This is a genomic window from Roseomonas acroporae (assembly GCF_023223525.1).
In the GTDB taxonomy this organism is placed as follows: Bacteria; Pseudomonadota; Alphaproteobacteria; order Acetobacterales; family Acetobacteraceae; genus Roseomonas_E; species Roseomonas_E acroporae.
The window spans coordinates 1-54923 of sequence record NZ_JALPRX010000046.1 but is presented as its reverse complement, the minus strand read 5'-3'; the positions used below and the strand labels follow the sequence as shown (position 1 = coordinate 54923).

54 protein-coding genes (1 of these 54 running past the window's edge) are annotated in these 54923 nt (G+C 72.5%); 20 read left to right on the top strand and 34 right to left on the bottom strand.

The genetic code is table 11. The features are described from left to right. The 19 genes from M0638_RS11405 to M0638_RS11315 all read right to left on the bottom strand — a co-directional run. A protein-coding gene (locus M0638_RS11405) for a NifX-associated nitrogen fixation protein (protein ID WP_248667112.1) crosses the window boundary here: on the bottom strand, nucleotides 1–65 show its beginning. Its footprint begins 412 nt before the window's first position; the window shows 65 of its 477 coding nt (coding positions 1–65); it begins with the start codon at nucleotides 63–65; its stop codon lies beyond the left edge, outside the window. Nucleotides 66–68: 3 nt separating this feature from the next. After that, on the bottom strand, nucleotides 69–548 hold the full coding sequence (gene nifX, locus M0638_RS11400) for a nitrogen fixation protein NifX (protein WP_248667111.1): 480 nt from the start codon (nucleotides 546–548) through the stop codon (nucleotides 69–71). Then, nucleotides 520–1908: a nitrogenase iron-molybdenum cofactor biosynthesis protein NifN gene (nifN, locus tag M0638_RS11395; protein WP_248667110.1), complete on the bottom strand. Its 1389-nt coding sequence runs from the start codon at nucleotides 1906–1908 to the stop codon at nucleotides 520–522. Before nifN ends, nifX begins: the two co-directional genes overlap by 29 nt. Nucleotides 1909–1921: 13 nt before the next feature. Continuing rightward, the gene (nifE, locus tag M0638_RS11390) at nucleotides 1922–3373 is read right to left on the bottom strand and encodes a nitrogenase iron-molybdenum cofactor biosynthesis protein NifE (RefSeq protein WP_248667109.1); all 1452 of its coding nucleotides are present in this window, start codon (nucleotides 3371–3373) and stop codon (nucleotides 1922–1924) included. Between the two features lie 73 nt (nucleotides 3374–3446). Continuing rightward, nucleotides 3447–4988, bottom strand: coding sequence for a nitrogenase molybdenum-iron protein subunit beta (gene nifK, locus M0638_RS11385; RefSeq protein ID WP_248667108.1), 1542 nt, complete (start codon nucleotides 4986–4988; stop codon nucleotides 3447–3449). A gap of 19 nt (nucleotides 4989–5007) precedes the next feature. Then, nucleotides 5008–6510: a nitrogenase molybdenum-iron protein alpha chain gene (gene nifD, locus M0638_RS11380; protein WP_248667107.1), complete on the bottom strand. Its 1503-nt coding sequence runs from the start codon at nucleotides 6508–6510 to the stop codon at nucleotides 5008–5010. A gap of 64 nt (nucleotides 6511–6574) precedes the next feature. Further along, nucleotides 6575–7474: a nitrogenase iron protein gene (nifH, locus tag M0638_RS11375; protein WP_248667106.1), complete on the bottom strand. Its 900-nt coding sequence runs from the start codon at nucleotides 7472–7474 to the stop codon at nucleotides 6575–6577. A gap of 259 nt (nucleotides 7475–7733) precedes the next feature. Then, entirely contained in the window at nucleotides 7734–8564 is an 831-nt protein-coding gene (locus tag M0638_RS11370) for an SIR2 family NAD-dependent protein deacylase (protein WP_248667105.1), read from the bottom strand. A gap of 3 nt (nucleotides 8565–8567) precedes the next feature. Then, nucleotides 8568–8771, bottom strand: coding sequence for a putative nitrogen fixation protein NifT (gene nifT / locus M0638_RS11365; protein WP_408903399.1), 204 nt, complete (start codon nucleotides 8769–8771; stop codon nucleotides 8568–8570). A 5-nt stretch (nucleotides 8772–8776) separates the two neighbouring features. Further along, nucleotides 8777–9064 carry a nitrogen fixation protein NifZ gene (locus M0638_RS11360; RefSeq protein WP_248667103.1) on the bottom strand — a complete coding sequence of 96 codons (288 nt, stop codon included), beginning with the start codon at nucleotides 9062–9064 and terminating at the stop codon, nucleotides 8777–8779. A 2-nt stretch (nucleotides 9065–9066) separates the two neighbouring features. Further along, nucleotides 9067–9831, bottom strand: a complete 765-nt coding sequence (locus M0638_RS11355; protein WP_282571959.1) for a 4Fe4S-binding leucine-rich repeat protein — start codon at nucleotides 9829–9831, stop codon at nucleotides 9067–9069. Between the two features lie 8 nt (nucleotides 9832–9839). After that, nucleotides 9840–10034: a 4Fe-4S dicluster domain-containing protein gene (locus M0638_RS11350; RefSeq protein ID WP_248667101.1), complete on the bottom strand. Its 195-nt coding sequence runs from the start codon at nucleotides 10032–10034 to the stop codon at nucleotides 9840–9842. Between the two features lie 33 nt (nucleotides 10035–10067). After that, entirely contained in the window at nucleotides 10068–11543 is a 1476-nt protein-coding gene (gene nifB, locus M0638_RS11345) for a nitrogenase cofactor biosynthesis protein NifB (RefSeq protein WP_248667100.1), read from the bottom strand. Between the two features lie 137 nt (nucleotides 11544–11680). Then, nucleotides 11681–13375 (bottom strand): nif-specific transcriptional activator NifA, encoded by a 1695-nt coding sequence (nifA, locus tag M0638_RS11340; RefSeq protein WP_248667099.1) that lies wholly within the window; start codon nucleotides 13373–13375, stop codon nucleotides 11681–11683. A gap of 197 nt (nucleotides 13376–13572) precedes the next feature. Further along, nucleotides 13573–14763, bottom strand: coding sequence for a homocitrate synthase (gene nifV / locus M0638_RS11335; RefSeq protein WP_248667098.1), 1191 nt, complete (start codon nucleotides 14761–14763; stop codon nucleotides 13573–13575). A 210-nt stretch (nucleotides 14764–14973) separates the two neighbouring features. Next, nucleotides 14974–15366: an ArsC/Spx/MgsR family protein gene (locus M0638_RS11330; protein WP_248667097.1), complete on the bottom strand. Its 393-nt coding sequence runs from the start codon at nucleotides 15364–15366 to the stop codon at nucleotides 14974–14976. Between the two features lie 51 nt (nucleotides 15367–15417). Continuing rightward, nucleotides 15418–15963 (bottom strand): DUF2478 domain-containing protein, encoded by a 546-nt coding sequence (locus tag M0638_RS11325; RefSeq protein WP_248667096.1) that lies wholly within the window; start codon nucleotides 15961–15963, stop codon nucleotides 15418–15420. Between the two features lie 263 nt (nucleotides 15964–16226). After that, nucleotides 16227–17207, bottom strand: a complete 981-nt coding sequence (locus tag M0638_RS11320; protein WP_248667095.1) for a tripartite tricarboxylate transporter substrate binding protein — start codon at nucleotides 17205–17207, stop codon at nucleotides 16227–16229. 140 nt (nucleotides 17208–17347) lie between these two features. Further along, complete coding sequence (locus M0638_RS11315) at nucleotides 17348–18043, bottom strand: extensin-like domain-containing protein (protein WP_248667094.1); 696 nt, start codon at nucleotides 18041–18043, stop codon at nucleotides 17348–17350. Nucleotides 18044–18373: 330 nt separating this feature from the next. Between M0638_RS11315 and M0638_RS11310 the strand changes: the two genes are divergently transcribed. Next, entirely contained in the window at nucleotides 18374–19435 is a 1062-nt protein-coding gene (locus M0638_RS11310) for an alcohol dehydrogenase (protein WP_248667093.1), read from the top strand. Between the two features lie 287 nt (nucleotides 19436–19722). Continuing rightward, on the top strand, nucleotides 19723–20424 hold the full coding sequence (locus tag M0638_RS11305; protein ID WP_248667092.1) for an SDR family NAD(P)-dependent oxidoreductase: 702 nt from the start codon (nucleotides 19723–19725) through the stop codon (nucleotides 20422–20424). A 26-nt stretch (nucleotides 20425–20450) separates the two neighbouring features. Here the strand turns inward: M0638_RS11305 and M0638_RS11300 are convergent, their stop codons facing one another. Further along, nucleotides 20451–21542 carry a Bug family tripartite tricarboxylate transporter substrate binding protein gene (locus tag M0638_RS11300; protein ID WP_248667091.1) on the bottom strand — a complete coding sequence of 364 codons (1092 nt, stop codon included), beginning with the start codon at nucleotides 21540–21542 and terminating at the stop codon, nucleotides 20451–20453. A 188-nt stretch (nucleotides 21543–21730) separates the two neighbouring features. Between M0638_RS11300 and M0638_RS11295 the strand changes: the two genes are divergently transcribed. Next, nucleotides 21731–23839, top strand: coding sequence for a DEAD/DEAH box helicase (locus M0638_RS11295; RefSeq protein WP_248667090.1), 2109 nt, complete (start codon nucleotides 21731–21733; stop codon nucleotides 23837–23839). A 259-nt stretch (nucleotides 23840–24098) separates the two neighbouring features. Here the strand turns inward: M0638_RS11295 and M0638_RS11290 are convergent, their stop codons facing one another. Together M0638_RS11290 and M0638_RS11285 are read right to left on the bottom strand one after the other, a co-directional pair. After that, nucleotides 24099–24902: a phytanoyl-CoA dioxygenase family protein gene (locus tag M0638_RS11290; RefSeq protein WP_248667089.1), complete on the bottom strand. Its 804-nt coding sequence runs from the start codon at nucleotides 24900–24902 to the stop codon at nucleotides 24099–24101. A gap of 37 nt (nucleotides 24903–24939) precedes the next feature. Next, nucleotides 24940–25614, bottom strand: a complete 675-nt coding sequence (locus tag M0638_RS11285; RefSeq protein ID WP_248667088.1) for a GntR family transcriptional regulator — start codon at nucleotides 25612–25614, stop codon at nucleotides 24940–24942. Between the two features lie 273 nt (nucleotides 25615–25887). Between M0638_RS11285 and M0638_RS11280 the strand changes: the two genes are divergently transcribed. From M0638_RS11280 to M0638_RS11245, 8 genes are all read left to right on the top strand, one after another. Further along, nucleotides 25888–27036, top strand: a complete 1149-nt coding sequence (locus M0638_RS11280; protein ID WP_248667087.1) for a zinc-binding dehydrogenase — start codon at nucleotides 25888–25890, stop codon at nucleotides 27034–27036. Nucleotides 27037–27185: 149 nt separating this feature from the next. Then, complete coding sequence (locus tag M0638_RS11275; RefSeq protein WP_248667086.1) at nucleotides 27186–28199, top strand: TRAP transporter substrate-binding protein; 1014 nt, start codon at nucleotides 27186–27188, stop codon at nucleotides 28197–28199. After that, nucleotides 28196–28774, top strand: coding sequence for a TRAP transporter small permease (locus M0638_RS11270; protein ID WP_248667085.1), 579 nt, complete (start codon nucleotides 28196–28198; stop codon nucleotides 28772–28774). The genes M0638_RS11275 and M0638_RS11270 overlap by 4 nt, the downstream gene beginning before the upstream one ends. After that, the gene (locus tag M0638_RS11265) at nucleotides 28771–30033 is read left to right on the top strand and encodes a TRAP transporter large permease (protein ID WP_248667084.1); all 1263 of its coding nucleotides are present in this window, start codon (nucleotides 28771–28773) and stop codon (nucleotides 30031–30033) included. Before M0638_RS11270 ends, M0638_RS11265 begins: the two co-directional genes overlap by 4 nt. A 17-nt stretch (nucleotides 30034–30050) precedes the next feature. Next, nucleotides 30051–31409: an NAD(P)H-dependent oxidoreductase gene (locus M0638_RS11260; protein ID WP_248667083.1), complete on the top strand. Its 1359-nt coding sequence runs from the start codon at nucleotides 30051–30053 to the stop codon at nucleotides 31407–31409. A gap of 99 nt (nucleotides 31410–31508) precedes the next feature. Next, the gene (locus tag M0638_RS11255; protein ID WP_248667082.1) at nucleotides 31509–32741 is read left to right on the top strand and encodes an ABC transporter substrate-binding protein; all 1233 of its coding nucleotides are present in this window, start codon (nucleotides 31509–31511) and stop codon (nucleotides 32739–32741) included. A 410-nt stretch (nucleotides 32742–33151) separates the two neighbouring features. Further along, nucleotides 33152–33919, top strand: a complete 768-nt coding sequence (locus tag M0638_RS11250; RefSeq protein WP_248667081.1) for an SDR family NAD(P)-dependent oxidoreductase — start codon at nucleotides 33152–33154, stop codon at nucleotides 33917–33919. Between the two features lie 84 nt (nucleotides 33920–34003). Further along, on the top strand, nucleotides 34004–34471 hold the full coding sequence (locus M0638_RS11245) for a hypothetical protein (RefSeq protein WP_248667080.1): 468 nt from the start codon (nucleotides 34004–34006) through the stop codon (nucleotides 34469–34471). A 116-nt stretch (nucleotides 34472–34587) separates the two neighbouring features. Here M0638_RS11245 and M0638_RS11240 read toward each other — a convergent pair whose 3' ends face one another. The 6 genes from M0638_RS11240 to M0638_RS11215 all read right to left on the bottom strand — a co-directional run bounded on the left by M0638_RS11240 (nucleotide 34588) and on the right by M0638_RS11215 (nucleotide 41401). Continuing rightward, on the bottom strand, nucleotides 34588–35688 hold the full coding sequence (locus M0638_RS11240) for an ABC transporter ATP-binding protein (protein WP_248667079.1): 1101 nt from the start codon (nucleotides 35686–35688) through the stop codon (nucleotides 34588–34590). Nucleotides 35689–35693: 5 nt separating this feature from the next. Continuing rightward, nucleotides 35694–36584: a carbohydrate ABC transporter permease gene (locus tag M0638_RS11235; protein ID WP_248667078.1), complete on the bottom strand. Its 891-nt coding sequence runs from the start codon at nucleotides 36582–36584 to the stop codon at nucleotides 35694–35696. A gap of 73 nt (nucleotides 36585–36657) precedes the next feature. Then, a complete protein-coding gene (locus M0638_RS11230; RefSeq protein ID WP_248667077.1) occupies nucleotides 36658–37641 on the bottom strand; it encodes a carbohydrate ABC transporter permease in 984 nt (327 codons plus the stop codon). 92 nt (nucleotides 37642–37733) lie between these two features. After that, entirely contained in the window at nucleotides 37734–39083 is a 1350-nt protein-coding gene (locus M0638_RS11225) for an ABC transporter substrate-binding protein (protein WP_248667076.1), read from the bottom strand. Nucleotides 39084–39313: 230 nt separating this feature from the next. Continuing rightward, complete coding sequence (locus M0638_RS11220) at nucleotides 39314–40192, bottom strand: TIGR01459 family HAD-type hydrolase (protein ID WP_248667075.1); 879 nt, start codon at nucleotides 40190–40192, stop codon at nucleotides 39314–39316. Beyond that, nucleotides 40193–41401, bottom strand: coding sequence for a quinone-dependent dihydroorotate dehydrogenase (locus M0638_RS11215; RefSeq protein WP_248667074.1), 1209 nt, complete (start codon nucleotides 41399–41401; stop codon nucleotides 40193–40195). Between the two features lie 342 nt (nucleotides 41402–41743). Between M0638_RS11215 and M0638_RS11210 the strand changes: the two genes are divergently transcribed. Then, on the top strand, nucleotides 41744–42592 hold the full coding sequence (locus tag M0638_RS11210) for a DMT family transporter (RefSeq protein WP_248667073.1): 849 nt from the start codon (nucleotides 41744–41746) through the stop codon (nucleotides 42590–42592). Between the two features lie 231 nt (nucleotides 42593–42823). Continuing rightward, the gene (locus M0638_RS11205; RefSeq protein ID WP_248667072.1) at nucleotides 42824–43804 is read left to right on the top strand and encodes a phosphoribosylaminoimidazolesuccinocarboxamide synthase; all 981 of its coding nucleotides are present in this window, start codon (nucleotides 42824–42826) and stop codon (nucleotides 43802–43804) included. 165 nt (nucleotides 43805–43969) lie between these two features. Here the strand turns inward: M0638_RS11205 and M0638_RS11200 are convergent, their stop codons facing one another. Next, nucleotides 43970–45553 carry an alpha-amylase family glycosyl hydrolase gene (locus M0638_RS11200; protein ID WP_248667071.1) on the bottom strand — a complete coding sequence of 528 codons (1584 nt, stop codon included), beginning with the start codon at nucleotides 45551–45553 and terminating at the stop codon, nucleotides 43970–43972. Nucleotides 45554–45652: 99 nt separating this feature from the next. Between M0638_RS11200 and M0638_RS11195 the strand changes: the two genes are divergently transcribed. Next, entirely contained in the window at nucleotides 45653–47311 is a 1659-nt protein-coding gene (locus M0638_RS11195) for an alpha-amylase family protein (protein ID WP_248667070.1), read from the top strand. A 119-nt stretch (nucleotides 47312–47430) separates the two neighbouring features. Here the strand turns inward: M0638_RS11195 and M0638_RS11190 are convergent, their stop codons facing one another. After that, on the bottom strand, nucleotides 47431–48375 hold the full coding sequence (locus M0638_RS11190; protein WP_248667145.1) for a glycosyltransferase family 9 protein: 945 nt from the start codon (nucleotides 48373–48375) through the stop codon (nucleotides 47431–47433). Nucleotides 48376–48389: 14 nt separating this feature from the next. Further along, complete coding sequence (locus M0638_RS11185) at nucleotides 48390–49748, bottom strand: glycosyltransferase family 4 protein (protein WP_282571958.1); 1359 nt, start codon at nucleotides 49746–49748, stop codon at nucleotides 48390–48392. A gap of 80 nt (nucleotides 49749–49828) precedes the next feature. Between M0638_RS11185 and M0638_RS11180 the strand changes: the two genes are divergently transcribed. From M0638_RS11180 to M0638_RS28810, 6 genes are read left to right on the top strand one after another with little or no spacing between them, the layout of a single operon-like run. After that, entirely contained in the window at nucleotides 49829–50107 is a 279-nt protein-coding gene (locus M0638_RS11180) for a hypothetical protein (protein ID WP_248667069.1), read from the top strand. A gap of 25 nt (nucleotides 50108–50132) precedes the next feature. Next, nucleotides 50133–50270, top strand: coding sequence for a hypothetical protein (locus tag M0638_RS11175; protein WP_248667068.1), 138 nt, complete (start codon nucleotides 50133–50135; stop codon nucleotides 50268–50270). Further along, entirely contained in the window at nucleotides 50270–50473 is a 204-nt protein-coding gene (locus M0638_RS11170) for a hypothetical protein (RefSeq protein ID WP_248667067.1), read from the top strand. The genes M0638_RS11175 and M0638_RS11170 overlap by 1 nt, the downstream gene beginning before the upstream one ends. Then, the gene (locus tag M0638_RS11165) at nucleotides 50470–51069 is read left to right on the top strand and encodes a hypothetical protein (protein WP_248667066.1); all 600 of its coding nucleotides are present in this window, start codon (nucleotides 50470–50472) and stop codon (nucleotides 51067–51069) included. Before M0638_RS11170 ends, M0638_RS11165 begins: the two co-directional genes overlap by 4 nt. Further along, a complete protein-coding gene (locus M0638_RS11160; protein WP_248667065.1) occupies nucleotides 51066–51305 on the top strand; it encodes a hypothetical protein in 240 nt (79 codons plus the stop codon). Before M0638_RS11165 ends, M0638_RS11160 begins: the two co-directional genes overlap by 4 nt. Before the next feature lie 19 nt (nucleotides 51306–51324). Next, nucleotides 51325–51459 carry a hypothetical protein gene (locus tag M0638_RS28810; protein WP_282571957.1) on the top strand — a complete coding sequence of 45 codons (135 nt, stop codon included), beginning with the start codon at nucleotides 51325–51327 and terminating at the stop codon, nucleotides 51457–51459. Between the two features lie 231 nt (nucleotides 51460–51690). Here the strand turns inward: M0638_RS28810 and M0638_RS11155 are convergent, their stop codons facing one another. The 3 genes from M0638_RS11155 to M0638_RS11145 form a co-directional block, all read right to left on the bottom strand. Continuing rightward, nucleotides 51691–52122: an OsmC family protein gene (locus M0638_RS11155; RefSeq protein WP_248667064.1), complete on the bottom strand. Its 432-nt coding sequence runs from the start codon at nucleotides 52120–52122 to the stop codon at nucleotides 51691–51693. 135 nt (nucleotides 52123–52257) lie between these two features. Then, entirely contained in the window at nucleotides 52258–53535 is a 1278-nt protein-coding gene (locus M0638_RS11150; RefSeq protein ID WP_248667063.1) for an amidase, read from the bottom strand. A 330-nt stretch (nucleotides 53536–53865) separates the two neighbouring features. Beyond that, a complete protein-coding gene (locus M0638_RS11145) occupies nucleotides 53866–54780 on the bottom strand; it encodes a DMT family transporter (RefSeq protein WP_248667062.1) in 915 nt (304 codons plus the stop codon). Nucleotides 54781–54923: the final 143 nt, after the last annotated feature.

Sequence of the window (54923 nt, the reverse complement as noted above, 5' to 3'; positions counted from 1 at the left end):
TGCAGGAAGGGTGTCCGCAGCGGGTCGGCGGCCGGTGTCGGGGCCAGGGTCTCGGCGTCGCTCATCGGTCAGTCCTCGTCGTCCAGATGGTCCATGCTGCGTGGCTGCCCCAGCGCCATCGCCTTGCGCAGCCAGGGCGGAGGGTTGCCGGTCATCATCGCCTGGACCTTGCGGATGATGTCCTCGATCGGCTCCGGCGCGGGCAGCTTCACGGGATGGATGCGGGCGCCGACCACCTTGGCCGCGGCCGGGCCGCCGATCGCCAGCACGAAAAGCAGCGTGCAGCAGGCGATCGACGCCACCTTCGGGCCGATCCTGTCGTCACCGTCGGTCCTGTGGCTGCCGGACTCGTCGCTGGTGTCGTCGAAGCTGACGGCCCGCACGAAACGGCTGGTTCCCGGCGTCACCTCGTAGATGGCGAAGCGCCGGGCGGAGCCGAAATGGGCGTTCAGGGATTTCATGTCCTGCGTCGCGATGGCGACGCGCAGGACCGGGCCGGCGTCTTCGGCCGCCCCCTTCTCAACCAGCTGCAACTGGCGCACATGCATGGGATGCCTCCTTCTCTCCGGGCAGCACGTCCGCGAAATCCCCAGGGCCGTGCGCGTGCAGCCCGGCCTGGGCGATGTTGGCGACCTCGAAGATCAGGTCCCGCGTGCCGCGATAGCCGGCCGTGCAGCGATGCGTGGAGCCGATGCGGTCGAAGATCGGGAAGCCGACGCGCAGATGCGGCAGGTGGAGCCGCTCGGCTGCCTGCCGGCCATGGCTGTTGGTGACGAGCAGTTCGGCGCCGGCCGCCGCCGCCGCGTCCTCCAGGTCCTGCAGGTCGCCGATCACCACGCGCTGCGTGGGGATGCGCTCGAGGAGGGCGGAATTGCCGGTGGAGGCCACGGCCGCCACCACCTCGGCACCCATGACATGGAAGAAGGCGGCGAGGCCGTACAGCAGGTCCGGATCGCTGCCGATCGCCACGCGGCGACCGCCAAAGAAGAAGTGGCCATCCAGCATCGCGTCCTCGAGCTGGCTGCGTTGCCGCCGCAGGCGCGCCGGCGCGGTACGACCCGAGAGCTCCATCAGCAGCGAGACGAGGCGATCGCCCGCCTCCAGTCCCAGCAGGGTCGGGAACAGCGTCACCGGCACGCCGGTGCGCTCGCGCAGGCGCCCGGCCGGATGGCGCATGTGCTCGCCGATGGCGATGGTGTGCAGCGCCTGGCCCATCCTGGCCACCTGCTCGGGCCGCGCCCCACCCCAGGTGGTCGGCTGATACTGCGAAGGCACCGTGCCGTCGAGCGAGCCGGAGATGTCGGGAAGGACCATCGGCGAAAGCCCGAAGGCCTCGACGATGGCGACGATCTCCTCGATGTCGGCCGTCGTCTGGTGCACGCCGGGCAGGATGTTGACCTGGCGCGAGAGCGGCCCGATGGCTCCGCCCGGCTCGACCAGTGCATCGATGATCGCCGCGACCGCCCTGGACCAGCCATCCTCCAGCGCGCCGGCATAGTCGGGCGTCGAGGCGTAGACGATGCTGGTCCCGCGCAGCGATGCGTTCTTCCGAAGGATCGTCCCCAGTTCGCCCACGTAGTCCTCGCCGCGGGTCTCGACCAGCGCGGTGGAGGCGATGCCGATGAAGCGCGGCTTCATGCGCTTGTGCAGGTTGAGGATCGCCTCCTCAAGATTGCCGGCGCCACCGAGGATGGTCGCGACCTCGTCCATCGCCGTGGTCTGGAGGGGAATCGCCTCCTTGAAGTGACGCACCGCGAGGGTGAGCGCGAAGGAGGTGCAGCCCTGGCTGCCGTGGAGCAGCGGCACCGATCCTTCCATGCCGAGATAGGCCAGGGCAGCGCCGAGCGGCGCCGAGCTCTTCAGCGGGTTGGTGGCGCAGGCCTTGCGGCCATGGACGATCTCGGCCATCGCGCGTTCCCCTTCAGGCCCTTGCCGCCGCGGCGGCGACGGGCGCCGCGAGCGAGCTGCCGCCGGCGGCGGACGCGGGCACGTCCCACGGTGCGGGGCGCCGTACCTCCCGCCAGACCGGGTTGTCGAGCGCGCGCGCCAGCTCGGCCACCAGGTTCACCATGCCATCGTAGCCGGCATAGGCGACGTGCCGCTCCTGGTTGATGTCGAGCCAGGGCGTCTTCGCCTTCAGGGCGGTGAACTGCGTGCGGCCGCCTGAGAGCATGATGTCGGCCTCGCCGTTCCGCAGCTTGGCGTACATCTCCCGCGGCGGGATGCTGTCCACCATGTGCGCGTCCGTCTTCATGATCTCCTTGATCCGCTCCTTGTCCTCCCTGGTGGACTTGCGCGTGGAGGTGGAGACGATCTCCATGCCGATCTCCATCAGCGCGGAGACGATCGACCAGGATTTCACGCCGCCGGTGTAGAGCAGCACCCGCTTTCCCTCGAGCGATCTGCGGTACGGCGCGATCCGCGCCCAGGCGCGCGCCTCCTCGGCGCCGATCAGCGCCTCGGTCCGGTCGATCAGTTCGGCCGGGGCGCCACGCCGGACCAGAAGCGCCGCGGTGGTTCGCAGCGCCGTGGACGTGTCCTCGATGCCGTAGAAGGAGCCCTCGAAGTAGGGGATGCCGTAGCGTTCCTCCATCTTGCGGGCGATGTTGATGAGGGCCGTCGAGCAGACCATCATGTTTACTCGCGCCCGGTGCGCCGAGGCCACCTCACGATAGCGGGCATCGCCGGTGACGCAGGCGTGGAGGCGGATGCCGAGCCGCTCGAACAGCGGCCTGACCTGCCACAGCTCGCCGGAGAGATTGTACTCGCCCAGGATGTTGATGTCGGTCGGCGTCGTGAACTCCGGCTCCATCGTGCCGATCACGTGGTCGAGCAGCGCCTCGCCGGCCAGCTTGTTGCCGAGGTTCTTGGAGCCGACGAAGCCCGGGGCGTTCACCGGGATGCAGGGCACGCCGAGCTTCTCGCTGGCATGGCGGCACACCGCCTCGATGTCGTCGCCGATCAGCGCCGGGACGCAGGTGGCGTAGACGAAGACGGCAGGCGGGTCGTGCCGCGCCACCGCCTCGCGGATCGCCCTGTACAGGCGCTTCTCGCCCGAGCCCATGATGATGTCCATCTCGGCAAGATCGGTCGTGAAGCCGGTGCGGTAGACCATCGGGCCGCTGCTGGCGGCATGCCGGTTGTCCCAGCCATTGCCTTCGCAGGCCAGCGGGCCGTGCACGAGGTGGACCACGTCGGTGATCGGCTGCAGCGCGATCTTGGCGCCGTCGAAGGCGCAGCCGCCGGCCGCGGCGCCGGGGGTGAGGGGCTTGGAGCAGCCCTTCTTGCGCTCCTTCTCGCCCTTGGCCGCGTTCTTATCGCAGCCGGGCTCATTGAAGACGTCGGCGATCTTGGCCTGCAGGCTCCGGCTCATCGGCGGCTCCGTCTCGACGTGAAGGGGCGGGAGAAGGGGCCCGGGCGGCGGTTCCCGCCCAGGCCGGCGGGGGTCAGCGGGTGAGGTCGTAGGAGTAGTCGGTGACCCCGGGCTCGATCGTCTCGTCGTCGAGCCGGTCGAACACCTTGTCGAGCAGCGTCACCAGCACGCGCAGCGCGCCCTGGTAGCCCCAGACCGGGAAGCGGTGGTGGTGGTGCCGGTCGAAGATCGGGAACATCAGGCGCACCAGCGGGGTGCCGGTATCGCGCTCCAGGTACTTGCCGTAGGAGTTGCCGATCAGCAGGTCGGCCTTCTCCGTGGCGAGGAGGGAGCGCATGTGCCACAGATCCTTGCCCGGCCATGCCCGGCAGCCGGCGCCGTAGGGCGAGGAGGCGAAGAGGGCGTTCATCTGCTCCTCCCACGCCTTGTTGCCGTTGGTCGCCAAGCAGTGCTTCGGCTCGCCGCCCGTCTCCAGGATGAAGCGCGCCATGCCGTACACGAAGTCCGGGTCACCGTAGACCGCGTAGGTCTTGCCGTGGAGCCAGGACTGGCTGTCGGCCATGGCGTCGAGAAGCCGGCCGCGCTCCATGCGAAGCGCCTCGGGGATCGGCTTACCGGTGACCTCGGACACCTTCATCAGGAACTCGTCGGTGCCGGCCACGCCCATCGGATAGTGGAAGGCGGCGGTCTCCTGCCCGAAGCCCGCCGCGTACTCCAGGGACTTCTGCGAGCAGTACTCCTGCATGGAAAGCGTCGCCCTGGCGTCGAGCGCCGCCTTCACCGATTCCAGCGTGGTGCCGCCGTCGTACATGCGGTACTCGCCGTCCGACGGGGTATCGAACTGGTCGGCTACGTCGGAGAGGATGGTGTACTCCACCCCCATCACGTCGAGCATCCGCTTCAGCTCGCGGTTGTTGCCCACCGCGAAGCCGTCGAAGCCCGGGATGATGTTGACGGCGGTCGAGCCGGCGAGGCGCTCCCTGCCCTTCCAGAAGTGCTCGAGGATGCCCTTGAGCATGTTGTCGTAGCCGGTGGTGTGGCTGCCGACGAAGGCCGGGGTGTGGGCGAAGGGGACGTCGAAGTCGCCGGGCACCGAGTTTTTCTGCTTGGCCGTGGCGATGAAGGCCTGCAGGTCGTCGCCGATCACCTCCGCCATGCAGGTGGTGGAGACGGCGATCATCTTCGGGTTGTACAGCTTGTAGGTGTTGGCGAGGCCGTCCACCATGTTGTTCAGCCCGCCGAACACCGCCGCGTCCTCGGTCATCGAGGAGGAGACGGCCGAGGCCGGCTCCTTGAAGTGGCGCGACAGGTGGCTGCGGTAGTAGGCGACGCAGCCTTGGCTGCCGTGCACGAAGCTCATCGTGCGCTCGAAGCCGGCGGCGACGAACACGGCGCCGAGCGGCTGGCAGGCCTTGGCCGGGTTCACCGAGAGGGATTCGCGGGCGAAGTTCTTCTCCCGGTACTCCCAGCTCTTGGTCCAGTCGGCGACCTTCCGGACCTCCTCGCGCGGCGGCATGTTCTCGAATTCCGCCTTCTTCCGCGCGAGCATCTCCCGATACTCGGGCTCGCGGAAGAGCGGGGCATGGTCGAGTACCTTGTCTGCACTCTGCGGCATCGTCGTGATCCCTCTGCCTTCAGGCCGCGGCCTCGGTCTGCCATGGCGCCTTGAACAGGCCCCAGACCGGGTTGTTGATGGCCAGATCCATGTCGCGCGCGAAGATCGCGAAGCCGTCGTAGCCGTGATACGGACCCGAGTAGTCCCAGGAGTGCATCTGGCGGAACGGGATGCCCATCTTCTGCACCGGGTACTTCTCCTTGATGCCGGAGCCGACCAGGTCGGGGCGGATGCCCTCGATGAAGCGCTCCAGCTCGTAGCCGGTCACGTCGTCGTAGATCAGCGTGCCGTCCTTCACGTAGTGCCCGGTGCGCTGGTAGTCGTCGTTGTGGCCGAACTCGTAGCCGGTGCCGACGATCCGCATGCCGAGATCCTCGTAGGCATTGACGACGTGCCGGGGGCGGAGGCCGCCGACGTAGAGCATCACCGTCTTGCCCTCGAGCCGTGGCCGGTACTTCGCCACCACCGCATCGACCAGCGGCTGGTACTTGGCGATGACCTTCTCGGCATTCTCCTGGATGGTCTCGTCGAAGTGCCTGGCGATCTTGCGCAGCGAGGCGGCGATCTGGCTGGGCCCGAAGAAGTTGTACTCGGTCCAGGCGATCCCGTACTTCTCCTCCATGTGCCGGCAGATGTAGTTCATCGACCGGTAGCAGTGGATGAGGTTCAGGCGCGCCTTCGGGGCGCGCTCGATCTCGGCCAGCGTCGCGTCGCCCGACCAGTTGCCGACCACGCGCAGGCCCATCTCCTCGAGCAGGATGCGCGAGGCCCAGGCGTCGCCGCCGATGTTGTAGTCCCCGATCACGTTGACGTCGTAGGGACCGGTCTCGTGCTCGACCTCCTTCTTGTCGAACACCCAGTCGCGGATCGCGTCGTTGGCGATGTGGTGGCCGAGGGACTGCGAGACGCCGCGGAAGCCCTCGCAGCGGACAGGCACGATGGTCTTGCCCGTCTCCTTGTTCTTCTTCTTCGACACCGCCTCGATGTCGTCGCCGATCAAGCCGATCGGGCACTCCGACTGGATCGAGATTCCCTTCGCCAGCGGGAACAGGTCGTTGATCTCGTCGATGATCTTCTCGAGCTTCTTGTCGCCGCCGAAGACGATGTCCCGCTCCTGGAAGTCGGAGGTGAACTGCATCGTCACGAAGGTGTCCACGCCGGTGTCGCCGATGTAGTAGTTGCGGCGCTGGGACCAGGAGTACTGGCCGCAGCCGACCGGCCCGTGGCTGATGTGGACCATGTCCTTCACCGGCCCCCAGACCACGCCCTTGCTGCCTGCGTAGGCGCAGCCGCGGATGGTCATCACGCCCGGGATGGACTTGATGTTCGACTTGACGCCGCACTCGGTCAGGCCACCCTCGTGGCCCTCCTCCTCGGCGGCTCCGGCCGGCGCATCGACCGCGGTGGCGACGCCGAGGTGCTTCTGGCGACGCTTCTTCGTCTTGTCCGGGTACGCCTCAAGCACTTCGGCGATGAGGCGGTGGTGGAACTCGCTGTCGTTCGAATAGTCGTCGAGGCTCATGGCCTGTCTCCCCATCGTCGGAGTGGAGGCGGCCGGCCGCACGGTGCGCGGCCGGCCAGTCCGGTCAGTGCGCGGCGGCGGCGGACCTGACCGCCTCCTTGGCCTGCAGCTCCGCCAGGGCCTGCTCGTCCGACTTCATGATGCCGAAGTCGAGCAGCATCTCCTCCAGCTCCTCCATCGTGATCGGCGTCGGGATGGTGCCCTGGCCGCTGTTCGCATGGACCTTCTGCGCAAGCTGGCGGTACTCCTGGGCCTGCTGGCTGGTCGGCGCGTACTGGATCACCGTCTGCTTGCGCAGCTCGGCATGCTGCACGATGTTGTCGCGCGGCACGAAGTGGACCAGCTTGCTGTTCAGGCGCTTGGCGAGCGCCTCGGCGAGGTCCAGCTCGCGGTCGGTCTGGCGCTCGTTGCAGATCAGGCCACCGAGGCGCACGCCGCCGGAATGGGCGTACTTCAGGATGCCCTTGGCGATGTTGTTGGCGGCGTAGAGCGCCATCATCTCGCCCGACATGACGATGTAGATTTCCTGCGCCTTGTTCTCGCGGATCGGCATCGCGAAGCCGCCGCAGACCACGTCGCCGAGCACGTCGTAGGAGACGTAGTCGACATCGTCGTAGGCGCCGTTCTCCTCGAGGAAGTTGATCGAGGTGATGACGCCGCGGCCGGCGCAGCCGACGCCCGGCTCGGGACCGCCGGACTCGACGCACTTGATGCCCTTGTAGCCGATCTTGAGCACGTCCTCGAGCTCGAGATCCTCGACCGAACCGGCCTCGGCGGCCAGGCTCAGGACGGTGTCCTGCGCCTTGCTGTTCAGGATCAGGCGCGTGCTGTCGGCCTTGGGGTCGCAGCCGACGATCAGGATGCGCTGGTCCATCTCGACGAGCGCAGCGAGGGTGTTCTGGGAGGTCGTCGACTTGCCGATACCCCCCTTGCCGTAGAAAGCGATCTGGCGAAGCGCACTCATTGGGCCGTCCTCTGCGGGTGGTGGTCGCGGGCTTCGAGACCCGACGACCTCCTTTCCGCAAGTGCCGTGCCAGAGCTTGGCGAAGAAGAACATCGTTTATAAACAACGACTTCGACGAATCCTGCCGCGCGCCCGGTGTCGACAGCCACTGTTGTCTATCCGACAATAGCGTCGGCTCCATGTCGAGGCCGGTGAACGCGCAACGGCGCCCGGGGAGCAGGTCCCCGGGCGCCGTTCGGCACGCGACGTTTTGTGGCGTTCAGGCGGCGATGGCGCGCCCGATCTCCTCCAGCGGCACTTCGATCGGGCTGATGCCCTGCTGCTCCAGGAAGTTCCGCTCGTTGCGCGTCATCGGCTCGGCCGGCAGCACCGCCCAGTGCGGGCCGGCGGAGCGCTTCATGATCTGCCGGGCATAGGTGCGCAGCATCTGGTCGTGGAAGCGGCAGCCGAGGAACAGGAAGCCGCGGCCCTCCCGCCGCCGCTTCACCTCGTCCGGAATCGGCGACTGGATGTCGATCTCCGTCAGAACCTCGACATAGTCGCTGTCGGCCACCAGGTAGTTGTGCGCCGGCGTCACGCCGCCATGCGGCTTGTAGAGCAGCGTGCGCCAGCCCGGCGCCGCGCCGATCGCGGCTTCCGCGCCCGCGTGATCGTAGGCGCGATACCAGCGCGCCTCGCCGATGCCGGCACGGGTGATGCCCTGGATCTCGCCCCAGTCCTGACCGGTGCCCGCCAGCGCGGCCCGCATCGCGCCATCGTACCACGTATCCACGATCATGGATGGCCGCAGGCCCGCCAGCCAGTGCTGCATCGGCACCGGCGGCGCAGGCAGGGCGTAGGCTTCCGACATCAGCGACACCAGCGCCTTGCGGTGGCGCCGGCTCTCGATGAACTGCGCCGCCGCCCAGAGGTTGCCGCGTGCCCGGCGCGGCAGCGCCACGCGGTCACCGAGGAAGGTGGCTAGCTCCGCGTCGGAGACCGGGATCGCCGGCGCTCCGAGTGCGGTGACGCCCGGGCCGAGATAGGGGATCAGCATGCCCTCGCGCAGCCGCCCCAGCACCTCGTCCGGCAGGAAATTCGCAGCACCCACGGCCTAGTCCTCCCCGCCGCGCTTCTTCGCGTTCACCGTCACCGGAAGCCGCGTCCGCGCGTCCATGTCCGGCAGGTCGAGCATCCAGCCATTCTTGAGCCGCACCCAGCCGCCCCAGAGCGAGTCCCGCTCCGTCTCGACGATCGGCTCCTCCAGGTCCTTCTTCGGCACGTAGGCCGAAAGGCCCTTCGCGTCGCGTCTGATCATCACCTTCATGTCCCGCTCCCCCCAGGCCGATCGGCCAGGACCAGCTCGCGGCCGCGCATGCCGACCACGGCATCGCGGGCAATGAAGTCCACGGCATAGATGTAGTAGCGCTGGAGGAACATGCCGACGTCGCGCACGTAGCCGACATCCCCCTTGCGCACGAGCACCTCGCCGATCTCCCGACCGGGGAAGGTGCCGTCGTTCTTCACGTACTTCGTGGAGACCACCTTCGTGCCGGGCATGAAGCGCGGCTGCTGGTAGACTTCCATCTCCTCCTCGCGTCCGAGGCCCATCGTCAGCCCTCCTCCTCCAGTTCGGCGCGGCGCTCCGCCGCGGCCTCGCGTACCAGCCGCTCGGCATCCCGCCCGAACCGGCCCAGCAGATCGGCGGGCGCGCGCTGCACGACGGCGAAGCGGACCCGCATGTCGGGATCGTCGGCCAGCAGGTGCAGCCGCGCCGGCGGCAGGCGCTCGGCCACCTCCAGGCGCACCAGCGGGTCCTGGTCGCCCAGCAGCACGCCGAGCCGCTCGGGCGGCATCCGGCGTGCGGCCCAGCGGCGCACCTCCGGCTCCGGATCCCCGGCGGCGAGCGGCAGCACGTCCGGCGGCAGCCGGCGCACCGCGATCAGCCGCACGTAGTAGTCGGGGTCGCGCAGCATCGCGACGAGAGCCTTGCCGGCGAGGCGGCTGGTGGCGGCGACGCGCACGCGTCTGTCGGGGTCCTCGGCCAGCCGGCCGATGCGCGCGGGCGGCAGGCGCAGCGCGACCTGCGCGCGCACCTCGGGCTCCGGGTCATCCATCAGCGCCGGCAGGCGGAACAGCGTGCAGTAGCGCGCCGCGATCGCCCGCACCTCGAAATAGGGATGGTCGAGATACTCGTCCGCCAGGCCCGGATGCGAGCCGAAGAAGCGGTCGACCCGACGCGCGCGCCGATCGTGCACGCAGGCCCGGCCGCGCTGGCACAGGCCCTGGCGCTGCATGTCCGCATGCCGGCATTCCAGACAGCGGACCGGCCGGCCGAGCCAGTCGGCCGCATCCGACGGCTCGGCCGGTGGTTGCATCGCGCCGTTCAGGCCTTGATGCAGGTGTTCGGCACCGGGCAGACCGCCGCGCATTGCGGCGAGTCGAACTGGCCCTCGCACTCCGTGCACTTCTTCGGGTCGATCACGTAGATGTCGCCCTTCATGCGGATGGCGACGTTGGGGCACTCGAACTCGCAGGCGCCGCAGACGGTGCACTGCGAGGCGACGATCTTCAAAGCCATGGGAGATTCTCCTTCTCTTTTCCCTCTGTCCGGTCAGGCGCTGAGCCGGATCTCGGCGCCGTACTCGGCCTTGTACCAGGCGGCGATTCCCGCCTCGATCCACTCGTGCGCGTAGTCGTCGCTGACCGCGATGCCGGCGGCCTTCAGGCTGTCCTTCGGGCAGTCGCCGATCTTGGCGCACAGCACGAAGGAGATCCCGTCCAGCATCTCGATCACGCCGTCCAGCGTCGCGTCCTCGCCCCAGCCGCCCTGGCAGTACTGGTCCACCTTGCGGTGGCTGATGAACCGGATGCCGGCCGGCGAGACCTCGTAGACCTGGAATTCCCTGGCATGTCCGAAATGCTGGTTGATGCGGCCGCCGCCCTTGGTGGCGATCGCCACCAGCAGCGTCGGCGCCTCGCCGACGTCGGCCAGCGCCGCATCGGCCGCCGCCTTGTGCGAGACGTGCTCGCCGCGCTCGGCGGCCACCACCTCGCGATAGGCGGCGCGCTTGTTCGGATCGTAGCTCACCTCGGCCGGAAGCTGGTCGAGCGTGAACTCCTGCCCCCGGTCCTCGCCCAGCAGCCCCACCGCGTCGGCGCGGCACTGGCGGCAGTGGCGCATCAGCTTGGTGCCGTCCTCCAGCCTGTCCTGCAGCGCCTTCAGCTCCATGGCGCGCGGGCCGCGCTGGCCGGTCAGGCCGAAATGCGTGCCATGCGCCGGATCGGAGATCAGCGGCATGATGTTGTGCAGGAAGGCGCCCTTCGACTTGACGACCCTGTTCACCTCGATCAGGTGCTCGTCGTTGATCCCGGGGATCATGACGGAGTTCACCTTCACCAGGATCTTGCGCGCCGCCAGCATCTCCAGCCCCTCCATCTGCCGCTCGTGCAGGATCCTGGAGGCGTCGAGGCCGGTCCAGCGCCGGTGCCGGTGGAAGATCCAGGGGTAGATCCCCGTGCCGACCTCGGGATCGACCATGTTGATGGTGATCGTGACATGGTCGATGTTCATGTCGGCGATCTCGTCGACATGGTCCGGCAGCGCCAGCCCGTTGGTCGAGAGGCAGAGCTTGATGTCGGGGATCACCTTCGCGATCGAATCGAAGGTCGCCCTGGTCTTCTTCCAGTCGTAGCAGGCGTCGCCCGGCCCCGCGATGCCGAGCACCGAGAGCTGCGGCACCTCGTTGGCCACGGCCACCACCTTGCGTATCGCCTGCTCCGGCGTCAGCTTCTCGCTGACCACGCCCGGGCGGCTCTCGTTGGCGCAATCGTACTTCCGGTTGCAGTAGTTGCACTGGATGTTGCAGGCGGGCGCCACCGCGACATGCATGCGCGCGAAGTAGTGGTGCGCTTCCTCGGAGTAGCAGGGATGGTCCTTGACCTTCTCCCAGATCTCCGGCGCGAGGTCCGCGGGTCCCGAGGAGGAGCCGCAGGAGGATGAGGAGCAGCCGCCTTCCGAGAGCGACTTCTCCATCTGCCGCGCCGTGGTCGGCGCCGTCAGGCTGTCGAGGCTGATGAGCTGCGCCATGATCCGCTCCGTGCTGCCGAAGCCGGGATGGCAAGCCCTATGCCAGAGAATTTCCCTTTCTGTATCAACATCTTACCGAAAGCCCCCGCTGTCGCGGAGCGGACAGTGCTGTCCGCTTCCCGACAGGGTCGTCGGGATCAGAGCTTGCGGATCGGGATGTCGTGCTTGCGCAGCGCGTAGCCAATCTGCCGCGGCGTCAGCCCGAGCAGCCGCGCCGCCTTGGCCTGCACCCAGCCGGTGCGCTCCATCGCGTCCATCAGCCGCTCACGCTCGCCCTTGCCGCCCTGCAGGGCGACGGCGCAGGCATCGGCCTTGTCGCAGGGCAGGTCGGCGGCCGCATGCGCGGGCTCCGCCGGCCGCGCCGCCGGTGCCACGGGCAGGGTCACCAGAGGCGCGGAAGGCTTCCAGAGCAGCGCCGAGAGGCACACGTCGTTGCGGCAGGCGAAGTCGTGGTCGGTGATCCGGTGACCGGGCACGAGCGTGGCGGTGCGGCGGATGCAATTCTCCAGCTCGCGAACGTTGCCGGGGAAATTGCACTGCATCAGCAGCGCGTGCGCGGAGGCGTCGAGCACGATCTCGGTCGCGTTCTCGCGGTTGAAGCGCCTGAGGAATTCGTCGGCGAGCTGGGGGATGTCGCCGCGCCGGTCGCGCAGCGCCGGCAGGACGATGGGCACGACGCTGATCCGGTAGTAGAGGTCGGCGCGGAATGCCCCCTTGGTGACCGCCTCCTCGAGGTTGCGGTTGGTGGCGGCCACGAGGCGGACGTTCACCTTCAGCGTGCGGGTCCCGCCCACGCGCTCGAACTCGCCCTCCTGCAGCACGCGCAGCAGCTTGGCCTGGAAGGCGGGCGAGATCTCGCCGATCTCGTCGAGGAACAGCGTGCCGCCGTCGGCCAGCTCGAAGCGCCCCTTGCGCAGCGACATGGCGCCGGTGAAGGCGCCCTTCTCGTGCCCGAACAATTCCGATTCCAGGACGCTCTCCGGCAGGGCGGCGCAGTTCAGCGTCACGAAGGGCTTGTCGCGCCGGTGCGAGATGTTGTGCAGGGCGCGGGCGAACAGCTCCTTGCCGGTCCCGGACTCGCCGCGCAGCAGCACGGTGACGTCGCGCTGCGCGGCCACCCGCACCTTCTCCACCACGGCGCTGATCGTCGGGCTGCTGCCGATGATGCCGGCGATGTCGGCCGGCTGCGCCGCCGGGTGCGCGTGCCGGCGGGCCTTCTCCAGGTTGCGCTGGTCCTCGATCAGCCGCTCGCGGTCCCGCGCCAGCGCCTCGTGCAGCCGCAGCGTCTGGCCGATCAGGTTGGCGACCATCCTGAGGAAGTCGACCTCGCCGCCGGGATGCAGGTTCGGCCGGTCGTGCCAGGTCCGCGCGACGATCAGCACGCCGGTGGCGCGGTCCTGCACGTCGATCGGGACGCCGATGAAGCTGAAGCGCGTCCCCGGCGGCGTGCCCGGCGGTCCCCACAGGGTGGTGTCCCAGCGTCCGTAGGACTCGTCGGCGGCGGCGTTCTCAAGCACGAGCGGGATATGGGTGACGACGATCTGCCCGATCGCCCGCTCCGGGATCGCGGCGAGGCGGAGCCGCGCATCGGCGTCGCTCAGGTGGGTGCCGACCACGAGTTCGGCATCGCCCGCCTCGTCGAACAGGGCGATCAGGCCGAGGCTCATGTCGAAGAAGCTGTCGAGCACCCCGAGCGTTGATTTCAGCACGCGCGGCAGGGCCGCCGGCTGGCAGAGTATCTTCGAGATCTCGTAGATGCCCTGGAGATCCGTGTTCCTGCGTGATCCTCGCGACACGGTGACCTGCTTCCCGGCGTTCGGTACGGCCGACATGATTCGCCTCCAGGATTGCCCGAAAGGCGGTTGCGAAAGCCGTTGCTGAGCGCTTCGGCGGCAGAGTAGGACTTCCGAGATGCCGCCTGCAATACCCATGCCGGCGCCGCCTCGGATGCGAGGGATTCGCAGCACGGCGCGCGCGTGAACGGAAGGCGAGGGCGTGGCGGCGTGACGCCTCCGCCGATCGGCCGCCTCTACCCGGCCGCGTGCAGCAACCCGCTGCCGCGCGCCAGCGCCGCATGCAGATCGGCCAGGGCCGGCAGCTCCACCGGCCGCTTGGTCTGCTCGGCACGGCACCGCACCTGCGCCAGGATCGCCGCCGCCGCCGCCGCGTCGGCGCTGAGGCCCAGCAGCTGCAGCCCGTGCCGCACCGCCGCGAGTCCGGAATGCTTGCCGAACACGATGCGGCGCGTGCGGCCGAACTGCGCCGGTTCCAGCGCCTCGTAAGTCGCGGGATCGCGCAGCAGGCCGCTGACATGGATGCCCGATTCATGGCTGAACACGGCATCGCCGACGATCGGCTTGTCCGCCGGCACGACGCGGCCCGAGGCGGCCGCCACCACCGCGGCCAGCTCGCACAGCCGGCCGAAATCGGCGCGCGTCCGGTGCCGCCCCGTGCGCGCCAGCGCCACGGCGACCTCCTCCAGCGGCGCGTTGCCCGCCCGCTCGCCCAGGCCCAGCACGCAGACGCTGGCATGGGTGGCGCCGCCGGCCAGGGCCGCCAGCGTGTTGGCCGTGGCCAGGCCCAGATCGTCATGCCCATGGAATTCCAGCTCCAGCGCGCTCGCCGCGCGCAGCCGGCGGAAGACGTCGCGCACGCCGAACGGCTCCATCACGCCCAGCGTGTCGGCGAAGCGGAAGCGGTGCCCGCCCGCCGCGGCCACGGCATCCAGCACGCGCAGCACGAAGTCCGGCTCCGCACGGCTCGAATCCTCGCCGCCCACGGCCACGACGAGGCCCCTGTCGCGTGCCAGCGGCACGATGCGCGCGATGCGCGCGAGCACGTCCTTCGGCCCTTCGTAGCCCTTGGCCCGCATCTGCCGCGCCGACATCGGCACGGAGAGGCTGACGCGGCCGAGCCCGGTGCGCAGCGCCGCCGCCACGTCCTCCTCGCGCATCCGGCCCCAGGCGATGACGGCGGCGCGCTCCGCAACGCGACCGATCTCGCCGATGATCTCGATCTCGGCGTCGCCCATGGCCGGGGTGCCGGCCTCGATCTCGTCGATGCCGGCGGCATCGAGCGCGCGCGCGATGCGCAGCTTCTCCGCATCGGTGAAGGCGACGCCGGGCGCCTGCTCGCCGTCGCGCAGCGTGCTGTCGTTCAGCCCGATCAGCCGCGCCGCGGTCTCGTCGTCCTGCGGCGCGTGGGAAGCGAGATTCGGCATGCCGGGATCCCCTGCAGGGTTGCGTGAGCGGTGGAGCAACCGCCATGCCAGCGCAGTCCCGCCGACACCGGGGAGCGCCGCCGGGGCGCACCGCCGCGGCGCGCCTGTCCCGGATGCGACAAATCCCGACACGCCGCCGGTCGGGGTCGCCACATGGTTCCGGCACGGCACCGTTCCCGCCGCCGCTGCCGCCCTCCTCGCCGTCGGCGCTCAGCGGCGCGGGCAGCCTTCGCCGATCGGCGGCAGGCCGGCCGCGAGGCCGATCCACGCCCCGATCGCCTCGGGCACGAAGCCGGCCATGCGCCGCTCGCCGACCTGCAGCAGCGGCCGCCGGATCAGCAGCGGCGCGGCGAGCAGCAGCGACAGCGCCGTCGGCTCGTCGAGCGCCTCCGGCCGCATCTCGCCCCGCACGACAGCCGGCGCGGAACGGTTGAACCAGTCGGCGACCGGCATGTCGCCGAAGAAGGGGCGCAGCGTCGCCGCCGTCCAGGGCCCGGCGCGCAGGTCGCGCAGCTCGACCACGTGCCCGGAGGCCCGCAGCAGCTCGACCTGGCGGGCATTGCCCTGGCAGCCCGGCTTGCCGAAGAACACCACCCGCGCCATCGCCCGCCTCGCCGTCTCCCCCGCGCGGCGAAGCCCGCCGCGCGGCACCGCTCAGATCGCCACCGCCGTCGCCGCCTCGATCGCCTCCAGCGCCCAGGCACAGGCCGCGTGGGATTGCGCCGGCAGGCACCAGGGCGTCCCGCCCAGGAATTCCCCCCAGGCCGGCAGCAGGTCCATGCGCACGGCGATCAGCAGCGGCATGCCGGAGCAGAGCGCCTCCGCGATCTCCGCCCGCATGCCGCCGCCCTCCGCCTCGCTGATGCCGAAGCGGTTCACCACCAGCAGGTCGGCGCCGCTGCGTATCGCGTCGCGCAGGTGGCAGGCGGCGCGGGCCAGGGCGTCGAGATCCAGCGTGCAGGAGATGGCGCCGGCGCCGCGCGGCTGGTCGATGCGGATGCGCTCGCCGCTGCCGATGTCCTCCAGCCACATGCTGCGCTTGCCGCCCGGCAGGCGCTCGCCGAAATGCTGCATCAGCCCGCCGACCGCGAAGCCCTTGCGGCGCAGCGCGGCGACGGTGCTGGCCAGCACCGCATCCACCTCCAGCGCCCGATCGAACGCGATCGTCGCGACCCGCGCGCCGCCTCCTTGCCGGTCCATCCTCGGTCTCCTGGCTCCGCCATCCTGGCCGGACATGGCTGAGGGCGGTGAGCGGCACGCAGCAACGCACGTGCCAACGCGCGGCGGCGCGCGCACCGGCAGGGCATGTCGGTGCCGCCGCCGGGGCGGCGGCCCGCCCTGTCCGACTCTCGACAGGGCCGCGTGTCGCGAGTGCGACATTCCGCTACGCGTCGCCCACCCGAGGCGGCCCACCCGAGGCGGGCCGGGCCGGCGCCCGGACCGACGCCCCGGAATGCCCGCCGTCAGTCGATGGACAGGTTGAGCCGCGTCACCATCCGCTGCTCGTACACCGCGCGCTCCCGCGCGAAGGCGAGGTAGTCGGCCGGGCCGAGATACTCGTCGGGCAGGTCGTTGCGGGCCATGAATTCCTGCACCCGGGGATGGAATTGCGTCCGGTGGAAGATGCGGTGCACGCCCTCCGTCAGCTCCGGATCCATGCCCCTCGGCCCGGCGATGCCGTAGGGCGAGGTGACCACCATGCCGTAGCCGAGGTCGAGCAGGGTCGGCACCTGCGGGAAGCTGCGCAGGCGCTGGCGGGTCCAGACCGAGAGCAGGCGCAGGTCGCCGGCCTCGACGTTGGGCTGCCAGGCGTTGGAGTTGGCGATGCAGTCGATCTGCCGCGCCAGCATCGCGGTGATGTTCTCGGACGTGCCGCGGAAGGGGACGTGGAGCATCTGCACGCCCTCCTTCTCGCACAGCTCCTCCATGGCGAGGTGGTTGGAGGTGGCGACGCCCGAGGTGGCGTAGCTGAGCTGCCCCGGCCGCCGCCGCGCCGCCTCCCACATCTCGGCCAGCGTGTTCCAGCCGGAATCCGGGCGCACCACATGGCCGAACACGAAGCCGGTCTGCTGCATGACGTAGGTGAAGTCGTTCACCGGGTCCCAGGTCGGGCGCTTCGTCAGGAAGGGCTGGCGGATCACCGAGAGGTGGTGGTGCGCCAGCAGGTAGCCGTCCGGCCGCGCGGTCAGCAGCGCCTGCGCCGCCATCGTGCCGCGCGCGCCGGGGCGGTTCTCGATGACCAGCGGCTGGCCGGTCTCCTGCTGGAACAGTTCGGCCTGCAGGCGCATGAAGCCGTCCAGCGCGCCGCCGGGCGCCCAGGGGATCAGGAAGCGCACGGGGCGGTCTGGCCAGCGCGCCTGCGCGAGCGCGGGGCGAGCGAGCGTCATGGCGGCGAGCGCGCCGCCGCCCAGCAGGGCACGGCGGCCGCCGAAGCGGGTCGTCATCCTTGGTCCTCCCGGCACGGCTGGCGCCGCGCTCCGTTGCAGGCCCGATGCTACAGCGGATCGCCCTCGCATGGGGATCGCGATCCGCATCCGGCCGCCTCGCCAGGCGGGGCGGGGCGGGGTGGGGCGGGGCGGGGCGCTCAGCGGCAGGCGTGCCAGCCGCCGACATCGAGGTGGAAATGGTCCCGGTGCGCCGCGTTGTAGTCCGGCCCGAGCACCGTGCCGAACCAGCGGCAGGCGCCCGCATGCGCCGCGCGCAGGAATTGCCCGGCCGGGCCGGCGTCGCTCCACTGGCCGAGCACGCTCACCTGCCGCCCGTCCCGCAGCGTGAAGCCGGCGACGTCGATGGCGTCGGCCGTGGCGTGGCGGCTGCGCCTGGCCGTGCCGGCCACGTCGCGGCAGGCGAAGGTGCCGACGTGACGCACCGCCACCACGGGCTGGCCGAAGGCGTCCTGCGCCGCCGGCTGCAGCGAATGGCGCGCGAACATCTCCCAGGCGGCGGCAAGCCGGCAGGTGCCGACCGGGCCGGCGGGGCGCAGCAGCGTGGCGCCCGGCTCCAGCCGCACCGCCGGCGAGACGACGCAATCCCCGCCCGCGCGCACATCCGGCAGGCGCGGCAGGGCGAGGTCCGAGGCGGCGAAGGCGGCGAGGCAGGCGGCCGGGTCGGCGCCGAGCCGGGCGAGCTTCCAGCCGGTCAGCAGGTTCGGCGGCGCGCGCAGGTCGAGCGGCGCGAGCGGGTTCCAGCGCGGCGGCAGGTGGGGGATGGCGAGCGCCGCCAGCAGGGCGAGCATGCCCAGGCCGAGCAGCGCGGCCAGCAGGCGTCGGAGGGTGCGCATGCGGCGGAGATGGTCCTGCCGACACCGCGCCGCCACCCGTGCCGCCGGGATGCCGTGGCCGGGTCCGTGGTCCGGCGCCGGGCCCCGGGCGCGCGGCGGCATGGCGCGCCGCCGGGCCGGGCGCGGCGCCGCGCCCGCCATGGGGCGAACGGATGGGACCGCCCCGACCCTTCGCCTCGCCGCCGGCCATCCGGGACGGGGGCCGACGGATCGCGCCCGGGCAGGCGGCGGGCCGCGGACGCGCCGGCGGGACTCGGCCGGGGAGGCTTGACCCTGCCCCGCCGCCGCTGTCCCATCGCCGCCAGACGGGTTCATTCGGGGGAGACGAGGATGCACGCCTTTGCCGTGGTCGCGAGCGGCCAGCCGCTCAAGGATCTGGAAATCCCGACGCCGGAGCCGACCGGCGAGCAGGTGCTGCTGGAGGTGACGCATGCCGGCGTCTGCCATTCCGACCTGCACATCTGGGACGGCGAGTACGACCTCGGCAGCCGCGGCAAGATGAACCTCGCCGATCGCGGCGTGGTGCTGCCGCTGGCGATGGGGCACGAGATCGTCGGCCGCGTCGTGAAGTGGGGGCCGGACGCCAAGGGCGTGAAGGCCGGCGACATCCGCGTGGTGTTCCCCTGGGTCGGCTGCGGCAAGTGCGACAAGTGCCTGGCCGAGGAGGACAACATGTGCCTCCAGCCGCGCTCGCTCGGCGTGTACCAGAACGGCGGCTACGCGACGCACGTGCTGGCGCCGGCGCCGCGCCACCTGGTGGACATCGAGGGCCTCGATCCGGCGCTCGCCGCCACCTACGCCTGCTCCGGCATCACCGTCTACAGCGCCATCAACAAGCTGCTGCCGCTGCCGCCCGAGGAGCCGATCGTGCTGGTCGGCGCCGGCGGCCTCGGCCTGCAGGCGATCGCCGTGCTGAAGGCGCTCGGCCACAAGCGGATCTGCGCGGTGGACGTCACCGAGGACAAGCTGAAGGCGGCGCGCGACCAGGGCGCCACCGACACGGTGCTGGCGAGCGGCCCCGACACGGCGCAGAAGATCATCGCGGCCTGCGGCGGGCCGGTGGCGGGGGTGATCGACCTCGTCAACGGCACCGCCACCTCGCGCTTCGCCTTCGACGCGCTGCGCAAGGGCGGCAAGCTGGTGCAGGTCGGGCTGTTCGGCGGCGAGATGACCATCCCGCTGCCGCTGATGCCGATCCGCGCCATCACCATCGAGGGCAGCTATGTCGGCAACCCCAAGGAGCTGCGCGCGCTGGTCGGCATCGCCAAGAAGGGCGCGCTCCCGGGCATCCCGATCAGCCGCGAGCCGCTCAACGTCGACAGCGCCAACAGCGCGCTGAACCGGCTGAAGGACGGCAAGGTGACTGGCCGCGTGGTGCTGGTCGCGGCCTGAGCCGGCGGCGCGCGGGCCGGGGATCGTCCTGCCCGCGCGCATGGCGGCGCCGATGCCGGGCCGGGGACGTTCACCGGCGGCACCAACCGGAGGCGCCACCGGAAACGCCTACCGGGGGCGCCCACCGGGGGCGCCGGCCGGCTGGCCCGGTCGGGGGGGCGCCGAGGCGCCGCCCGAAGGGCGCGCGGGGTGAAAGCCCCGGGGGTGGCGACGGCGCGGCCCGCCCCCATCTCCGGCGGGCGCCGGCGCAACGCGCGCCGCCCGCCGCCGCCGATGGGAAACCCGCCATGCCCGATACCGGAACTGGACTCGCCCTGATCCTCGGCGCCTCGCGCGGCCTCGGCCTCGGCCTGGCGCGCGAGCTGCTCGGGCGTGGCTGGCACGTGATCGCCACCGAGCGCGGCGGCCGCGCCGAGCCGCTGCACGACCTCGCCGCCGAGGCCGGCGGCCGGCTGGAGATCGAGCGGGCGGACATCAACCACCCCGACCAGATCGAGGCCCTGCGCGGCCGGCTGGCGGGGCGGTCGCTCGACCTGCTCTTCGTCAACGCCGGCGTCGCCAACGACCCGGCCGAGACGGCGGGCGAGGTCTCGACCGAGGAGTTCACCCGCATCCTCGTCACCAACGCGCTGAGCCCGCTGCGGGCGATCGAGGCCCTCGCGCCGCTGGTGCCGGCGGGCGGGGTGATCGGCGCGATGTCCTCGGGCCTCGGCAGCGTCGCCAACAACGAGTCGGGCGGCTGGGAGGTGTACCGGGCCAGCAAGGCGGCGCTGAACACGCTGCTGCGCTCCTACGCCGCCCGCAGTCGCGATTCCGGCCACGCCCTGCTGCTGATCGCGCCGGGCTGGGTGCGCACCGACATGGGCGGGCCGGACGCCGCGCTGGACGTGGAGACCAGCATGCGCGGCGTCGCCGGGGTGATCGAGGCGCGGCGCGGCAAGGCGGGCCTCGCCTATCTGGACCATCGGGGGCAGACGGTGCCCTGGTAGGGGGCGCCGCCTGCCGGACGCGGGCGTCAGCCGGCGCGCAGCCCCAGCCGCTCGATCACCGCGATCCAGCGCGCCGCCTCCGCGCGCTGCAACGCCGCGAATTCGGCCGGATCGCTGCCCACGATCTCGGTCGCCTGCTGCCCGAGCACCGCGCGCAGCGACGGCTCGGCCAGCCCCTCCCGCACCGCCGCAGCCAGCGCCCGCGCACGCTCGGCCGGGAAGCCGGCCGGCGCCACCAGCCCGGTCCAGCCGAAGCAGGCCGCCGCCGGGTCCCCGGCCTCGGCGACGGTCGGCACCGCCGGCAGGTCGTCGAACCGCCGCGTCCCGGTCACCGCCAGGGCACTCAGCCGCCCCTCGCGCACCGCCGGCACGCCGTTGAAGGGGGTGTCGAGGCCGAGCTGGATGCGCCCGGCGATCAGGTCGAGCGTCATCTCGGCGAAGCCGCGATAGGCGACGTGCTCGATGGCGATGCCGTGCCGTGCCTTGAACTCCTCGATGGCGAGATGCGTCACCGTCCCCGGCCCGACGGAGCCGTAGGAGAGCCGCCCGGGCTCGGCGCGCGCCAGCGCCACCAGCCCCATGAGGTCCGCCGCCGGGAGGGCGGGATGGACGGCGACCAGGAAGGGCGCGCGCACCAGCAGCGAGACGGGGGTGAAGTCGCGCGCCGGGTCGTAGGGCAGGGCCGGGTTGAGCGCGCGCGCCGTGGTGGTCGGGCCACCCATCACGATGCCGAGCACGTGCCCGTCGCCCGAACCGGCGCCCGACCCGGCGCCCGACCCGATGCCAGCCTGGGCCACCGCGCCCGCGGCCAGCGTGCCGCCGGCGCCGGGCCGGTTCTCCACCACGAAGGGCTGGCCGAAGCGCGCGGCGAGGACCGGCGCCAGGGCGCGCGCGATCAGGTCCGGCGTGCTGCCGGGCGGCATGGCGGCCAGCAGCCGCACCGGCCGCTCGGGCCAGGGAGAGGCGGCACGTGCCGGCCGGCCGGCCGCGGCGGCAACGAGCGTGGCGCCGACGAGGCGGCGGCGGCGGAGATGGCCCAGCGCGGCGCGCTGGCCAGCGGAGCCGTGGGCGGGGGATCGGTGCGGGCGCGGGCGCGCGGGCACGACGGAAGCAACCATGATCACACCTCCTGAAGGGTGGGTCGGGTTCCGGTTCGTGCTCCGCGCCTTATGGTTATCGCTTGCGAAGCGGGCCGATGTTGCGGCCCCGGCCCCGCCGCTGTCCAGCCTCGTGTCCCGCGGCACGGCGGGGAGGTGTCGTTCCGCACGGGCACCGGAACCCGGCGGGGGCCGCGGACGTCCCGCCCTTGCCCGGCGCAACCGGCCTGGACATTGGAATCCCTCACAGTTCACGCTGCGTTCCGGCGATCGGGCCGACTCGGGCGCGACTCGGCCCCGACTCGATCGCGACTCCAACGCAACGGGAACATCGACCGCTGTCACCGCCCTCGGCGCCCGCCACCCCGCCGCCCCGCCGGCTGCGCACGCATCAGCGCCTGCTCGCCGCGATCGTCGAGGCCATCGCCACCGGCCAGACCGAGGCGCGCGACATCCTGGCCGCCGTGACGCCCGGCGGCGGCAAGTCGCTGCTGCCGGTGCTGGCCGCCGCGCGCCTGATCCCGGCCGGCATCGCCGAGCGCATCTGCTGGGTGGTGCCGCGCGACAGCCTGCGCCTGCAGGCCGAGGAGGCCTTCGCCGATCCCGCCTGGCGCGCCGCCCTGCCGCACGCCCTCTCCGTGCGCGCCGCCGAGAACGCGCCCGACCCGTGCCGCGGCCTGGCCGGCTACGTCACCACCTACCAGGGCATCGCGGCCGCGCCCGACCTGCACCTCGCCGAGTTCCGCCGCCACCGCTACCTGCTCGTCGTGGACGAGATGCACCACCTGCCGGCGCTGGCCGAGGTGGACCCGGAGGCCGCCGCGCAGACCGCCGCGATGCCGCCCCCGGCCACCACGGCCGAGCGCGAGGCCGAGGAGCAGGCCGGCGCCTGGTCGCGCGCGTTGCTGCCGCTGCTGGAGACGGCCGCCGCGCGGCTGCTGCTCTCCGGAACGCTGGAACGCGCCGACGGGCGCGGCATCCTCTGGCTCCCCTACCGGCGCGGGCCGCGCAAGGCGACGCGCGAGGTGGATCTCGACGCGCCGGGCTGGGCGGTGGTCGGCTATTCCCGCGCCCAGGCGCTGGCCGAGCGCGCCGTGCTGCCCGTCACCTTCGGCGCGCTGGACGGCGAGGCGCGCTGGCGCGACGAGGAGGGGCAGGAGTTGGGGCCGCACCGCCTCGCCGGCCTCTACCCCTCCGAGACCACGCGCCCGGCGCTGTTTACCGCGCTGCGCACCGGCTTCGCCGAGGCGCTGCTGCGCGAGGCCTTCCTGGCGACGCGCGAATTGCGCGGCAGGCGCCGCGCCGCGCGCGGCCTGGCCGCGCACGAGGCGGCGCGCGGCCTCGGCAAGCTGCTGGTGGTGGCGCCGGACCAGAGCACGGCGCGGCACTACCTCGACGTGCTGCGCCGCTGGCTGCCGGCGCACCAGGCGGATGTCGTGGCGCGCCTCGCCGTCTCCGACAGCCCCGACGCGCACGGCATCCTGGCCAGCTTCCGGCTGCGGCCGGAGCCGACCATCCTCGTCACCGTCGCCATGGCCTACGAGGGGCTGGACGCGCCGGAGGTCGCCGTGGTGGCGGCGCTGACGCACATACGCTCGCGCCCCTGGCTGGAGCAGATGGTGGCGCGCGCGACGCGGGTCGATCCGCACGCCGGCGGCTACGAGGACCAGCGCGCCCTGGTGTTCCACCCGGACGACCCGCTCTTCGGCCGCTTCCGCCTGCGCATGGAGACCGAGCAGGGCACGCTGGCGAGGAAGCCCAAGCCCCGCCGGCAGGGCGTGCTGCCGCTCTGGCTGCGCGAGAAGCTGGCGGAGGCGCATCCGGGCATCACGCCGCTCGAATCCAACGCGCTGACGCTGCGCTTCCACACCCTCGCCCCCGGCCCCGAGCTGGCGCTGCGCCGCCCGGAGCAGGAGGAGGCGCAGGGCGAGCTGCTCGACCCGCCCTCGGTGGTGGAACGCCGCCTGCGCGCGAAGCTCGGCGAGATGGTGGCGGCGCAGGCGGTGGAGGACGAGGCGGCGATGCAGGGACCGCGCGGCGGGCGTGGCGGCGGCCTGGCGGGGGCCGGGCTGTACCACCGCTACAACGCGGTGCTGAAGCGCGTCTCCGGCGGCAAGGCGCGCTCGGTGATGACGCTGGCGGAGCTGGAGGCGGCGATCGGCTGGCTGGAACGCAACCGGCTCGCCGACCATCGGCATCTGCTGGAGGGCGATCCGCGCTACGCCTGGACCGTCCGCCAGCGCGGGGAGTGGCGGCCGCCGGCCGGGCGCGCCGGGGCGGCGCGGCGGACGGGCGCTGCGGCGTCGGGGAAGAAGTAGGGCGGGGCTTGCGCCCCTCTTCAAAGGAGGGCGCCGCCCGCCTTTGGTATCCTCCCGCCCCAAGGGCCGTTGGGGGGCGAAGCCCCCTTGGAACCCCCGTCCGGTTCCGGGCCTCGCCTGTTCCAGCGACCGTCGAAGCCGGCGGAGGTCCAGGAACCTGGTCGAACGCATGCGTTCGACCCTGGCGGTTGGGTGCCAGGGAAGGCAGCGCCTTCCCTGGGGAGGGGTCCGGAGAGGGCGCTTGCCCTCCCCGCCGTCATCACTCCGCCGCCAGCGGCAGCCCCTGCCGCGCGTACCGCGCCAGCGCGTCGTCCGCGACCGGGCGGATCGGCGCGAAGTCCCGGTGCGCGATGAATTCCGGCCGCGTCGGCTGGCGGATGTGGTTCGAGACGGCGTTCAGCGTCAGGTACACGATCTTGCGGGGGAAGGGCGTGATGTTGCCGGCCGAGCCGTGCACCAGGTTGCCGTGGAACATCAGCATGCCGCCCGGCTTGCCGGTCGCGGCGACGATGCCGCCCTTCTCGACGAGCTTCGTCACCGTCTCGTTGTCGAGCGTCCAGAGCGGGTAGGAGGTGGTCTGCAGGTCGTGGCCGGCCTCGAGGTCGCCCGCCTCCTGCGAGCGCGGCACCAGCAGCAGCGGGCCGTTGAAGGGGAACACCTCGTCGAGGAAGACGGCGATGTTCATCGCGCGCGGCTCGGGCATGCCGTCGTCGCGCTTCCAGGTGCCGTAGTCCTGGTGCCACTGCCACACCTCGCCGGTGAAGGCGGACTTCGCGTTGATCTTGAACTGGTGCATGTACACCGGCTCGCCGAACACCTGCTCGATCGGCTCGATCATGCGCGGGTGCGCGCCGAGCAGGCGGAACGCCTCGTTGTAGAGATGCGCGGCGAAGGCGGTGCGCGGCGCGCCGTTCTTCTCGCGCCAGATCTCCGGGCGGTGCTGCTCGTAGATCGCCTCCGCCTCGCGCTTCATCACCGCCACCTCCTCGGGGGTGAACAGCTCGGGCAGGAAGAGCCAGCCTTCGCGCTGGAAGTGGTCGAGCTGTTCCTGGCTGAGACGCATGGCGGGGTTCCTCCCTGTTGGTTGAACGGGTTCCGGCTCAGGCGGCGTCGGCGACGACGCCCAGCCTTTCCTCGGTGGTGCGGCCCGCGACCAGCGCGTGGTCGCGGGCGGCGCGCTCGGCGCCCTCGCCGTCGCCTTGCAGCACGCGGGCGACGATGGCGGCGTGCTCGGCCCAGGCGCGGGCGCGGTAGTCGGGACCGGCCAACACCGTCGCCATGGAGCGCCGGAATTGCGGCCAGTGCGGCCCGACCATCTCGGCGAAGGCGGGGTTGCCAGAAAGCCGGTACAGCGCCTGGTGGAAGGCGGTGTCGAGCTGCACCAGAACCGGCACGGCGGCGGTCGGCGCCTGCGCCTCGCCCTCGGCCAGGGCCTGCTCCAGCGCGAGGCGCCCGGCGCGGTCGGCATCGGCGCGGGCGGCGGCGAGGCGGGCGGCGAGGCCGTCCAGCGCGCCGCGCACCTCGTAGAGCTGGCGGATGCGGGCGGGGTCGATCGGCGCCACGGCGAAGCCCTTGCGGCCGCTCTCGGTGACGAGGCCCTGGCGCTTGAGCAGGTGCAGCGCGTGGCTGACCGGCTGGCGCGAGACGCCGAGCTGCTCGGCCAGCTCGCCCTGCCGGATGCGCTGGCCGGGCGGCAGCGAGCCCTCGGCGATCGCCTCCAGCACGCGGCGATAGACCTGGTCGATCAGGATCGGGCCGCTCTCCAGCGGGTCCATGGCGACGACTTCCCCTACGTTGCCGGGTGTTCCTGGCCCGGTCGGCCCGATCCGTCCAGCGGTCGGCTTTTCGAGTTCCGCATTCGGAATGCCGAAATCTAGCGTGCGGGCCGCAATCCCTGTCAAGCATTATCGACGCGGCCGCGCACTCCGAGTTCCGCATTCCGAATGCGAAAAATGCTTGCGCCAGCCGGTCCCGTTTGCCAGATTTTCCGCAACGGGCGCCGCCGGCCAGGGGCCGGCAGGACGCCGAACGGGAGGAAACACCAGGGGATGCAGCAGATACGGGTGGCGACCTTCGACGGCCCCGGGGCCCCGCCGGTGATACGCACCGTGCCGCGGCCGCGCGTGCCGGCGAAGGCCGCGCTGTTCAGCGTCGGCGCCTGCGGCGTCTGCGGCACCGATCTGCACATCCTGGCCGGACACTGGCCGAAGCCCCTGCCCTGGCCCTTCACCCTGGGCCACGAGGTGGCCGGCGTGATCGAGGAGATCGGGCCTGAGCTGACCCACGACTACATGGGCAACAAGCTGGAGGTCGGGGCCAAGATCATGATCCCGCCGCTGATGCCCTGCGGCGAGTGCTACTACTGCCGGCACTATCCCGAGACCGCCAACAAGTGCCTGACGCCGGTCTACTACGGCCGCTACCTCGGCTTCGAGAAGGCGCCGCACCTCTGGGGCGGCTGGGCGGAGATGGAGTATGTCGACCTCGGCATGCTGCCCGGCACCAAGGTCTACCGGCTGCCCGACGACATGCCGCTCTGGCTCGGCACGCTGGCCGAGCCGCTCACCTCCTGCATGCGCGCCTTCAAGCGCGCGGCGCGCGCCGGCGGCTTCGAGGCGGGCGACACGGTGGTGATCCAGGGCTCCGGCCCGATCGGCGTGCTCGGCATCGTCGCGGCGCGGGAGATGGGGGCGGGCCGCGTCGTCATGGTGGGCGCGCCGGAGAATCCGCGCCTCGCGCTGTGCCGCAAATTCGGCGCGGAGGCGACGGTGGACATCACCGGCAAGACCGCCGAGCAGCGCATCGGCGAGGTGCGCGAGATCGTCGGCGGCTTCGGCGCCGACCTGGTGATGGACTGCTCCGGCCACCCGACCGCCGGCCCCGAGGGCATCGAGATGCTGCGCGATGGCGGCACCTATGTCGAGATGGGCCAGTTCACCGATGCCGGCGCGATCATGACCAACTGGCACCGCATCTGCACCAAGGACATCAACGTCCTGGGCAGCTGGGCCTTCACGGCGGACGACATCTGGGACGGCATCATGATGCTGAACCGCGCGCGCGACCGCTACCCCTTCGCCGAATTCCAGATGCGCTTCCCCTTCAGCGAGCAGGGCATCGGCGACGCCATCGCGGCGGCGCGCGAGATGCGCTGCCTGAAGGCGACCATCGTGCCGCGCCCCGACCTCGTGGACTAAGGCGGGGAACACGACAGCGGGGTTGACGCCACGCGGCGCGGCCGGGGCATACTCCGCCGCCGCACCGATGCCGCCTCGTCGCACGGCAAGCGGAAGATGCCGCCACTGGCCGGAAAAAAGGCCGGGCGCGAATTGGGAGACGACCAAGGATGCCGTTCGCCACGACGCGGCGCGCCCTCGCGCGCGCCGGCCTGCTGGGCGCCGCCGCCACGCTCGCTACCCCAGCCGTGTTTCGCGCCCAGGCGCAGGGACAGGTGCGGCTGACGCTCGGCCACAACGCGGCGCCCGGCAACCCGCGCAGCATCGCCGCCGACCGCTTCGCCGCGGTGCTGAAGGAGCGCAGCAACGGCCGCATCGACGTGCGCGTGGCGGGCAACTCGCAGCTCGGCGACGACCTCGCCATGCTGACCAGCCTGCGTACCGGCACGCTCGACCTCTCGGTGAACAGCCAGGGGCCGAGCTCGGCGCTGGTGCCGGAGATGGCGGCGCTCGGCCTGCCCTTCCTCTTCGCCAGCAACGCCGCCGCCTACCGCGTGGTGGACGGGCCGGTGGGGCAGGAGCTGGCGCGCAAGCTGGAGGCGAGCGGCCTCGTCACCCTCGGCTGGTGGGACAACGGGCTGCGCCACATCACCAACAGCCGCCGGCCGATCAACCGCCCCGACGACCTGCGCGGCATGAAGATACGCACCCCCGCCGACCCGGCCACCATCGACACCTTCCAGGCGCTCGGCGCCGCGACGCAGCAGATCAACTTCTCCGAGCTGTACGTGGCGCTGCAGCAGGGGGTGGTGGACGGGCAGGAGAACCCGCTCGCCAACATCCACTCCTCGAAGCTCTACGAGGTGAGCCGCTTCATCTCGCTCACCGCGCACAAATGGGAATCGACGCCCTTCTACGCCTCGCGCATCGCCTGGGCGCGCCTCTCCGCCGCCGACCGCGAGCTGGTGCGGGAGGCCGCGAAGCAGGGCGAGGCGCTGAACCGGCAGGCGATGCAGGACAGCGACACGACGCTGCTGCGCGAATTCCGCGCCAACGCCAACGTGCAGGTCAACGAGGCCGACAAGGACGCCTTCCGCGCCGCCACCGCCGGCGTGCTGGACCGCTGGGAGCAGAAGCCCTTCGGCGCTTTCGTGCGCCAGGTGCGGCAGGCGGCGGCCGCATGAGCGGCGCGTCGATTCCGGTGGGGGCGGCCGCGACGGGGCCGCGCGGCGCGCTGCTGCGCGGCGCCGCGCTGCTCGACCGGGCGGTGCGCGTGCTCGCCGAGGCGGTGGTGCTGATCAGCGGCATCGCGCTGCTGACGCTGCTCTTCGCCAACGTCGTCTCGCGCTACGTCACGGCGGCGGGCGGCCTCGACTGGATCGAGGAGGTGCCGGAGAAGCTCTTTCCCTGGTTCATCATGGCCGGGGTGGTGCTGGCGGCGCAGGGCGGCGGCCACATGGCGGTGGAGTGGATCCTGCCGAAGCTCGGGCGCGGCGCGAAGCGCGTGCTGCTGGTCGCGGGGCATCTCGCCGTGGTCGCCACCTACGCGATCCTGGTGCGCGAGGCGCTGGAGGTGGCCGGGATCGCCGCCATGGAGCGCAGCCCGGTGCTCGGCCTGCCCAACTCCCACGGCTACTACGCGCTGGCGGCGGGCTGCGCGCTGCTCGCCTTCTCCACCGCCACCATCGCGCTGCGCCTCGTCCTGGTCGGGCCGGAGGCGCTGCCGCAGCCCGCGCCCGAGGAGGTGCCGACCGCATGAGCGCCGTCCTCGTCCTCTCCTTCTCGCTGCTGATGCTGGCGGCGATCCCCGTGGCGCACACGCTGGTGATGGCCTCCGGCCTCGCCGTGCTGTGGGACGGGCAATTACCGCTGATGCTGATCGCGCAGCAGATGTTCGCGCAGACCCAGTCCTTCCCGCTGCTCGCCCTGCCCTTCTTCATGCTGGCCGGCAGCCTGATGATGGGCGGCCGGCTGGGCGAGGAGCTGCTGCGCTTCGCCAGCGAGGGCATGCGGCGCTGGCGCGGCGGGCCGCTCTCCACCACCGTGGTCGCCTCGGTGGTGTTCGGCGGCGTCTCGGGCAGCGCGGTCGCCAATGCCAGCGCGCTCGGCTCGGTGCTGATCCCGTGGCAGAAGCGGCAGGGCTACCCGGCCGGGCTGTGCGCCGCCAACAACGCCACCTCGGCGGTGATCGACATCCTGATCCCGCCCTCGATCCCGATGATCCTCTATGCGCTGGTCAGCAACGTCTCGATCGGCGAGCTGTTCCTGGCCGGCATCCTTCCCGGGCTGCTGATGGCGGGCGGATTCATCGGCCTCTGTGCCTGGACCGCGCACCGCCGCGGCATCCGCCCGGACACCGCGCCGGTGCGCAAGCGCGAGCTGCTGCGACTCGCCTTCTTCGCCTCGCCGGCGCTGCTGATGCCGGTGCTGATCCTGCTCGGCCTGCGCTTCGGCCTGGCGACGCCGACGGAGATCTCCGTCATCGCCGTGGTCTACGCGCTGGCGGCGAGCATCCTGATCTACCGCGACATGAGCTGGCTGCGCTTCCGCGCGGCGATGCTGGAGGCCGGCGTCGCCACCGGCATCGTCATGCTGGTCATCATGGGCAGCGCGGCGGCGGGCTGGATCCTCACCTTCGACCAGGTGCCGCAGCGCTTCGCGGAATGGGTGACGGCGACGCTGCACTCGCCCTGGCTGGTGATCCTGGCGATGAACGTCATCATGCTGCTGGTGGGCGGGCCGCTCGACCTGCCGCCCGGCATCCTGCTGCTCGGGCCGATCTTCGTGCCGCTGGCGGCGCAGATCGGGCTGGACCCGCTGCAGCTCGGGCTGATGATGGTGCTCAACCTCGGCATCGGCCTCTACACGCCGCCCGTCGGCACCACCCTGTTCATCTCCTCCTCCATCGCCCGCAGCAGCATGAGCGACACGGTGCGCGAGCTGTGGCCCTTCTTCGGCGTCGCCCTCGCCGTGCTGGCGGCCATCAGCTACATCCCGGCGCTGACGCTGCGCTTCTGAGAACACGAGGGAACGCCATGAATCTCCACCGCATGCTCGCGGCGCGCGCCGCGCAGGGCAAGCCCGTCACGGTCGGGCTGATCGGCGCGGGCAAGTTCGGCTCGATGATCCTGGCGATGGCCGGGCGCACGCCGGGCATCCACGTGCTCGGCATCGCCGACCTCTCCGCCCCGCGCGTGCGCGAGGCGCTGGCCCGCGTCGGCTGGCCGGAATCGCAGTACGCCGCCGCCAGCCTCGACGCCGCCGCCCGCACCGGCGCCACGGCCATCACCGAGGACGCGAACGCGCTGTTCGCCGATCCGCGCATCGAGGTGATCGTCGAGGCCACCGGCAACCCCGCCGCCGGGCTGCGCCACGCGGCGGCTGCGATCGAGCACGGCAAGCACGTGGTCATGGTCAACGTCGAGGCCGACGTGCTGGCCGGCCCGCTGCTGGCCGAGCGCGCGCGGCGCGCGGGCGTGGTCTACTCCATGGCCTATGGCGACCAGCCGGCGCTGGTCTGCGAGATGGTGGACACCATCCGAACCATGGGCTTTCCCATCGTCGCCGCCGGCAAGGGCACCAAGTACCGGCCGGAATACCATGCCAGCACGCCGGAGACGGTGTGGGGCCATTACGGGCTGACGCCGGAGCAGGCCAAGGCCGGCGGGATGAACCCGCAGATGTTCAACTCCTTCCTCGACGGCACCAAGAGCGGCATCGAGATGGCGGCGATCGCCAACGCCACCGGCCTCGCCCCGCCGAGCGACGGGCTGCTCTTCCCGCCCTGCGGCACGCACGACCTGCCCACCGTGCTGCGCCCGCGCGAGGATGGCGGCGTGCTGGAGACGAAGGGACAGGTCGAGGTGGTCTCCTCCGTCGAGCGCGACGGGCGGCAGGTGGTGGGCGACCTGCGCTGGGGCGTCTACGCCGTGTTCGAGGGCGAGACGGACTACATCCGCCGCTGCTTCTCCGAGTACGGCGTGCACACCGATCCCTCCGGCCGCTACGCCGCTCTGTGGCGACCTTATCACCTGATCGGGCTGGAGATCGGCGTCTCCATCGCCTCCGCCGCGCTGCGCCGCGAGCCGACGGGCTGCGCCGATGCCTGGCGCGGCGACGTGGCGGCGACCGCCAAGCGCGACCTGCGCGCGGGCGAGGTGCTGGATGGCGAGGGCGGCGCCATGGTGTGGGGCCGCTGCATCCCGGCCGAGCGTTCCCTCGCCCTCGGCGCGCTGCCGATCGGCCTCGCGCACGGCATCGCGCTGAAGCGCGACATCAGGCGTGGCGAGATCGTCGGCTGGGCCGACGTGGCCTACGACCCGAACGCGGAGACGGTCCGCCTGCGCCGCGGCATGGAGCAGGCGGCCACGGCGCCGGCGCGCGCGGCGGAGTAGCGCGACGCGGCACGCAACGATCCCGGCGCCCATTCACAGCGGCGCCGGGATCGGGCAGTTTCCCTCGCAAGGCAGGCGCCGACGGGAGGGAATGACGGCATGATCACGCGACGCGAGCTGTTCATCGCGGGGGCCGCCACGGCGGCGGCGGGGCCGGCCCTGGCCCAGGGCACCGCCGCACGGCCGGTGCTCAGGCTCGGCGTGCTCGGCGACTTCTCCGGCCCCTACCGGCACCTCTCCGGCCCGACCAACGTCGCCTGCGTGCGGCAGGCGGTGGCCGACTTCACCGCCGCCAACCCGTCCGTCGCCGCCGAGGTGGTGTTCGCCGACCACCAGCAGAAGCCCGACACCGGCGTCGCCATCGCCCGGCAATGGTTCGACCGCGACGGCGTGGACGTGGTGCTGGAGCTGAACAATTCGGCCATCGCGCTGGCGGTGAACGGCCTCGTGCGCGAGAAGGACAAGGTCCATCTCAACACCGGCGCCATCACCATGGAGCTGACCGGCGCGCAGTGCAGCCCCAACACCATCCACTGGACCTACGATAGCTGGATGCTGGCGCACTCCACCGGCGTCGCCACGGTGCGCGCGGGCGGCAGCGAGTGGTTCTTCATCGCCGCCGACAACGCCTTCGCCACCTCGATGGACCGCGACCTGCGCCGCTTCATCGAGGGCGCGGGCGGCCGGGTGCGCGGCGTGGTGCGCTACCCCTTCCCCGGCACCACCGACTTCTCCTCCTACCTGCTGCAGGCGCAGGGCAGCCGCGCCAACACGGTGGCGCTGATCAACGCCGGCGCCGACTTCATCAACTGCGTCAAGCAGGCGCGCGAATTCGGGCTGAACCGGCGGGGCGTCAACGTCGCGGGCATGATCGTGTTCGTCAACGACATCGTCTCGCTCGGGCTGGAGACGGCGCAGGGGCTGCGTCTGACCGAGGCGTTCTACTGGGACCTCAACGACCGCACCCGCGCCTTCACCCGCCGCGTGCTGCCGGCGACACCGGACAACTACCCGAACATGTGCCAGGCCGGCGCCTACTCGGCGGCGCTGCACTACCTCAAGGCGGCGGCCGATCTCGGCCCGGCGGCGGCGAAGGCCTCGGGGCGCGCGGTGGTGGAGCGGATGAAGGCGATGCCCACCGACGACGACGTGTTCGGCCCCGGCAGCATCCGCCCGGACGGACGCAAGATCCACCCGGTCTACCTGTTCGAGGTGAAGCGGCCGGAGGAGAGCCGCGGCACCTGGGACGTGTACAAGCCGGTGGTCACCGTGCCGATCGACGAGGCGTTCCGGCCGATGGGCGAGGGGAATTGCGCGCTGGTGCGCGGGTGAACGGGGGGGGGGGGGCCCCCGGGGGGGGGGGCGGGGGGGGGGGGGCCCCCGGGGGGGGGGGCGGGGGGGGGGGGGCCCCCGGGGGGGGGGGCGGGGGGGGGGGGGCCCCCGGGGGGGGGGGCGGGGGGGGGGGGGCCCCCGGGGGGGGGGGGGGGTTCCCGGGGGGGCCGGCACCCCCCCCCCCCGGACCCCACCGACCAGGGGCGCTGCCCCTTGGGTAGCCCCGCCAAGGGGCGAAGCCCCCTTGGATCCCCCGTTCGATTTTCGCCTCGCCCGTTTCGACCGTCGGGACCAAGCGAACAGAGGTCCAGGAGGGCCTCGCCCTCCTGGTGGATGGGGTCCGGGGAAGGCAACGCCTTCCCCGAACGGCGCCCGGAACAACGCCTGAAGCAAGAGAGGACGACCACCACATGCCGAAAACCCCCGACTACTTCGTCGGCAAGTCCGTCGCGATCACCGGCGCCGGCGGCGGCATCGGCCGCGCCACCGCGCTGATCTTCGCGCGTGAAGGCGCCAACGTCGTCTGCGCCGACATCGACGGCGACGCCGCGCGCCGCACCGCGCAGGAGATCGAGCAGCGCGGCGGCCAGGCGCTCGCCACCGAGACCGACGTCACCTCGCGCGCGGCCGTGGAGGAGATGGTGCGCCAGGGCGTCGCGCGGTTCGGCCGGCTGCACTTCCTGTTCAACAATGCCGGTGCCGCGATGCGCCGCTGCAAATTCCTGGAGATCGACGACGACCTGCTGGAGAAGACCTTCGCGGTGAACCTGAAGGGCACCTTCTATGGCATGCAGGCCGTGCTGCCGCACATGCTGGAGCGGGGCGGCGGCACGATCGTCAACGTCGCCTCCATGTCGCACAAGCGCGGCGGGCCCGGTGCCTCGGTCCACTACGCGGCGGCGAAGGGGGCGGTGCTGACCATGACGCTCGGCGTCGCGCGCGAATTCGCCGACCGCAACATACGCTGCCTGTCGGTCTCGCCCGGTCCGGTGAACACCGAATTCGCCCGCGCCTCCGACACGCCGCCGGAGCTGGTGCAGAAATTCATCGCCGACGTGCCGATGAAGCGGCTGGCCGAGCCGGAGGAGATCGGCGAGCTGGTGCTGTTCCTGTGCTCGGACGCGGCACCCTACATGACGGCCGACACGGTCTACATCAACGGCGGCGGCTGGCGCTGAGGCGGGCGGAAAACCGCTTTCCACCGCGGCGTGGATGTCGGATCATGAACAAACTGCCATGATCCGATGGAGGCGGTGGGCCCGATGCCGGCAGGCCGTGTGCGAATTCCTGGGATTCTCCTGCTGCTCGCCCTTCTGGTGCCCATGCCGGCGGGTGCGCAGTACGGCACGCAGCCGGCCCAGCCGCCGATGGGCGCCCCACCGGGCGCCATGGAGCGGTTCGCCGGCCAGTGGCGCTGCCAGATCGCCAACCGCAGCGTCACCGGCAACCGCTTCGAGAACTACATGTTCGACTACGCGATGCTGCTGCACCCGAACGGCACCTTCCAGGCGCAGGGCGTGTACATGGCCGAGACGAACGGCTTCAACGACCCGTTCCAGGCGCAGGGGCAGTGGCAGACCAACGGCACGACGCTGATCGGCCAGGGGCAGGCCATCAAGCAGACCGGCAACCTGTCCTTCCTGTTCCTGCTCAACGACGACGGCACCGGCAACCTCGCCTACCGCAACCAGACCCCCAACGGGCTGATAGCGATGGCCTGCCGCCGCTGAGTTAGAGCCGATCCAGCCTGACTGTATCAGGCTGGAACGGCTCTAGCCTTTGATCCGGCGCATTTTCCGAGCCGCTGAGCGAGTACGCTCAGCTTGAAAATGCTCTAGGGCGCGGGTCAGAGCACCCGGCCGGATTCCGTCTCGATCAGGTGCATGTGGTTGAGGTCGGCCGCCATGGGCAGCGGCCGGCCCGGCTCGGCGGGCACGGCGGGGTCGATGCGGCCGCAGATCTCGGCGCCGTCGATGCGGAAATGCACCAGCGTCTCCATGCCCATCGGCTCCACCACCTCGGGCGTCGCCGGGAAGGGTGCGACGTTGGGGCGGTCGGTGTTGCGCGATTCCGTCAGGTGTTCCGGGCGCAGGCCGAGCAGCACCGGGCGGCCGGCATGGGCGCCGTAGCGGCCGGTGCGGTCGGCGGGCACGGGCAGCACGATGTCGCCGGGCAGGTGCAGGCGCAGCGCGCCGGCGCCGTTCTCCAGCCGCGCCGGGATGAAGTTCATCCCCGGGCTGCCGATGAAGCCGGCGACGAAGCGCGTGGCAGGGCAGTGGTACAGCTCCTGCGGCGGGCCGACCTGCTCGATCACGCCGTGGTTCATCACCACCACGCGGTCCGCCAGCGTCATCGCCTCCACCTGGTCGTGGGTGACGTAGATGGTGGTGGTGCGGACGGTCTGGTGGACCTTCTTGATCTCGGTGCGCATCTGCACGCGCAGCTTCGCGTCGAGGTTGGAGAGCGGCTCGTCGAACAGGAACACCTTGGGGTTGCGCACGATGGCGCGCCCCATGGCGACGCGCTGCCGCTGCCCGCCCGAGAGCGCCTTCGGCTTGCGCGCGAGCAGCGGCACGATGTCGAGGATTCGTGCCGCCTCGTCCACGCGGCGCTTGATCTCGGCCTTGTCGAAGTGGCGCAGCTTGAGGCCGAAGGCCATGTTGTCGAACACGCTCATGTGCGGGTAGAGCGCGTAGTTCTGGAACACCATGGCGATGTCGCGGTCGCGCGGCGGCACGTCGTTCACCACCTCGCCGCCGATCGCGATCTCGCCCGAGGTGATCTCCTCCAGCCCCGCGATCATGCGCAGCGTGGTGGACTTGCCGCAGCCGGAAGGCCCGACCAGCACCACGAATTCGTGGTCGGCGATGTCGAGGTCGATGCCCTTCACCGCCTGCACGTCGCCCTCGTAGGCCTTGACGACCTTGCGCAACGTGACCTGTGCCATCGGGTTCAGCCCTTCGTCGCGCCGGCGGTCAGGCCGGCGATGTAGTAGTCCATCAGGAAGGCGTAGACGAGCAGCGGCGGCAGCGCCGCCATCAGCGCGCCGGCCATGATCTTGCCCCACTGGAAGGTGTCGGCGCGGATCAGGTCGGAGACGATGCCGACGGTGAGCACCATCTGGTCGGTGCTGACGAGGTAGGCCATCGGGTAGATGAAGGCCGCCCAGGAGACGGTGAAGGCGAAGATCATCGCGGCGAGGATGCCCGGCAGCGCCACCGGGATGAAGATCTTCCACAGCATCTGGAGGTGCGAGGCGCCGTCGATCAGCGCCGCCTCGTCCAGCTCCTTCGGGATGGAGGCGAAGTAGCCGATCATGATCCAGGTGCAGAACGGCACGGTCAGCGTCGGGTAGATCAGCACCATCGCCCAGACGTTGTTGATGAGGCCGAGGCTGCCCACGATCTGGAACAGCGGGATGAACAGCAGCGTCTCCGGCACGAGGTAGGTGAGGAACACCCCCGTCGCCAGCGTCTGGCTGCCCCAGAAACGCATCCGCGCCAGGGCGAAGGCGGCGAGCGTCGAGACCACCATGCTGATGACCACGACGCAGGCCGTGACCATCACCGAGTTCCAGAAGAAGGTGAGGTAGTTCCCCGCCGTCAGCAGGTCGCGGTAGTTCTCCAGCGTGGGTGAGCGCACCATCCAGGGGTTGCCGGTCTGGTCGGCGATCTCGGCGCTGCCCTTCAGGCTGGTGATCAGCATGTGGAAGGGCGGCAGCATGAAGAACACGACGAAGACGGCCAGCGCGACATAGGCGCCGATCAGCGCCCAGCGCCGCTCGCGCGCGAGGCTGCCGGAACGGCGCGGCGCCGGCGCGGCGCCGGCGGTGGTGGCGCTCATTCCCCGGTCTCCCTGGAAGGGCGGTCGATGCCGCGTCGCCCCGCAGGGGCGCGGAGGGACAGGCTGCGCGGCCTCATGCACCGATCTCCTTCGAGCGGCGGTTGATGCCGCGCAGCACGAAGACGGCGAACACCGCCAGCAGCGGGAACATGAACAGCGACACCGAGGCGCCGAGCGGGATGTCGCCGGACTGGATGCCGACCTGGAAGGCGTAGGTGGCGAAGACGTGCGTCGTGTCCTGCGGCCCGCCATTGGTGAGAATTCGAACAATGTCGAAATTGGCGAAGGTGACGATCAGGCTGAACAGCACGGTGATCGAGATGATGTTGCGCATCATCGGCAGCGTCACGTAGCGCAGCTTCTGCCAGAAGCTGGCGCCGTCGATCGCGGCCGCCTCGTAGAGCTGGTCGGGCACCGACTTCAGCGCGGCGAGGTACATGATCATGAAGAAGGGCGCGCCGTACCAGACGTTGACCAGGATCACCGCGAAGCGCGCCCAGCCCGCCTCGCCGAGCCACGGGATCGGCCCCGCGCCGAAACCCGCCAGCAGCCAGTTCACGGCCGAGTAGGAGGGATCGAACAGCCACCACCAGGCGAGCGTCGAGATGGCGGGCGGGATCACCCAGGGCACCAGCAGCATGCCGCGCCAGGCGCGCTGGCCGCGGCTCGGCAGGGCGTGCAGCACATGCGCCAGGATGAAGCCGATCAGCGCCTTGAGCAGCACCGCCGAGACGGCGAAGACCACGCTCTGCCAGATGACGTTCTGGAAGGTCTCGCGCCCGAGCAGGAAGGTGAAGTTGTCGAGCCCGACGAAGCGCGTCATGCGCTTGTTCAGCATCGCCAGGTAGACGGCGTAGCAGAACGGGTACACGACGAGGCCGCCGATCAGCAGGATCAGCGGCAGCGTCATCAGGAAGGCGATGGTGGAATTCCGCCGCGCGATGCGCTGCAAGCGGCTGGCGCGCCGGGCCGTGGGCTGCGCGGCCGGCGCCGCCGGCAGCCCGGACGGACCGACCGGCAGCGGCCGCGCGGCGATGGCGGCATCGCGTTCGGACATGGCGCACCCTCCCCGCCATGCCCGTGGCGCCGCGGCCCGGGCATGGCTCGTTCATGCCTCGCATCGGGCCGGCGGCGCCGGCCCGCCCGGCCTCAGCGGCTGAAGCCCTCGATCTCGCGCTCGGCCCAGGCCAGCACGCGGTCGGCCGGCTCGTTGTTCTGCACGGCGCGGGCGATCATCTTCGCCTGGATGCCCTGGTTGTACATCTGCACCGCGATCTCGGGCGGCGCCGGGTACATGGCGATCGACTGCTGCGACTTGTGGTGCGGCTTCATCGGGTAGTTGTAGACCACGCCCGTCGGCGGCCCTTCCGTGGCCCAGACGCGGAAGTCGGTCATGCTCTCGAAGGGCGGGATGTCGTAGCCGTTCACCGAGGTGACGAGTTGCTCCGCCTGCTCGCGCTGCGACAGCCACTCGACCAGCGCCTTGGCCGCGCCCTTGTTGCGACCGAAGCTCCACGCACCCCAGAAATAGGGCAGGTAGGGCAGGTAGCGCCCCTGCGGCCCGTGCGGGTTGGGGAATTGCCAGAGCTGCTGCGAGACCTGCGGCGCGTCGCGCTTGGCCACCGCCCAGGGACTCGGCGGGTTGAAGATCAGCGCCGACTGGCCGGAGATCAGCGCGCGGTTGTTGGAGGCGTCGTCCCAGGAGAACACGTCGCGCGGCAGGAACTGCGCGAGCCGCCTGGCGTAGTCGAGCACCTGCCGCGCCTGGTCGGTCTTCACCGTCGGCTTGCCGCGCTCATCCACCAGGTTGGCGCCGTAGGAGCGGAACAGCGCGCCGATCCAGTCCGTGGCGTCGGTGAACTGGCCCATCGGCAGGCCGAAGGGCACGCCGGCCTTGTGGCACTTCTCGGCGGCGGCCAGGAAGGCGTCCCAGGTCCAGCCATCCTGCTGCGCGTTGGTCTCGGTGCTGGCCGGCCACATCGCCTGCACGTCGATGCCCGCGTGCTGCTTCAGCAGGTCGATGCGCCCGAGGCAGGGCTTGTTCTGGCTGCCGGCGATGGCCGGCACGGCGCGCCAGTGGCCCTCGATCTTGGAAAGGTAGGTGTTGATCTGGTTGGGCTGGCCGTACTTCTCGGCGAGGCGCCCGACCACGTCGTCCATCGGCTCCAGCAGCCGGGACTGCGCGTGCACCTCCCAGGTGGGGAAGGCCAGCACGTCGTGGCCGGTGCGCGCCTGGGATTCGGCGGCGATGGTCAGCAGGTTCTTGTTGCCGACCGACGTGATGAAGTCGAGCTGGATCTCGACCCGGTTCTGCTGGCCCCATTGCGTGACGAGGCGGCGCATCTCGTCATTGCCGGCCGGCACCCAGTGGTCCCACATGCCGAGCGCCAGCCGACCGCTCGAGGTCTGCCCGTGCACGTTGACGAGAGGCAGGGCGGTCGCCGCCGCCGCGGTGCCGGCGCGCAACAGGGCGCGCCGGGTCGTCCCGTTCCCGATCATTCTTGCCGTCTCTCCGTCCCCGCAACGGCGTTGCCCGGAACGGGCCGCCTGCGTTCTTTATGGACGTCAGGGTAGGCATGGCGGCGGGATGCTTGCAACAATGTCTCGCAGGCCGGCACGGATGCGCGATGCCGCCGCCCGGCAAGGAGCGACTGGTGCGGCGCAACAGGCCGCGGCGCGGCAGCCTCCCGACGCCGGTACCGGCCGCCGCGGGCGCGACGGCGCCCACGCTACCAGCGCAGCGCGCGGATCGCGGCGACCGGCGTCAGCGCGTGCACCGCCAGCGCCTTGGCGAGCAGCTCGGGGCTCGGATCCTCGCCGTGCTCGTCGCCGGCGAGGCCGGTGAGCGCCCAGGCGGCGTCCAGCCCGGCCGCCTCGGCGCCGGCGAGATCGGTGTGCGGCGTGTCGCCCACCGCCAGCACGCGCGAGCGGTCCGCGATGCCGAGCACCTCCAGCACCGGCGGATAGACCTGCGGGTCGGGCTTGCCGACCTCGAACACGTCGCCGCCATGGTCGATCTGGTAGCGTTCGCTCAGCGCCCCGGCGCAGATCAGCCGCTGGCCGCGCACCATCACGGCGCGGTCCGGGTTGACGCAGAGCATGGGCAGGCGGTGCCGCGCGCACTCGGCGAGGATCGGCAGGTAGGGCTCGACGCTGAGCGGGCCGCGTTCCGGGTCGGGGCCGGTGTTGAGCACGAAGTCGGCCGCGTCCGGCGTCGCGGCCACGTCGATGCCGAGCCCGTCGAGCAGGCCGCGATGCTCACGCGCCGGACCGATGTGGAAGGCGCGGGATCCGAGGCGCGCGAACCACGGATCGGCCCGCGGCGTGCGGCGCGCATCGAGATAGCGCCAGGTCAGCTCGCCCGAGCTCATGATGCCGTCGTAGAGCTCGGGGGTCACGCCCATGCGGCCGATCTGCGCCGCGATCAGCGCGGCGCGGCGCGGCGCGTTGGTCAGGAAGCACACCCGCTTGCCGAGCGCGCGCAGCCGCGCCAGCGCGTCGAGCACGCCGGGATAGGGCTGCGCCCCGTCATGCACCACGCCCCAGAGGTCGAGCACGAAGCCGTCGTAGCGCCCGGCGAGGCCGCCGATGCCGTCCAGGATACGCATTCACGCCACTCCCCGATCCGTGCCCCCGGCGGGGGCGGCCGCATCCGCTTCCGTGGCCTGCTCCCCTCCCCTCCCCTCCCGGTCCCGGCCAGCCGCGCCAGCGGGCCGGGCGACGGCATCCGCGCCCGTGTGCCGGGCGAACGCATCCACGCCCACGGCCTGGGCGAGGCTCGTGAAGCCGTCGCGGCGCAGCAACGCGGCCAGCTCGCGCCGGATGCGCCCCACCAGCGCCGGGCCGTCATAGGCGAAGGCGGCGTAGAGCTGCACCAGCGAGGCGCCGGCGCGGATCTTCGCATAGGCCGTGGCCCCGCTGTCCACCCCGCCCGCGCCGATCAGCACGAGGCGGTTGCGCGACAGGCGGAACGCCGCGCGCAGCATGTCGGTCGAGGCGGCGAGGAGCGGCGGGCCGGACAGGCCGCCCGACTCGCCGCGATGCGCGCCGCGCAGGTCGGGCGGCCGCGCGATGGTGGTGTTCGAGATGATCAGCCCCTCGACGCCGTGCGCGACGCAGGCCTCGACGATCGGCGGCAGCGCCCCGGGCGCGAGGTCGGGCGCGAGCTTGACCAGCAGCGGCGGCCGGCGCGGCAGCGTGGCCCGGCGCGCCGACACCGCGCCGAGGATGGCGGCGAGCTGCGCCTCCCCCTGCAGGTCGCGCAGCCCCGGCGTGTTGGGCGAGGAGACGTTGACCACCACGTAGTCGGCATGCGGCGCCACGGCGGCGTAGAGGTCGGGGTAGTCGCGCGCCGGGTCGGCTCCCTCCTTGTTGATGCCGATGTTGGCGCCGAGCACGGCCGGCAGCGGCCTGGCCCCCGGTTGGCGCAGCGCGGCGAGGCGCGCCACGTAGGCGTCCAGCCCGCCATTGTTGAAGCCCAGCCGGTTGATCACCGCCCGTTCCTCCGGCAGCCGGAAGATGCGCGGGCGCGGGTTGCCGCGCTGCGGGCGCGGCGTGACGGTGCCCGCCTCCACCAGCCCGAAGCCGAGCCGCATCAGCGGCAGCACCGCCACCGCGTCCTTGTCGAAGCCGGCGGCCAGGCCGATCGGGTTGCGGAAGCGCAGGCCCAGGGCGGTGCTGGCCAGCAGCGGGTCGTCCGGCGTCCGGTCCCGCCCGACGAGGCCGGCGCGCAGCGCGCGCAGGCCCCAGCCATGCGCGGTTTCGGGGTCCATGCCGCGGATCAGCGGCATCAGGGCGGAGGCGAGGCCGGGTGTCATGGGACCGGCTGTGTGCCGCAGGATGCCGCGCAGGGAAAGGCTCGGCGGGCGATGGCTGGGCTGCCGGGACGGCTGGGCGGGGCGCGCCCGGACGCCGCCCGGCCGGTTCCGTGCCTCCGGCTTTCCCCGCCGGCACGGCTGCCGCGCAGGCCCGGCGGCGCTCGGGTTGACCGCCCCGCCCGGGAACGCCAGAACCGCCCCGGTCGCGCCGAGGGGCGCGCCGCCGGCGCCGTGGCGGCCCGGCTTTCGCGCATCTCTCCCGGGCGGACCCTCCCGACGCCGCCTCCCGGCGCCGGGCGACGGTCCGCCGTCCCGGAATGCGGCCAGACAGGGATGGGGAAGATGGGCGGTCCGGCGCTGATGCTGGCCGGGATCGGGCTGTACGCGCTGCTCGACACCAACACGAAATGGCTCTCCGCCGGCTACGGGCTGGCGCAGGTGGTGGGGGCGCGCTGCGTCTCCGGCCTGCTCGCCGTGCTGCTGCTGGCGCTGCTGCTGCCGCGCCTCGCGGGGCCGCTCGGCACGGGCCGGCCGGGACTGCACCTGCTGCGCAGCGCCGCCGCCGTGGGGGCCTCGGTCAGCTACTACTTCGCCTTCTCGCGCCTGTCGCTGGCGGAAGGCTACCTGATGTTCTTCACCGCGCCCTTCCTCGGCCTCGCCATGTCGGCGCTGGCGCTGCGCGAGAAGGTGCCGGCGGCGGTGTGGGGCTGGTGCGCCGTGGGCTTCGGCGGCGTGGCGCTGGCGGTCGCGCCGCAGCTCGCGGCGGGGGGCGACTGGCGGGCCTACCTCGCCGCGCTGCTCGGCAGCCTGTGCCACGCGACGGTGATGACGGTGAACCGCCGGCTGCGCGGCGAGCACGGGCTGGCGCGGCTGCTGCTCTGGCCCTGCCTGCTCGGCACGGTGCTGCTGCTGCCCTTCGCGCTGGGGGAGTGGCAGGCGCCGCAGGGGGCGGACTGGGGGCTGCTGGCGATGTCCGGGCTGCTCTGGGGCGGCGCCTCGGTGAGCATCGCGCTGGCCTTCCGGCAGGCGCCGGCGTCGCGGCTGGCGCCGCTGGAATTCTCGGCGCTGGTGTGGTCGCTGGCGCTGGACCTGCTGTTCTGGGGCGTGCTGCCGCGGCCGGCGCTGCTGCTCGGGGCGGCGGTGGTGGTGGTGGCGTGCCTGATGAGCCAGCGCGTGGCGCCGGCGCACTGACCGGCCGGCCGGTGGCGGCGCGGCCGCCGGGGAGGGGCGGGAGAGGGGCCCGCGCGCCCGGCGGTTTCCGCCCGCCGCGGAATTGCCCTATAGCCGTTCCGGCCTGACCGTATCAGGCCGGAACGGCTCCAGCCTTCTGGTCTTTCGCGTTTTCCGGGTCGCCGGGTGAGTACACCCAGCTTGAAAATGCTCTAGAACCGGCGGCCTGCTTCCTGGGTGGATAGGGACGACATGGATCGCAAGTCGCTCGACGCGTATGCGCAGCAGGTGCTCGGCGACGCGACGATCCCGGAGCTGCCCGGCCACTACCGCGGCAAGGTGCGCGACAATTACGACCTGCCCGACGGGCGGCGCATCCTGGTCGCCACCGACCGGCTCAGCGCCTTCGACCGCATCCTGGCCGAGATCCCGCTCAAGGGGCAGGTGCTGACCCAGACGGCGCGGCACTGGTTCGAGGCGACGGGCGACATCTGCCCGAACCACGTGCTGGAATACCCGGACCCGAACGTGGTGGTGGGGCGGCGGCTCTCGATCCTGCCGGTGGAGATCGTGGTGCGTGGCTACCTCGCCGGCACCACCGGCACCTCGATCCGCACCATGTACAAGGCCGGGCAGCGGGAGATGTACGGGCTGCGCCTGCCGGACGGGCTGCGCGACAACGAGCGCCTGCCCGAGCCCGTCATCACCCCCACCACCAAGGCGATGGATGGCGGCCATGACGAGCCGCTCTCGGCGGCGGAGATCCTGGAACGCGGCCTGCTGACGCCGGCGCAGTGGGAGCGGCTTTCGGCCTACGCCCTGGCGCTGTTCGCGCGCGGCCAGGCGATGGCGGCGGAGCGCGGCCTGATCCTGGCCGACACCAAGTACGAGTTCGGCACGGACGCGGCCGGGGAGATCGTGCTGGCCGACGAGATCCACACCCCCGACAGCAGCCGCTACTGGATGGCGGCGAGCTACCCGGAGCGCTTCGCGCGCGGCGAGGCGCCGGAGAGCTTCGACAAGGACTTCGTGCGGAGCTGGGTGGCGGCGCGCTGCGACCCGTACCGGGACCCGATCCCGGCGATCCCGCCCGCGCTCGTGCTGGACACGGCGGCGGTCTACATCCGCGCCTACGAGATGATCACCGGCCGGGAATTCGTGCCCCCGCCGGTGGGCGAACCGGTGCTGGCGCGCATCCGGCGCAACCTCGCGCCCTACTTCACGCCGGGCTGACCCCCGGCCCGGGCGGATCGCCCCCGGGTAGATCGCCCCCGGGTGGATCGCTCCTGGGTGTCGTCACCGGGCGGATCGCCGCCGGACGGAACCCCCGCCGGGCCGGCGAATGCCCTGGATCGGGTGGACCATCCCGACACCCAGGGGGCCGCGCCGCCCCGGCCGCTACGCCGCCAGCCGCATCACCACGCCCTCCGCCGGCCGCAGCGGCAGCGTGCCGGGCACCGCCTCGCCCGGCCGGTCGCCATGCGTCGAGAGCAGCACCTCGCCCGCCACCTCCGCCACCGACTGCGGCGCGTGCCCGAGGTTCAGCAGCACCGCCAGCCGCTCCCCGGCGCCGCGCCGGACGTAGCGCAGCACCTCGCCCTCGGCCCGCAGCCCCTCCAGCGCCCCCAGCGTCAGCGCCTCGGAACCGCGCCGCAGCCCGGTCAGCGCGCGGTAGAGGTGCAGCATCGAGGCCGGGTCCCGCTCCTCCGCCGCCACGTTCAGCACGTCCCGGTCGGCGCCGACCGGCAGCCAGGGCGTGCCGGTGGTGAAGCCCGCGCCCGGCGTGCCGTCCCACGGCATCGGCGTGCGCTCCGGGTCGCGCCCCAGGCCGAGGCCCGGCTCGTTGCGCTCCGCCGGGTCCCACACCGCCTCCGGTGGGATCGGCACGTCGGTCAGGCCCAGCTCCTCGCCGTAGTAGATCGTCGGCGTGCCGCGCAGCGTCAGCAGCAGCATGGCGGCGACGCGCGCCTGCGCCGCGCCGATCCGCGTCGCGATGCGGTGCTGGTCGTGGTTGCCGAGCACCCAGTTGGGCCAGGCGCCCGCGGGCAGCGCCGCCTCGTACTCGGCCACCAGCCGCGCGATGTTGGCCGCGTTCCAGGCGGCGCCGATGAGCTGGAAGTTGAAGGGCAGGTGCGCGCCCTTCAGGTCGCGGCCGTAATAGGCGACGAGCCGCTCCACCGGCAGGTAGATCTCGCCGATCAGCACCCGGTCCGGGTACTCGTCCAGCACCGCGCGCATCTCCATCACGAGGTCCAGCGTCTCCGGCTGGTCGGCGTCGTGCAGCGGCAGCAGGCGGTCGTGCTCGCGGTCGCCGGGCTTCCAGGCGGGGTTGGGCGGGTTGTCGCGGAACAGCGCGTCCTTCATCAGCAGCCAGAGCACGTCCACGCGGAACCCGTCCACGCCGCGCGCCAGCCAGAAGCGCAGCGCGCCGTACATGGCGCGCCGCACCTCCGGGTTGCGCCAGTTCAGGTCCGGCTGCTCCTTGAGGAAGGAGTGCAGGTAGTACTGCCCGGTCGCCTGGTCCCACGCCCAGGCGCCGCCGCCGAAATGGCTGAGCCAGTTGTTGGGGGGGCCGCCGCCGGGCGCCGGATCGCGCCAGACGTACCAGCGCCGCCTCGGCGCGCTGCGCGAGGTGCGGCTCTCCAGGAACCAGGGATGCCGGTCCGAGCTGTGGTTCGGCACGAAGTCGAGCAGCACGCGCAGGCCGCGCGCATGCGCCGCCGCCACCAGCGCGTCGAAGTCGGCCAGCGTGCCGAAGATCGGGTCGATGCCCTCGTAGTCGGCCACGTCGTAGCCGAAATCGGCCATGGGCGAGGGGTAGATCGGCGAGAGCCACAGCGCGTCCACGCCGAGCCGCACCAGATGGTCCAGCCGCGCCGCGATGCCGGCAAGGTCGCCGATGCCGTCGCCGTCCAAGTCGCCGAAGGAGCGCGGGTAGATCTGGTAGATGATGCCGCGCTGCCACCAGGCCGGTTCCGCCATCGCCGCCTCCGCCGGAATCCCGCCCGCAACGCGCGGGGCACGGGCAACGTTCGCCTTGTCCGTGCTTTGATGCGCGGGCGCAAGCAGGACGGGGGCGGAGTGGTGATCAACGACCTGTGGTACAAGAACGCGGTGATCTACTGCCTGTCCGTGGAGACCTTCCAGGACGGCAACGGCGACGGGATCGGCGACTTCCGCGGGCTGATCCGCCGGCTCGACTACCTGCACGGCCTGGGCGTCGACGCGATCTGGCTGATGCCCTTCCAGCCCTCGCCGCAGCGCGACGACGGCTACGACATCTCGGACCACTACGGCGTCGATCCGCGCTTCGGCACCCTCGGCGACTTCGTCGAGTTCACCCATGGCTGCCGCCAGCGCGGCATGCGGGTGCTGATCGACCTCGTGGTGAACCACACCTCGGACCAGCACCCCTGGTTCCAGGAGGCGCGGCGCGACCCGGATTCACCCTACCGCGACTGGTACGTCTGGTCCCGCCGGCGGCCGAAGAACGCGAAGCAGGGCATGGTCTTCCCCGGCGTGCAGAAGACCACCTGGACCCGCGACGCCATCGCAGGCGAGTACTACTTCCACCGCTTCTACGAGTTCCAGCCGGACCTCGACACGTCGAACCCCGCCGTGCAGGCCGAGATCCTAAAGATCATGGGCTTCTGGCTGCAGCTCGGCGTCTCCGGCTTCCGCATGGACGCGGTGCCCTTCGTGATCGCCACCAAGGGCCCGGACGTCCGCAAGCCCACGGAGCAGTACGACATGCTCCGCACCTTCCGCGAATTCCTGCAGTGGCGCGAGGGCGACGCGATCATCCTGGCCGAGGCCAACGTGCTGCCGCGGACGGACATGGCCTATTTCGGCAATGACGGCGACCGGATGCACATGATGTTCAACTTCCAGGTCAACCAGGCGCTGTTCTACGCCCTGGCCGCCGCCGACACCGCGCCGCTCGCCAAGGCGCTGGCGACGACCAGGCCCCGCCCCGCCACCGCGCAATGGGCCACCTTCCTGCGCAACCACGACGAGCTGGACCTCGGCCGACTCAGCGAGGCGCGCCGGCAGGCGGTGTTCGACGCCTTCGGCCCCGAGCGGTCGATGCAGCTCTACGGCCGCGGCATACGCCGCCGCCTGGCGCCGATGCTCCAGGGCGACCGGCGCCGGCTGGAGCTGGCCTACAGCCTGATGTTCACCCTGCCCGGCACGCCGGTGCTGCGCTACGGCGACGAGATCGCCATGGGCGACGACCTCTCCCTGCCCGAGCGCCAATGCGCGCGCACGCCGATGCAGTGGTCGGACGCGCCGCAGGGCGGCTTCAGCCGCGCCGCGCGCACCGTCTCGCCGGTGATCGCCGAGGGGCCCTACGGCTACGCGCACGTCAACGTCGCCGAGCAGCGGCGGGACCCGAACTCGATGCTGAACTGGATGGAGCGCATCATCCGCATGCGCAAGGAGGTGCCCGAGATCGGCTGGGGCGACTTCTCGCTGCTGCCGACCGGGACGCCGGCCGTGCTGGCGATGCGCTACGAATGGCGCGGCGCCGCCTCGGTCTTCGTGCACAATCTCGGCGCCGCCCCCTGCGAGATCCTGCTCGACGGCGGCACCGAGGGCGTGCCGCTGGTCAACCTGCTCTCCGGCGACCACAGCCGGCCGGAGAAGGGCGGGAAGCACCGCATCCTGATGGAGCCCTACGGCTACCGCTGGTTCCGCGCCGGCGGGCTGGACGGGCTGAGCGGCGCGGAACGGCCCTGATCGCGGGGCGCGCCGCGCCTCATGCGGGTCCGCATGCTTCGTCGGTTCTGCGCACGGCCGCCCCACCAACCCCGCGCGCGATACCGGTCCGCACAAGTCGGGACTTGCGCGGACCGGTATCAATCCCCCGCCAGCAGCCCGTCCAGCGCCGCCCGCACCGCCGTCACCTCCAGCGCGGCGAGCGGGGCGTGGCGCAGGATCGCCACCGACCGGCCGCGCGGCGCGCACAGCGCCGGGTCGCTCTCGGCGCCGAACAGCGCGAGCGTCGGGCAGCCGATGGCGGCCACCAGATGCGTCGGCCCGGTGTCGTTGCCGACCGCGAGCGCCGCGCCGCGCGCCAGCGCCGCGAGATCGGGGATGCCGGTCCGCCCGGTCAGGTCCAGCGTTCCCGGCACGGCCTGCGCGATCGCGGCGCCGAGCGGCGCCTCGCCGCGCGTGCCGACCACCACCGACGGCATGCCGAGCCCCGCCGCCAGCGCCGCAAAGCGTTCCGCCGGCCAGCGCTTGCCCGGCCGCGTCGCCGAGGCCCCGGGCATCAGCAGCGTGTAGCGCGGCGGCAGCGCGAAGCGCGAGAGATCGGCGTCCAGCCAGCCGAGATCGGGCTCCGGGAAATGCGTCAGCCCGGCCATCTCGAGCTGCTCGCGCTGCCGGTCCAGCGTGTGCATGCGGTCGCGGTCCGGGTTGCCGTGCGGGTGCGAGGCGCCGCGCGCGATGCCGGACCAGTCCACCCGCCGCGGCAGGAAGGCGCGGTAGCGGGAGGAGCGCGAGGAGGTCTGCAGGTCGTAGACGCGCGAGAAGCCGCTGCCGCGCAGCCGGCGCAGGAGCCGCCACAGCGCGCCGAATTCGCGCCAGCGCGGCCGGCCCTCGGTCCACACCCGGTCGAACCAGGGCGCGCCTCCGGCCAGCGCCGCGTAGGGCGGCGTGGTCAGCAGCGTGATCTCGGCGCGCGGATGGTGCGCGCGGATCGCCGCGAAGGGCCCGAAGGCCTGCACGAAGTCGCCGAGCGCCGCGAGCTTGATGACCAGGATGCGCTCGCGCGCCCCGCCCGCCGCCCTGCCGGACACCGCCCGCGCCGCCGTCACAGCAGCTCCCGGTACACGTCCAGCGTCGCGCGCTGCATCGCCGCCGTGGTGTGGCCCGCCAGCACCGCCGCGCGCGCCCGCGCGCCCATCGCCGCCCGCGCCTCGGCCGGCATCGCCAGCGCCCGGCGCAGCGCCGCCGCCAGGGCCGGCACGTCGCCCGGCGGCACGCGCCAGCCGGTCACGCCCTCCTCGACCGTCTCGCGCGCCCCGCCATGGTCGGTGGCGATCACCGGCAGCGCCATGGCCTGCGCCTCGATCACCGTGCGCCCGAACGCCTCCGGGTCGGTCGAGGCGTTCACCGCCACGTCGGCCATGGCCAGCGCCGCCGGCATGTCGTCGGTGCCGCCCGTGAGCAGCACGCGGCCGCCGAGGCCGCGCGCGGCGATCATCGCCTCCAGCTCCGCCCGGAAGGCCGGCTTCCCCTCGGCGCCGCCCACCAGCAGCGCGACGGCGCCGGGCACCGCCGCCATCGCCTCCACCAGCACCGCCTGCCCCTTCCAGCGCGTCAGCCGCCCCGGCAGCAGCACCACGGGCCGGCCTTCCGGCACGCCCCAGGCCGCCCGCAGCGCCGCGACGCGCGCCGCCGGCGCCCCGTCCCGACCAGCCCCGTCCCGACCGGCCCCATCCCGACCGGCCCCGTCCCGGCCGAACGGCGCGGGGTCGAACAGGTCTGGATCGACCCCGCGCGGGATCACCCGCAGCCGCTCCGGCCCCACCCCGTGCCGCGCCGCGACCAGTTCCGCGATGAAGCGGCTGATCGCGATCACCCGCTCGCCGCGCGCCATCACCGAATTGTAGAGGCGCTTGCCCGGGAAGCCCTCGTTGTAGCTGCCGTGATAGGTGGTGACGAAGCGGCACCCCGCGCGCCGCGCCGCCGCCAGCGCCGACCAGGCCGGCGCGCGCGAGCGGGCATGGACGATCGCCACCCCCTCCTCCCGCGCCAGCCGCGCCAGCGCCCCGGCGTTGCGCCACAGCGCCGCCGGCGACTTGCGGTCGAGCGGCAGCGTCACGTGCCGCGCCCCCAGCGCCTCCAGCGGCCCGACCAGCCTGCCGCCCGCCGAGGCCACCAGCGGCCGCATCCCCGCCGCGCGCAGCGCCGCCGCGATCTCCAGCGTGCCCCGCTCCACCCCGCCCGAGATCAGCGCCGGCAGCACCTGCAGCACCACGGGCGCGCCCGCCGCCGAGGCCAGGGCGGGCCGCGGCGGACCGGATGCGGCCGCCAGGGGCGCGGCGGCCAGGGATGTCGCCAGGGATGTCGCCAGGGAATTCCCCGCGGGAACCACGCTCGGCGGTGGGGATGGGGTCGGCACGGCGGCGCTGTAGCCCCCCGCCGCCGCGAGGTCCATCCCCACCATCAAGGACCAAAAACCTACAATTTCTTGACATAGGAAGAAAATCATATTAAGGAAGGGTGCAACAGAGGAGTGCCCCGCCCATGGCGCACAACGATCCCCCCTTCCTCTGGCCCCACGGCCCGCGCCGCCCCCGCCCGCTGCACCCCCGACCGCTGCGCCCCGGCCGGCCGCACCCGGCAAGCCTCGCCGACCGCCTGTTGCCGGACATGCTCCCGCGCACGCGCGAGGCGCTGGGCTGGTCGGCGCTGATCGTCGCCGCCGCCCTCGCCGCCGGCCTCTCCGGCGCCGCGCGCGAGCAGCGCGAGCGGCCGCCCACACCGCCGCGGCCGCACCCCGCCGCCTGCCAGACGGCCCGCTGACCCCGCCCCGAAGGAGCCCCGACCGATGCTCGCCACTCTTCTGCTGTCGATGGCCGCCCTGGCCCTCGGCGCCGCCTTCCCCGAGGCCACCCGCGACGCCCTCGCCCGCCTCGCCACCCTTGCCCGTGGCGCCGCCACCCGCCTCGCCGCGAGGCTCGGCTGATGCGCCGCTGGTGGCATGCCCGGTTGCAGGAGGCCAGCACCTGGGCCGGCCTGACCGGCGTGGCCGTCACCTTCGTGCTGCCGCTGCTGGCCGACGCCCAGACGCTCGGCGAGTGGCAGGGCCGCATGGAGCGGGCGCAGGGGCTGGTCGCCTGCGCCGCTCTCATCCTGATGCGGCAGGCCCGGCGGGAGGAGACGCCATGAGGCTGCTCGACGCGATCGGCGTCCTCACCGGCCGGCTGCGGACCATCCCCGCGGCCGCCGGCCAACCGGCCGCCACCACCGAGGCGGCGCCGTCCGCGGCGCCCCTCGCCGCCGCGGCCCGCCAGCCCGCCGCCATCCCTCCTGGCCCGCGCGGCACGGTCGGCCGGGAAAGCCGCGCCTGGCGCAACCGCAACCCCGGCAACCTGCGCCCGCCCTCCTCCTGGGCGCCCGACGGGCTGGTCGCGACCGACACCGCCCCGCTCGGCCCGTTCTGCGTCTTCGGCACGGAGATGCATGGCTGGCAGGCCATGGCGACGCGCATCCTCCAGCTCGCGAAGCAGGGCAGGCGCACCGTCCCCGCCATCATCGGCGTCTGGGCCCCGCCCGGCGTCGACGGCAACGACACCGGGGCCTACGTCGCCGGCGTCTGCGCGAAGCTCGGCATCAGCCGCGACGAGGCGATCGACCCGCGCCGTCTCGCGGTGATGACCGCCCTCGGCAACGCCATCCGCCGGCACGAGGGCAAGCCCACCGATCCTGCCTGGGACATGGCGGCGCAGCGCGAGGGCTTCCTCCGCGCGGGCGTCGCGCCGTGATCGCCGCCCTCGGCCTCGGCCGTCCGGCCCTGCTCGCCGGCACCGCGCTCGCCACGCTGCTGCTGCTCGGCGCGACCCTGGGCGGCGCCTACCTCGCCGGCCACACAGACGGCGCCGCCGCCGCCCGGCGCGCCACCCTCGAACACGCGATGGAGACCAACGATGCCGCGAATCGCGCTGCCGCTGAGTTTCGCGGCGATGGCCTTGACCGCCGGCTGCGGAACGGCCGCTTCTAGCGCCTGCCCGGTCCGCCCGGTGCCCTACGGCGCCGCCAGCCAGCTTCGCGCGGCGGGCGAGCTGGGCGGGCTGCCTGCCGAAGCGGAACTGCGCCGCTACATGAACGACTACGGCGCCGAGCGCGCGGCGCTGCGGGCGGCGTGCGGGGGATGACGGTCATCGGGGAAGGCTCCGCCTTTCTCGGCCCCCATCCGGCGCCGCGGGAAGGGCTCTGCCCTTCCCGCACCCATCCCGGCAGGAGGGCGAGGCCCTCCTGCACCTCTGTTCGTTCGGGCCCGGGATGTCGAAACGCCCCGGATGTCTCTCCGACATGGGGGATCCAAGGGGGCTTCGCCCCTTGGCGGGCGGGGGTGCGGGGGAGGGCGGCGCCCTCCCCCGCCGCCCCTACCCGAACGTCGCCTCCAGCGTGATCTTCGCGTTCAGCACCTTCGAGATCGGGCAGTTCTTCTCCGCCACGCCGGCGAGCCGGCGGAATTCCTCCTCCGACATCCCCGGCACCACCCCGTGCAGCGTCAGCGCGGAGGCGGTGACGGTGAAGCCCTCGCCTTCCTTCTCCAGGCTCACCACCGCCTTCGTCTCCAGGCTCTCCGGCGTGTGGCCCGCGCCGCTGATCTGGAAGGCCAGCGCCATGGTGAAGCAGCCCGCATGCGCCGCCGCGATCAGCTCCTCCGGGTTGGTGCCCGGGCCGTTCTCGAAGCGCGTGTTGAAGCCGTACTGCGAGTCCGAGAGCACGCCGCTCTGCGTGGTCAGCGCCCCCTTGCCGTCCTTGCCCGTGCCCGTCCAGCGGGCGGTCGCGTTGCGCTTGATGGCGGCCATGCCTGGCTCCTCCGGCCGTTGCGATGCCACCGATAACGTGCCGCGCGCCATGCCGCGCAACCACCTCACGCGGCCGTGTCCGCCGCCGCACCACGGGCCGCGGCGGCGTCCAGAGGCCGCCGCGCGGCAGGCCCGCTACAGCGCGTGCTGCAGCCAGCGCGCCCAGGCCAGCGCCTGCCGGTCCTCGCCCGGCCGCGTCACGATCTGCACGCCGAGCGGCAGCCCCTTCGGCCCCACCCCGGCCGGCACCGTCACGCAGGGGCCGTGCAGCGCGGTCCAGAGCAGGTTGCACACCGGGTCGCCGGTCCAGCCCAGCCCTTCCGGCGCCTCGCCCGGCGCGCTCGGCGTCAGCACCGCGTCCCATCCCTCCAGCGCGTCGCGGAAGGCGGCCTGCCCGGCGGCGAAGGCCGCGCGCGCCGACTCCAGCGTGCCCGGCGGCTGCGACCGGCCCCAGTCCATCTTCTCCAGCAGCGTCGCCGAGACCTGCGCCCGCGCCGCGCGCAGCTCCCAGGCCAGGGCCTGCGCGCTCTCGATGTTCATCACCGCCGGATGCGCCGCCGCCGCCGCGTGCAGCGCCGGCGGCAGCGCCCAGTCCTCCACCACCGCCCCGGCGCGCCGCGCCGCATCGGCCACGCGCGCCAGCAGCGCCGCCGTCTCCGGCGCCAGCGCCCCCGGCTCGAAGCCCGGCGTCAGCAGCAGGCGCGGCGCCCGGCCGGGCGGCACCTCCGGGTCGCCGAGGTCGCGCCCCGCCACGGCGCCGGCGAACAGCGCGCAATCGGCCACGCCGCGCGCCAGCACGCCGATCGTGTCGAGGCTCTCGCTCATCACCTTCATGCCGGCGCGGTGGATGCTGCCGTAGCTCGGCTTGTAGCCGACCACGCCGCAATAGGCCGCCGGGCGCACGATGCTGCCCGCCGTCTGCGTGCCGTAGGCCGCGTGGCAGAACCCGGCCGCCACCGCCGCCGCCGAGCCAGAGGAGGAGCCGCCCGGCGTGTGCGCCGGGTTCAGCGGGTTGGCCGTCGGCCCGGGCGTGCGGGTGGCGAACTCCGTCGTCACGGTCTTGCCCGCGACCACCGCCCCCGCGTCGCGCGCCAGCGCCACGGCGGCGGAGTCGGAACGCGGCCGGTGCCCGGCCCAGATCGGCGAGCCGTAGGCGCTCGGCATGTCGGCCGTGTCCAGCACGTCCTTCACGCCGAGATGCAGCCCGTGCAGCGGCCCCGACATGCCGCGCCGGTCGGCCAGGGCGGCGGCGCGCCGCACCGACTCCGGGTCGTGGTGCACGAAGGCGCGCAATTCGGGCTCGCGCGCGGCGACGCGGTCGAGCAGCGCCTCGGCCAGCGCGGCGGCGGTGAGGGTGCCGGCGCGCAGCGCGCGCGCGGCTTCGGTGGCGGTGAGTGCGGCGGGATCGGACATGGCGGAAATCCTGGCGCCGCCATGCCGCCGCGCGCAAGCCGGCCCGGCGCGAGAACCGTCCGGAGCGGGCGCGACCGCCCTGCCCGGAACGGGCGCCGCCGCTCCGTCCGGGACGGGTACCGCAACTCTGTCCGGGGCGGGTACCGCAACTCCGTCCGGGGCGGGTACCGCAACTCCGTCCGGGGCGGGTACCGCCCACGGCCCGGCGGCGGGACGGCGATTTGTCCGGAACCGCCACGCCGGGAAAACCGCCACGCGGCGAGTTCCGCCATTGCCACCCCGGGGGGCCATCCGCGGGCCACCGCGCCCGGCCGGCGGCGCCCGGAGCCCCTACCGCCCGGCCACCACCAGCAGCACCCCGGCGACGATGGTCAGCGCCCCCGCCACCTCGATGCGCGAGGGGCGCTCGTTCAGGTAGAAGCGGCTGAACAGCAGGGTGAACACCATCTCCACCTGCCCGACCGAGCGCACCAGCGCCACGGGCGCGAGCGCGAAGCCGGTCCACCACCCCGCCGAGCCCAGCGCCGAGAGCACGCCCACCAGCGAGGAGCTGCGCCAGCTCGTCAGCGCCGCGCGCAGCTGCGCCGGCTCCCGCCACGCCACGTAGGCGCCCTGGATGACGGTCTGCATCGAGTTGGTGATGAACAGCGCGTAGACCGCGTGCAGGATCGGGTCCGGCCCGATCAGGCTCTGGTTGGCGAGCTTGATGAACACCGCCGTCAGCCCGAACAGGAAGCCGGCGCCGAGGCCGCACAGCGCCGCCGGCTGCACCGTGGCGGCGAGCAGCCCGCGCGGCGTCAGCTCCCGCCCCGCGAGCGAGAGCACCAGCACCCCGCACAGCCCGACGCCGATGCCGACCCAGGAGAGCGGGTGCAGGTTCTCGCCCAGCGCGACCAGGGCGATCAGCGCGCTCTGCGCCGCCTCGGTCTTGGAGTAGGCGGTGCCGACGGCGAAGTTGCGGTAGCCGAAGGCCATGATGAGCAGGTTGGTGGCCAGGATCTGGCACAGCCCGGCCAGCAGCGCGAAGCCGAGGAAGCGCCAGGTGAGCGCCGGCAGCGTGCCGCCCGCCACCAGCCAGTAGCCGAGTAGCAGCACCAGTGCCGTCGGCGCGCCGTAGAGGAAGCGCACGAGGCCGGCCGCGTTCACCGAGAGCCGCCCGCGCAGCTTCTGCTGCATGGCGGTGCGCCAGGTCTGGCACAGCGCCGCCAGCAGCGTCGCCGGCAGCCAGAGCGGGGAGAGGATCATGGCGGCGCGCTGCCCCGGCATCGGGCTGGGGGGCGGGAGGGAGGCACGTCGGGCGGCCGCATCTGGTTCTGGACGTTCCGGTACGAAGGCCGGGCAAGCTGCGGCCGTGGCCCCGACGCGTCAAGCCGCGGCCCGGCGGCGGG

Excerpts from the sequence above, each read along its gene's own strand:
- nifX (WP_248667111.1), bottom strand. The coding sequence starts at position 548 with ATGCATGTGCGCCAGTTGCAGCTGGTTGAGAAGGGGGCGGCCGAAGAC.
- nifN (WP_248667110.1), bottom strand. The coding sequence starts at position 1,908 with ATGGCCGAGATCGTCCATGGCCGCAAGGCCTGCGCCACCAACCCGCTG.
- nifE (WP_248667109.1), bottom strand. The coding sequence starts at position 3,373 with ATGAGCCGGAGCCTGCAGGCCAAGATCGCCGACGTCTTCAATGAGCCC.
- nifK (WP_248667108.1), bottom strand. The coding sequence starts at position 4,988 with ATGCCGCAGAGTGCAGACAAGGTACTCGACCATGCCCCGCTCTTCCGC.
- nifD (WP_248667107.1), bottom strand. The coding sequence starts at position 6,510 with ATGAGCCTCGACGACTATTCGAACGACAGCGAGTTCCACCACCGCCTC.
- nifH (WP_248667106.1), bottom strand. The coding sequence starts at position 7,474 with ATGAGTGCGCTTCGCCAGATCGCTTTCTACGGCAAGGGGGGTATCGGC.
- nifT (WP_408903399.1), bottom strand. The coding sequence starts at position 8,771 with ATGATCAGACGCGACGCGAAGGGCCTTTCGGCCTACGTGCCGAAGAAG.
- M0638_RS11360 (WP_248667103.1), bottom strand. The coding sequence starts at position 9,064 with ATGGGCCTCGGACGCGAGGAGGAGATGGAAGTCTACCAGCAGCCGCGC.
- M0638_RS11355 (WP_282571959.1), bottom strand. The coding sequence starts at position 9,831 with ATGCAACCACCGGCCGAGCCGTCGGATGCGGCCGACTGGCTCGGCCGG.
- M0638_RS11350 (WP_248667101.1), bottom strand. The coding sequence starts at position 10,034 with ATGGCTTTGAAGATCGTCGCCTCGCAGTGCACCGTCTGCGGCGCCTGC.
- nifB (WP_248667100.1), bottom strand. The coding sequence starts at position 11,543 with ATGGCGCAGCTCATCAGCCTCGACAGCCTGACGGCGCCGACCACGGCG.
- nifA (WP_248667099.1), bottom strand. The coding sequence starts at position 13,375 with ATGTCGGCCGTACCGAACGCCGGGAAGCAGGTCACCGTGTCGCGAGGA.
- nifV (WP_248667098.1), bottom strand. The coding sequence starts at position 14,763 with ATGCCGAATCTCGCTTCCCACGCGCCGCAGGACGACGAGACCGCGGCG.
- M0638_RS11330 (WP_248667097.1), bottom strand. The coding sequence starts at position 15,366 with ATGGCGCGGGTGGTGTTCTTCGGCAAGCCGGGCTGCCAGGGCAATGCC.
- M0638_RS11325 (WP_248667096.1), bottom strand. The coding sequence starts at position 15,963 with ATGGACCGGCAAGGAGGCGGCGCGCGGGTCGCGACGATCGCGTTCGAT.
- M0638_RS11320 (WP_248667095.1), bottom strand. The coding sequence starts at position 17,207 with ATGACGACCCGCTTCGGCGGCCGCCGTGCCCTGCTGGGCGGCGGCGCG.
- M0638_RS11315 (WP_248667094.1), bottom strand. The coding sequence starts at position 18,043 with ATGCGCACCCTCCGACGCCTGCTGGCCGCGCTGCTCGGCCTGGGCATG.
- M0638_RS11310 (WP_248667093.1), top strand. The coding sequence starts at position 18,374 with ATGCACGCCTTTGCCGTGGTCGCGAGCGGCCAGCCGCTCAAGGATCTG.
- M0638_RS11305 (WP_248667092.1), top strand. The coding sequence starts at position 19,723 with ATGCCCGATACCGGAACTGGACTCGCCCTGATCCTCGGCGCCTCGCGC.
- M0638_RS11300 (WP_248667091.1), bottom strand. The coding sequence starts at position 21,542 with ATGGTTGCTTCCGTCGTGCCCGCGCGCCCGCGCCCGCACCGATCCCCC.
- M0638_RS11290 (WP_248667089.1), bottom strand. The coding sequence starts at position 24,902 with ATGCGTCTCAGCCAGGAACAGCTCGACCACTTCCAGCGCGAAGGCTGG.
- M0638_RS11285 (WP_248667088.1), bottom strand. The coding sequence starts at position 25,614 with ATGGACCCGCTGGAGAGCGGCCCGATCCTGATCGACCAGGTCTATCGC.
- M0638_RS11280 (WP_248667087.1), top strand. The coding sequence starts at position 25,888 with ATGCAGCAGATACGGGTGGCGACCTTCGACGGCCCCGGGGCCCCGCCG.
- M0638_RS11275 (WP_248667086.1), top strand. The coding sequence starts at position 27,186 with ATGCCGTTCGCCACGACGCGGCGCGCCCTCGCGCGCGCCGGCCTGCTG.
- M0638_RS11270 (WP_248667085.1), top strand. The coding sequence starts at position 28,196 with ATGAGCGGCGCGTCGATTCCGGTGGGGGCGGCCGCGACGGGGCCGCGC.
- M0638_RS11265 (WP_248667084.1), top strand. The coding sequence starts at position 28,771 with ATGAGCGCCGTCCTCGTCCTCTCCTTCTCGCTGCTGATGCTGGCGGCG.
- M0638_RS11260 (WP_248667083.1), top strand. The coding sequence starts at position 30,051 with ATGAATCTCCACCGCATGCTCGCGGCGCGCGCCGCGCAGGGCAAGCCC.
- M0638_RS11255 (WP_248667082.1), top strand. The coding sequence starts at position 31,509 with ATGATCACGCGACGCGAGCTGTTCATCGCGGGGGCCGCCACGGCGGCG.
- M0638_RS11250 (WP_248667081.1), top strand. The coding sequence starts at position 33,152 with ATGCCGAAAACCCCCGACTACTTCGTCGGCAAGTCCGTCGCGATCACC.
- M0638_RS11245 (WP_248667080.1), top strand. The coding sequence starts at position 34,004 with ATGCCGGCAGGCCGTGTGCGAATTCCTGGGATTCTCCTGCTGCTCGCC.
- M0638_RS11240 (WP_248667079.1), bottom strand. The coding sequence starts at position 35,688 with ATGGCACAGGTCACGTTGCGCAAGGTCGTCAAGGCCTACGAGGGCGAC.
- M0638_RS11235 (WP_248667078.1), bottom strand. The coding sequence starts at position 36,584 with ATGAGCGCCACCACCGCCGGCGCCGCGCCGGCGCCGCGCCGTTCCGGC.
- M0638_RS11230 (WP_248667077.1), bottom strand. The coding sequence starts at position 37,641 with ATGTCCGAACGCGATGCCGCCATCGCCGCGCGGCCGCTGCCGGTCGGT.
- M0638_RS11225 (WP_248667076.1), bottom strand. The coding sequence starts at position 39,083 with ATGATCGGGAACGGGACGACCCGGCGCGCCCTGTTGCGCGCCGGCACC.
- M0638_RS11220 (WP_248667075.1), bottom strand. The coding sequence starts at position 40,192 with ATGCGTATCCTGGACGGCATCGGCGGCCTCGCCGGGCGCTACGACGGC.
- M0638_RS11215 (WP_248667074.1), bottom strand. The coding sequence starts at position 41,401 with ATGACACCCGGCCTCGCCTCCGCCCTGATGCCGCTGATCCGCGGCATG.
- M0638_RS11210 (WP_248667073.1), top strand. The coding sequence starts at position 41,744 with ATGGGCGGTCCGGCGCTGATGCTGGCCGGGATCGGGCTGTACGCGCTG.
- M0638_RS11205 (WP_248667072.1), top strand. The coding sequence starts at position 42,824 with ATGGATCGCAAGTCGCTCGACGCGTATGCGCAGCAGGTGCTCGGCGAC.
- M0638_RS11200 (WP_248667071.1), bottom strand. The coding sequence starts at position 45,553 with ATGGCGGAACCGGCCTGGTGGCAGCGCGGCATCATCTACCAGATCTAC.
- M0638_RS11185 (WP_282571958.1), bottom strand. The coding sequence starts at position 49,748 with ATGGTGGGGATGGACCTCGCGGCGGCGGGGGGCTACAGCGCCGCCGTG.
- M0638_RS11180 (WP_248667069.1), top strand. The coding sequence starts at position 49,829 with ATGGCGCACAACGATCCCCCCTTCCTCTGGCCCCACGGCCCGCGCCGC.
- M0638_RS11175 (WP_248667068.1), top strand. The coding sequence starts at position 50,133 with ATGCTCGCCACTCTTCTGCTGTCGATGGCCGCCCTGGCCCTCGGCGCC.
- M0638_RS11170 (WP_248667067.1), top strand. The coding sequence starts at position 50,270 with ATGCGCCGCTGGTGGCATGCCCGGTTGCAGGAGGCCAGCACCTGGGCC.
- M0638_RS11165 (WP_248667066.1), top strand. The coding sequence starts at position 50,470 with ATGAGGCTGCTCGACGCGATCGGCGTCCTCACCGGCCGGCTGCGGACC.
- M0638_RS11155 (WP_248667064.1), bottom strand. The coding sequence starts at position 52,122 with ATGGCCGCCATCAAGCGCAACGCGACCGCCCGCTGGACGGGCACGGGC.
- M0638_RS11150 (WP_248667063.1), bottom strand. The coding sequence starts at position 53,535 with ATGTCCGATCCCGCCGCACTCACCGCCACCGAAGCCGCGCGCGCGCTG.
- M0638_RS11145 (WP_248667062.1), bottom strand. The coding sequence starts at position 54,780 with ATGATCCTCTCCCCGCTCTGGCTGCCGGCGACGCTGCTGGCGGCGCTG.